Annotated in this window: 51 protein-coding genes (2 of these 51 cut by a window edge); 26 read left to right on the forward strand and 25 right to left on the reverse strand. The window is 55.6% G+C overall.

The window, feature by feature from the left end; genetic code table 11:
- The 3 genes in view from gatB to gatC are tightly spaced (at most 30 nt apart) and all read right to left on the reverse strand, a layout consistent with a single transcriptional unit that may run on beyond the window.
- Window positions 1–1,221, reverse strand: partial view of an Asp-tRNA(Asn)/Glu-tRNA(Gln) amidotransferase subunit GatB gene (gatB, locus tag Y017_RS09910; protein WP_011587813.1) — the 5' portion only. The gene continues 219 nt to the left of window position 1, outside the view; the window shows 1,221 of its 1,440 coding nt (coding positions 1–1,221); its start codon is at window positions 1,219–1,221; its stop codon lies beyond the left edge, outside the window.
- Complete coding sequence (gene gatA / locus Y017_RS09915; RefSeq protein ID WP_035460568.1) at window positions 1,218–2,693, reverse strand: Asp-tRNA(Asn)/Glu-tRNA(Gln) amidotransferase subunit GatA; 1,476 nt, start codon at window positions 2,691–2,693, stop codon at window positions 1,218–1,220. The genes gatB and gatA overlap by 4 nt, the downstream gene beginning before the upstream one ends.
- A 30-nt stretch (window positions 2,694–2,723) precedes the next feature.
- Window positions 2,724–3,011: an Asp-tRNA(Asn)/Glu-tRNA(Gln) amidotransferase subunit GatC gene (gatC, locus tag Y017_RS09920; protein WP_011587815.1), complete on the reverse strand. Its 288-nt coding sequence runs from the start codon at window positions 3,009–3,011 to the stop codon at window positions 2,724–2,726.
- 326 nt (window positions 3,012–3,337) lie between these two features.
- Between gatC and Y017_RS09925 the strand changes: the two genes are divergently transcribed.
- The 9 genes from Y017_RS09925 (at window position 3,338) to Y017_RS09965 (ending at window position 14,526) form a co-directional block, all read left to right on the forward strand.
- A complete protein-coding gene (locus Y017_RS09925; RefSeq protein ID WP_011587816.1) occupies window positions 3,338–4,375 on the forward strand; it encodes a rod shape-determining protein in 1,038 nt (345 codons plus the stop codon).
- Between the two features lie 5 nt (window positions 4,376–4,380).
- A complete protein-coding gene (gene mreC, locus Y017_RS09930; RefSeq protein ID WP_011587817.1) occupies window positions 4,381–5,235 on the forward strand; it encodes a rod shape-determining protein MreC in 855 nt (284 codons plus the stop codon).
- The gene (gene mreD / locus Y017_RS09935; protein WP_011587818.1) at window positions 5,225–5,716 is read left to right on the forward strand and encodes a rod shape-determining protein MreD; all 492 of its coding nucleotides are present in this window, start codon (window positions 5,225–5,227) and stop codon (window positions 5,714–5,716) included. The genes mreC and mreD overlap by 11 nt, the downstream gene beginning before the upstream one ends.
- Window positions 5,717–5,844: 128 nt before the next feature.
- Window positions 5,845–6,426 carry a nucleoside triphosphate pyrophosphatase gene (locus tag Y017_RS09940; protein WP_011587819.1) on the forward strand — a complete coding sequence of 194 codons (582 nt, stop codon included), beginning with the start codon at window positions 5,845–5,847 and terminating at the stop codon, window positions 6,424–6,426.
- Window positions 6,427–6,429: 3 nt separating this feature from the next.
- Window positions 6,430–10,251 (forward strand): YhdP family protein, encoded by a 3,822-nt coding sequence (locus tag Y017_RS09945; protein WP_035460569.1) that lies wholly within the window; start codon window positions 6,430–6,432, stop codon window positions 10,249–10,251.
- Window positions 10,248–11,105: a carbon-nitrogen hydrolase family protein gene (locus Y017_RS09950; RefSeq protein WP_051428752.1), complete on the forward strand. Its 858-nt coding sequence runs from the start codon at window positions 10,248–10,250 to the stop codon at window positions 11,103–11,105. The genes Y017_RS09945 and Y017_RS09950 overlap by 4 nt, the downstream gene beginning before the upstream one ends.
- Window positions 11,092–12,540 (forward strand): metalloprotease TldD, encoded by a 1,449-nt coding sequence (gene tldD / locus Y017_RS09955; protein WP_035460571.1) that lies wholly within the window; start codon window positions 11,092–11,094, stop codon window positions 12,538–12,540. The genes Y017_RS09950 and tldD overlap by 14 nt, the downstream gene beginning before the upstream one ends.
- Entirely contained in the window at window positions 12,540–13,001 is a 462-nt protein-coding gene (locus tag Y017_RS09960; protein WP_011587823.1) for a Crp/Fnr family transcriptional regulator, read from the forward strand. The genes tldD and Y017_RS09960 overlap by 1 nt, the downstream gene beginning before the upstream one ends.
- Window positions 13,002–13,017: 16 nt before the next feature.
- On the forward strand, window positions 13,018–14,526 hold the full coding sequence (locus tag Y017_RS09965; RefSeq protein WP_035460572.1) for a C13 family peptidase: 1,509 nt from the start codon (window positions 13,018–13,020) through the stop codon (window positions 14,524–14,526).
- Window positions 14,527–14,552: 26 nt separating this feature from the next.
- On the opposite strand, the gene yjgA is transcribed toward Y017_RS09965, so the two are convergent.
- Entirely contained in the window at window positions 14,553–15,092 is a 540-nt protein-coding gene (gene yjgA, locus Y017_RS09970; protein ID WP_011587825.1) for a ribosome biogenesis factor YjgA, read from the reverse strand.
- A 35-nt stretch (window positions 15,093–15,127) separates the two neighbouring features.
- Between yjgA and pmbA the strand changes: the two genes are divergently transcribed.
- Window positions 15,128–16,483, forward strand: a complete 1,356-nt coding sequence (gene pmbA, locus Y017_RS09975; RefSeq protein ID WP_035460573.1) for a metalloprotease PmbA — start codon at window positions 15,128–15,130, stop codon at window positions 16,481–16,483.
- Window positions 16,484–16,547: 64 nt separating this feature from the next.
- Here pmbA and mgtE read toward each other — a convergent pair whose 3' ends face one another.
- The 17 genes from mgtE to Y017_RS10060 all read right to left on the reverse strand — a co-directional run bounded on the left by mgtE (window position 16,548) and on the right by Y017_RS10060 (window position 35,978).
- The gene (mgtE, locus tag Y017_RS09980; RefSeq protein ID WP_011587827.1) at window positions 16,548–17,912 is read right to left on the reverse strand and encodes a magnesium transporter; all 1,365 of its coding nucleotides are present in this window, start codon (window positions 17,910–17,912) and stop codon (window positions 16,548–16,550) included.
- 615 nt (window positions 17,913–18,527) lie between these two features.
- On the reverse strand, window positions 18,528–19,337 hold the full coding sequence (locus Y017_RS09985) for a peptidylprolyl isomerase (protein ID WP_011587828.1): 810 nt from the start codon (window positions 19,335–19,337) through the stop codon (window positions 18,528–18,530).
- Window positions 19,338–19,357: 20 nt separating this feature from the next.
- Window positions 19,358–20,047: a respiratory nitrate reductase subunit gamma gene (gene narI, locus Y017_RS09990; RefSeq protein WP_035460575.1), complete on the reverse strand. Its 690-nt coding sequence runs from the start codon at window positions 20,045–20,047 to the stop codon at window positions 19,358–19,360.
- Window positions 20,040–20,795, reverse strand: a complete 756-nt coding sequence (narJ, locus tag Y017_RS09995) for a nitrate reductase molybdenum cofactor assembly chaperone (RefSeq protein ID WP_035460577.1) — start codon at window positions 20,793–20,795, stop codon at window positions 20,040–20,042. The genes narI and narJ overlap by 8 nt, the downstream gene beginning before the upstream one ends.
- Window positions 20,788–22,341 (reverse strand): nitrate reductase subunit beta, encoded by a 1,554-nt coding sequence (narH, locus tag Y017_RS10000; RefSeq protein ID WP_035460579.1) that lies wholly within the window; start codon window positions 22,339–22,341, stop codon window positions 20,788–20,790. Before narH ends, narJ begins: the two co-directional genes overlap by 8 nt.
- Complete coding sequence (locus Y017_RS10005; protein WP_035460582.1) at window positions 22,338–26,078, reverse strand: nitrate reductase subunit alpha; 3,741 nt, start codon at window positions 26,076–26,078, stop codon at window positions 22,338–22,340. The genes narH and Y017_RS10005 overlap by 4 nt, the downstream gene beginning before the upstream one ends.
- Window positions 26,079–26,113: 35 nt before the next feature.
- Window positions 26,114–28,753: an MFS transporter gene (locus tag Y017_RS10010; protein ID WP_035460585.1), complete on the reverse strand. Its 2,640-nt coding sequence runs from the start codon at window positions 28,751–28,753 to the stop codon at window positions 26,114–26,116.
- A 138-nt stretch (window positions 28,754–28,891) separates the two neighbouring features.
- Window positions 28,892–29,161 carry an HPr family phosphocarrier protein gene (locus Y017_RS10015; protein ID WP_011587834.1) on the reverse strand — a complete coding sequence of 90 codons (270 nt, stop codon included), beginning with the start codon at window positions 29,159–29,161 and terminating at the stop codon, window positions 28,892–28,894.
- 39 nt (window positions 29,162–29,200) lie between these two features.
- Window positions 29,201–30,049, reverse strand: a complete 849-nt coding sequence (gene rapZ, locus Y017_RS10020) for an RNase adapter RapZ (protein WP_011587835.1) — start codon at window positions 30,047–30,049, stop codon at window positions 29,201–29,203.
- A gap of 106 nt (window positions 30,050–30,155) precedes the next feature.
- Entirely contained in the window at window positions 30,156–30,629 is a 474-nt protein-coding gene (ptsN, locus tag Y017_RS10025; protein ID WP_011587836.1) for a PTS IIA-like nitrogen regulatory protein PtsN, read from the reverse strand.
- A gap of 15 nt (window positions 30,630–30,644) precedes the next feature.
- Entirely contained in the window at window positions 30,645–30,944 is a 300-nt protein-coding gene (gene hpf / locus Y017_RS10030; RefSeq protein WP_011587837.1) for a ribosome hibernation-promoting factor, HPF/YfiA family, read from the reverse strand.
- A gap of 110 nt (window positions 30,945–31,054) precedes the next feature.
- Complete coding sequence (locus Y017_RS10035) at window positions 31,055–32,518, reverse strand: RNA polymerase factor sigma-54 (RefSeq protein ID WP_035460588.1); 1,464 nt, start codon at window positions 32,516–32,518, stop codon at window positions 31,055–31,057.
- A gap of 137 nt (window positions 32,519–32,655) precedes the next feature.
- Window positions 32,656–33,381: an LPS export ABC transporter ATP-binding protein gene (lptB, locus tag Y017_RS10040; RefSeq protein ID WP_011587839.1), complete on the reverse strand. Its 726-nt coding sequence runs from the start codon at window positions 33,379–33,381 to the stop codon at window positions 32,656–32,658.
- The gene (gene lptA / locus Y017_RS10045; protein ID WP_051428754.1) at window positions 33,378–33,977 is read right to left on the reverse strand and encodes a lipopolysaccharide transport periplasmic protein LptA; all 600 of its coding nucleotides are present in this window, start codon (window positions 33,975–33,977) and stop codon (window positions 33,378–33,380) included. The genes lptB and lptA overlap by 4 nt, the downstream gene beginning before the upstream one ends.
- A complete protein-coding gene (lptC, locus tag Y017_RS10050) occupies window positions 33,952–34,509 on the reverse strand; it encodes an LPS export ABC transporter periplasmic protein LptC (RefSeq protein ID WP_035460592.1) in 558 nt (185 codons plus the stop codon). Before lptC ends, lptA begins: the two co-directional genes overlap by 26 nt.
- A complete protein-coding gene (locus Y017_RS10055) occupies window positions 34,506–35,009 on the reverse strand; it encodes an HAD family hydrolase (protein ID WP_011587842.1) in 504 nt (167 codons plus the stop codon). The genes lptC and Y017_RS10055 overlap by 4 nt, the downstream gene beginning before the upstream one ends.
- Entirely contained in the window at window positions 35,010–35,978 is a 969-nt protein-coding gene (locus Y017_RS10060) for a KpsF/GutQ family sugar-phosphate isomerase (RefSeq protein WP_035460595.1), read from the reverse strand. It lies immediately after the preceding gene.
- 208 nt (window positions 35,979–36,186) lie between these two features.
- On the opposite strand from Y017_RS10060, the gene Y017_RS10065 reads away from it, so the two are divergent.
- The 7 genes from Y017_RS10065 to Y017_RS10095 all read left to right on the forward strand — a co-directional run bounded on the left by Y017_RS10065 (window position 36,187) and on the right by Y017_RS10095 (window position 43,719).
- Entirely contained in the window at window positions 36,187–36,834 is a 648-nt protein-coding gene (locus tag Y017_RS10065) for a phospholipid-binding protein MlaC (protein WP_011587844.1), read from the forward strand.
- Between the two features lie 174 nt (window positions 36,835–37,008).
- A complete protein-coding gene (locus tag Y017_RS10070; protein ID WP_011587845.1) occupies window positions 37,009–37,263 on the forward strand; it encodes a BolA family protein in 255 nt (84 codons plus the stop codon).
- A 52-nt stretch (window positions 37,264–37,315) separates the two neighbouring features.
- Window positions 37,316–38,578 carry a UDP-N-acetylglucosamine 1-carboxyvinyltransferase gene (gene murA / locus Y017_RS10075; RefSeq protein ID WP_011587846.1) on the forward strand — a complete coding sequence of 421 codons (1,263 nt, stop codon included), beginning with the start codon at window positions 37,316–37,318 and terminating at the stop codon, window positions 38,576–38,578.
- A gap of 17 nt (window positions 38,579–38,595) precedes the next feature.
- Window positions 38,596–39,240 (forward strand): ATP phosphoribosyltransferase, encoded by a 645-nt coding sequence (hisG, locus tag Y017_RS10080; RefSeq protein ID WP_011587847.1) that lies wholly within the window; start codon window positions 38,596–38,598, stop codon window positions 39,238–39,240.
- A 173-nt stretch (window positions 39,241–39,413) separates the two neighbouring features.
- Window positions 39,414–40,715 carry a histidinol dehydrogenase gene (gene hisD, locus Y017_RS10085; protein ID WP_035460598.1) on the forward strand — a complete coding sequence of 434 codons (1,302 nt, stop codon included), beginning with the start codon at window positions 39,414–39,416 and terminating at the stop codon, window positions 40,713–40,715.
- 65 nt (window positions 40,716–40,780) lie between these two features.
- On the forward strand, window positions 40,781–41,908 hold the full coding sequence (hisC, locus tag Y017_RS10090) for a histidinol-phosphate transaminase (protein WP_035460600.1): 1,128 nt from the start codon (window positions 40,781–40,783) through the stop codon (window positions 41,906–41,908).
- 212 nt (window positions 41,909–42,120) lie between these two features.
- Complete coding sequence (locus Y017_RS10095; protein WP_035460602.1) at window positions 42,121–43,719, forward strand: DUF4139 domain-containing protein; 1,599 nt, start codon at window positions 42,121–42,123, stop codon at window positions 43,717–43,719.
- Between the two features lie 163 nt (window positions 43,720–43,882).
- On the opposite strand, the gene Y017_RS10100 is transcribed toward Y017_RS10095, so the two are convergent.
- A complete protein-coding gene (locus Y017_RS10100; protein WP_011587851.1) occupies window positions 43,883–44,980 on the reverse strand; it encodes a trypsin-like peptidase domain-containing protein in 1,098 nt (365 codons plus the stop codon).
- Between the two features lie 295 nt (window positions 44,981–45,275).
- Here Y017_RS10100 and Y017_RS10105 point away from each other — a divergent pair, with 295 nt between their 5' ends.
- Together Y017_RS10105 and Y017_RS10110 are read left to right on the forward strand one after the other, a co-directional pair.
- The gene (locus Y017_RS10105) at window positions 45,276–46,031 is read left to right on the forward strand and encodes a Nif3-like dinuclear metal center hexameric protein (RefSeq protein WP_035460604.1); all 756 of its coding nucleotides are present in this window, start codon (window positions 45,276–45,278) and stop codon (window positions 46,029–46,031) included.
- Window positions 46,032–46,061: 30 nt separating this feature from the next.
- Entirely contained in the window at window positions 46,062–46,937 is an 876-nt protein-coding gene (locus tag Y017_RS10110; RefSeq protein ID WP_035460607.1) for a diacylglycerol kinase family protein, read from the forward strand.
- 429 nt (window positions 46,938–47,366) lie between these two features.
- On the opposite strand, the gene Y017_RS10115 is transcribed toward Y017_RS10110, so the two are convergent.
- Window positions 47,367–47,900 carry a YhcB family protein gene (locus Y017_RS10115; protein ID WP_011587854.1) on the reverse strand — a complete coding sequence of 178 codons (534 nt, stop codon included), beginning with the start codon at window positions 47,898–47,900 and terminating at the stop codon, window positions 47,367–47,369.
- A 116-nt stretch (window positions 47,901–48,016) separates the two neighbouring features.
- On the opposite strand from Y017_RS10115, the gene Y017_RS10120 reads away from it, so the two are divergent.
- The 4 genes from Y017_RS10120 to Y017_RS10135 all read left to right on the forward strand — a co-directional run bounded on the left by Y017_RS10120 (window position 48,017) and on the right by Y017_RS10135 (window position 52,746).
- Window positions 48,017–48,649: an alpha/beta hydrolase gene (locus tag Y017_RS10120; protein WP_011587855.1), complete on the forward strand. Its 633-nt coding sequence runs from the start codon at window positions 48,017–48,019 to the stop codon at window positions 48,647–48,649.
- A 140-nt stretch (window positions 48,650–48,789) separates the two neighbouring features.
- Entirely contained in the window at window positions 48,790–49,872 is a 1,083-nt protein-coding gene (gene zapE, locus Y017_RS10125; RefSeq protein ID WP_011587856.1) for a cell division protein ZapE, read from the forward strand.
- 163 nt (window positions 49,873–50,035) lie between these two features.
- Window positions 50,036–51,181 carry an acyl-CoA dehydrogenase family protein gene (locus Y017_RS10130; RefSeq protein ID WP_035460610.1) on the forward strand — a complete coding sequence of 382 codons (1,146 nt, stop codon included), beginning with the start codon at window positions 50,036–50,038 and terminating at the stop codon, window positions 51,179–51,181.
- Between the two features lie 245 nt (window positions 51,182–51,426).
- Entirely contained in the window at window positions 51,427–52,746 is a 1,320-nt protein-coding gene (locus tag Y017_RS10135) for an OmpP1/FadL family transporter (protein WP_231483475.1), read from the forward strand.
- Between the two features lie 222 nt (window positions 52,747–52,968).
- On the opposite strand, the gene Y017_RS10140 is transcribed toward Y017_RS10135, so the two are convergent.
- The gene (locus Y017_RS10140; protein ID WP_035460755.1) at window positions 52,969–53,691 is read right to left on the reverse strand and encodes an SGNH/GDSL hydrolase family protein; all 723 of its coding nucleotides are present in this window, start codon (window positions 53,689–53,691) and stop codon (window positions 52,969–52,971) included.
- A 472-nt stretch (window positions 53,692–54,163) separates the two neighbouring features.
- Entirely contained in the window at window positions 54,164–55,201 is a 1,038-nt protein-coding gene (locus tag Y017_RS10145) for an aldo/keto reductase (RefSeq protein ID WP_035460612.1), read from the reverse strand.
- Between the two features lie 260 nt (window positions 55,202–55,461).
- On the opposite strand from Y017_RS10145, the gene rplM reads away from it, so the two are divergent.
- The 3 genes from rplM to petA all read left to right on the forward strand — a co-directional run.
- Window positions 55,462–55,890 (forward strand): 50S ribosomal protein L13, encoded by a 429-nt coding sequence (rplM, locus tag Y017_RS10150; protein WP_035460614.1) that lies wholly within the window; start codon window positions 55,462–55,464, stop codon window positions 55,888–55,890.
- A gap of 11 nt (window positions 55,891–55,901) precedes the next feature.
- Complete coding sequence (gene rpsI, locus Y017_RS10155; RefSeq protein WP_011587863.1) at window positions 55,902–56,297, forward strand: 30S ribosomal protein S9; 396 nt, start codon at window positions 55,902–55,904, stop codon at window positions 56,295–56,297.
- 214 nt (window positions 56,298–56,511) lie between these two features.
- On the forward strand, window positions 56,512–57,086 hold the 5' portion of the coding sequence (petA, locus tag Y017_RS10160; protein WP_035460616.1) for a ubiquinol-cytochrome c reductase iron-sulfur subunit. The gene runs 13 nt beyond the window's last position; the window shows 575 of its 588 coding nt (coding positions 1–575); the start codon lies at window positions 56,512–56,514; its stop codon lies beyond the right edge, outside the window.

The raw sequence follows: 57,086 nt of genomic DNA on the forward strand, positions 1-57,086 counted from the left end.
TTCGATAATCTCGTCCGGATTACCTTCACCGGCCCAGCAGGCCTCAAATACCTGCTTGGCAATTTTCGAACTGATGGTGCCGTCTTTCAGACGTGCTATCAGCTGGCCAAGCTGCTCGGCACTGACTGGGCTGTCGGTTATGCTTTTTTCTTCGGCGTTCAGCTTGGCGGCCAGCTCACCCATCACCCAGTTTGCCGCCAGCTTGGCGTCGCCGCCGGATTTTGCGGCCGCTTCAAAGAAAGCGGCAGTAGCGATGGAGCCGGATAGCAGGTCTGCATCGTATTCAGAAAGCTGATAATCGTTTGTGAAACGGGCTTTGCGTGAATCAGGCAGCTCTGGCATGGCCGCTTTCAATTCTTCGATGTCGGCATCGGTAATGGCCACTGGCAACAGATCTGGGCAGGGGAAGTAGCGATAGTCATTGGCGTCTTCCTTGCTGCGCATGGAGCGAGCGGTATGCGTGTCGCCGTTGTATAGGCGGGTTTCTTGAACGATTTCTCCGCCGTCTTCCAAAACGTCAATTTGCCGTTCCACTTCAAGGGCGATGGCCTTTTCCATGAAGCGGAAAGAATTGAGGTTTTTGGTTTCAGTGCGTGTGCCCAGGGGTTCGCCAGGTTTGCGAACAGAAATATTTACATCAAAACGCATGTTGCCTTGGGACATGTCGCCATCGCAAATACCAATGGAGGTGACGATAGCGTGCAGCTTGCGAGCAAAGGCCACGGCCTCTTCTGCGTTGGCCATGTCCGGCTCGCTGACGATTTCAATCAGCGGGGTGCCGGCGCGGTTTAGATCGATGCCCGTCATGCCATGGAAGTCTTCGTGTAAAGACTTGCCTGCATCTTCTTCTAGATGCGCATGGTGGATGCGAATGCTTTTTTTCTCACCGTTATCAAGCTGAATTTCAACGGTGCCGGCACCCACAATAGGCTCGGCCAACTGCGTGGTTTGGTAGCCTTTGGGTAGGTCTGGATAAAAATAATTTTTCCGCTCAAAAACGCTGTGACGGCAGATGTCCGCATCAATGGCCAAGCCGAATAAAGCAGCCTTGCGTACCGCTTCCCTGTTCACCACTGGCAGAGTGCCGGGCAGGCCCAGGTCGACCAATGAGGCTTGAGTGTTCGGTTCTGCGCCGGTGGATAATTTGCTCCCGGAAAACAGTTTGCTGGCGGTGTTGAGCTGGACGTGGACTTCCAGGCCGATGACGATTTCCCAACTCATTGTGCACCTCCAAACGCTGGCGCTTGTTTGTGCCAGTCTGTGGCCTGCTGGTATTTGTGGGCCACGTTAAGAATTTGCCCTTCACGGAAATAGTTGCCGATGATCTGGGTGCCGGTGGGCAGGCCGTTGATGAATCCCGTGGGCATGGACAGCGCAGGAAGGCCGGCTAAGTTAACGCCGATGGTGAACACGTCGGCCATGTACATGCTGACCGGATCATCTTTCTTCGCTCCGAGCTTGAAGGCGGTTTCAGGCGCTGTGGGTCCCATCAGTACATCTACTTTTTCAAAGGCGCGGGCAAAGTCGTCACGGATTAAACGGCGCACTTGTTGGGCGCGGCGATAGTATGCGTCGTAGTAACCAGCGGACAGCGCGTAGGCGCCGACTAAGATGCGCCGTTTTACTTCATCACCAAACCCTTCTGAGCGAGAGCGCTTGTACAGGTCTTCCAGATCCTGTGGGTCATCACATCGATGGCCGAAACGTACACCGTCAAAACGACTAAGGTTGGCACTGGCTTCTGCCGGGGCAATCACATAGTAGGCTGGTACGGATAGCTTGATGCTGGGTAAGGAGACGGATACTACTTTTGCGCCGAGTTTTTCCAGTTCGCGGATCGCGTCACGGCTGTTGTCGGCGATAGCGCCATCCAGGGTGTCTGGGAAAAACTCTTCCGGGATGCCAATGGTCAGGCCGCGGATGTCGTCTTTAAGGGCGCCAAGATAATCGCCCACCTTTTCGTTGAGGCTGGTGGAATCGCGGTGATCGTGGCCGGCCATGGCTTGCAGCATCAACGCACAGTCTTCAGCGCTTTGGGCCATGGGGCCGGCTTGGTCCAGGCTGGAAGCAAAGGCAATCATGCCCCAGCGTGAGACTCGCCCGTAGGTGGGTTTGAGGCCGGTGATGTTATTCAGCGCCGCAGGTTGGCGAATGGAGCCGCCGGTGTCGGTGCCGGTAGCAGCAGGCGCTAGGCGGGCGCCCAGGCAAGCGGCTGCGCCGCCGGAGGAGCCGCCAGGCACCCGCTCTAGATCCCATGGGTTTTTCACTGGGCCGTAGTAACTGGTTTCATTGGAGGAGCCCATGGCGAACTCGTCCATGTTGGTCTTGCCCAGCATGACGGCGCCTTCAGCCGCCATTTTTTCCACCACGGTGGCGGTGTAGGGGGCAATAAAGTTGTCCAGCATTTTTGAGCCACAGCTGGTGCGCACGCCCTCGGTGCAGAAAATATCCTTGTGGGCGATGGGCAGGCCGGTGAGCAGGCCGCTCACTGAGGAGGATGCACGGTTAGTGGCAAGGGTTGCATCGGCGGCATCCGCTTGGGCCAGTGCTTGTTCCTCGGTCACGGTGACAAAGCTGTTGAGTTCGCCGTCATACTGTTTGATGCGGGCCAAGAAGTGTTCGGTCAACTCGCGGGAGGAAAAATCTCCGGCAGCTAGGCCAGCCTTGAGTTCGGTCAGGGTTTTGGTATGCATGTTTTTTCTTTCGCCTTTAAACGGTCATGTTTATTCAATGACCCGGGGAACCAAGAAGCAGCCGTTTTCAACTGCCGGGGCAATGGCCAGTGCCTTGTCACGGATGTTGGGTTCCGTCACTACGTCGTCGCGCAAAGGTTGAGTAACGTCCAGCGGGTGGGCCATGGGGGCCACGCCGTCCACGTCGGCCTGCTGCAGCTGGTCTACCATCGCGAGGATGTCATTCAGACGGTCGGACAGGGCGTTGCTGTCCTGGGGGTCCACTTTTAGACGTGCCAGATGGGCCACCTGGGCAACCACCTTGGAATTAATGGCCATGGTTCTCTCCGTAAGCATCCCCCGCCGAAGGCTGGTGGAGGGTAAGAGCCTGTTTATATAGAGCAGCTACACAGCGCGTTCGCAAGCACGATCTAACGAAAAAAGGAACGCCGGCGCGGTTGCGTATAGATTACAAACAGGCACTAAGGGCTGAAAGGCGCAAAAAGTACCATAGACCGCCTATCCGGGGCCACTGTACCCACAGTATGTCAGCTTGCCCAATGACCTTGCCGTTGCTAGAGTTGCGCCATCTTATGAGATGCTCGGCTTTTTCCCGCTAGGCATCGTTTTTTCGCGAAAAGTTCAGGAAACTGGCCAGGATGTCCATGATTAAGCGTATTCGGGGGATGTTCTCCACCGATTTGTCCATCGATTTGGGGACCGCAAACACCCTTATTTACGTGCGTGGCCGCGGCATCGTATTGGATGAACCCTCCGTGGTTGCCATCCGTCACCATGGTGCACAGAAAAGTGTGGCGGCCGTTGGCGCTGATGCTAAGCGTATGTTGGGGCGTACCCCAGGCAATATTACGGCTATTCGGCCCATGAAAGACGGCGTTATCGCCGATTTCGACGTGACCGAAAAAATGCTGCAGTACTTTATTAAGAAAGTGCATGACACCGGGTTTTTTCCGCCGGCGCCCCGCGTGCTGGTGTGTGTACCGTGCAAATCTACCCAGGTAGAGCGTCGTGCCATTCAAGATTCCGCTTATGGTGCTGGCGCCCGTGATGTGTATTTGATCGAAGAACCCATGGCGGCGGCCATTGGTGCTGGCCTGCCCGTAGAAGAAGCCCGTGGCTCCATGGTGGTAGATATCGGTGGTGGCACCACGGAAATCGCGCTGATCTCTCTTAACGGGGTGGTCTACTCTGAGTCCGTGCGTATCGGCGGTGATCGCTTTGATGAGGCGATTGTGGCGTTTGTGCGCAAGGAATATGGCTCTCTGATTGGTGAGTCCACCGCTGAACGTATCAAACACGAAATAGGGACTGCTTACCCAGGCGCCGAGATCCGTGAAATTGATGTGCGTGGCCGTAATCTGGCGGAAGGTGTGCCGCGCAGCTTTACGCTGAATTCCGAAGAAATTCTGGAGGCTCTGAAAGAGCCCCTAGCGTCCATCGTCAATGCGGTGAAGAATGCACTGGAAGCCTCTCCGCCTGAGCTGGCCTCGGATATTGCCGAGCGTGGTTTGGTGATTACCGGTGGCGGAGCTTTGTTGCGCGATATCGATCGTCTGCTCTCGGAAGAAACAGGCTTGCCGGTGATTGTTGCCGATGACCCGTTGACCTGTGTAGCCCGTGGCGGCGGCAAGGCACTGGAGCTGATGGACAGCCAAGGCTTTGACATGCTGGCCATGGGTTAATTCCCATGGTGGCCCCGGCCAAATCCTCCTACCGCGTCATTATCGCGCTGGTCCTTGCTGTCGTCATGATGGTGTTGGATCAGCGAACCCCCTGGGCCGCCCCGGTGCGACATGTGCTGGGCTACCTGACTGCGCCCATTCATTATCTGGCCCACCTGCCGGTAGACAGTGGTGAATGGCTCTCCGAACAGACCCAAAGCCGTGGCACGCTGCTCGACGAGAATCGTCGCTTGCAGCGTCAGGCTTTGATTCTGGAGCAGAAGGTGCAGCGTTTGGCGGTGCTGGAAGCGGAAAACGTGCGGTTGCGTGAGTTGCTTAATTCTTCGGCGGACTTGGATGCCAATGTACTGGTGGCAGAAATCATCGGTGTGGATCCCGACCCGAACCGCCAGGAAATCGTGATCAACAAGGGTACGGGAGACAATGTTTTCCGAGGCCAGGCGGTGCTCGATTCCCAAGGACTGATTGGTCAGGTAGTGGATGCCGGTCCGCTCAGTTCACGGGTGCTGTTGATTACCGATGCCAGCCACGCGATGAGTGTGCAGGTAAATCGTAATGGCGTGCGCGCGGTATTAGCCGGGGTGGGGCAGTCCAGTGGACTGAAGCTTTTATATGTACCTGACACGGCGGGCATTCAACAGGGGGATTTGTTGGTGAGTACCGGTTTAGGGCAGCTGTATCCTCGAGGTTACCCGGTGGCGAGCGTAACTTCGGTGAACCATCAGGCGGGCACACCGTTTGCTCACATTACTGCGCGGCCCACAGCCCAACTTGATCGTGCCAGCCATGTGCTGCTGGTTCAGCCCACGCAAGCGCCTCAGGCTAGGCCGACTCCAGCGGAGGCTGACAATGGTCAGTGATCGTCCTGCCGGTACCGGCGTTATCATCGTTACCTTACTGTTGGCGGCTCTGCTGGAGGTAATCCCTCTACCTGCGAGCATTGACTGGATTCGCCCGGAATGGATGCTACTGGTGCTGGTGTATTGGGTACTTGTCCTGCCGCATCGTATTGGCGTGTTGTGGGGCTTTTTTGTGGGGCTTTATCACGATGTGCTGGTGGGGACTACGCTGGGACAATGGGGCCTGGCGACAGCGCTAGGCGCTTTTGTGATGCTCGCTGCGTACAAGCGCATGCGAGTGTTCAACGGGCTACAGCAGTGCGCTGTGATTTTCTTGTTGGTGGGTACGGTGAGCTTGCTGGCTTTCCTGGTGCAGGAATCCGTGGGCCGTACCTTGTATCCGCCTTACACCATTCTCTATTCTTCTGTGTCCAGCGCTTTAGTATGGCGTCCGGTATGTGCGGTGTTACGCTGGATTCAGTTGCGCTTTCTAGTACGCTAAAGAGCAATTGACAGTTGATAATGGATAATTGATAACGAAACTGTCGTCATGCAGTGGGCGCAATGACGAGTAGTTAGAATTCTTCGCTATCCATTTTCCCTTATCAATTATTCATTTTTTCTGGCCCTATGATTCTTTACCTTGCCTCCGGTTCTCCTCGCCGTGCTGAATTGCTTCAGCAGATTGCGGTTCCCTTTACGGTGCTACCGGCGCCGTCCATTGATGAAACGCCTCGGTCGGCCGAGGCGGCAGTGGACTATGTGCGACGTATGGCCCGCGAAAAGGCATTGGTGGGCCAGGCTCGTATGCCTACGCCTGGTGCTGTGTTGGGGGCTGATACGGCGGTGGTACTGGGAGACCAAATTCTGGGTAAGCCTGCCGATGATACAGAGGCGCTGGCCATGTTGACGCAGCTGAGTGGGACGTCTCATCAGGTTATCTCAGCGGTGTGTGTGTGCAGTGAAGGTCGGCAGGCTGTGCGTCACACGGTAACAACCGTACAATTTCGACCGTTTGAAGCCGCCCGGCTAGAGGTCTATGTGGCCACGGGTGAAGGGCGCGACAAAGCGGGCAGTTACGGCATTCAAGGGTTGGGTGGCGCACTGGTGGAGTCGTTGTCTGGCAGTTACAGTGGGGTGGTTGGCCTGCCGCTGGAGCAAACGGTGGAACTGCTTGAATGGGCCGACATTCCTTACTGGCAAATCGACTAACTTATGGTATTGACCCGCTTCGCACGCTGGCGCCGATTTTTTCCTTCCCTGTGGTGGACGGTCGCGACAGTTTTATTGCTGATGGCCGCTTACGTGGTGGTGGGGCGTCAGCTTATGTTGTTGGTGCCCGATTACCGTGAGCGCCTTGAGCAGATATTTGAAGACCGCATCCAGACCCCACTAACCATTGCCGAGCTGAACGGAACCATGTCCGGGTTGGTGCCACAATTTGTGGCTCGCCAGATTCGCCTGCCAGCCCCCGAAGGCGAAGCGCCTTTGGTGCTGGGCGAAGTGGTGCTTAGCATCGATGTCTTGCGCTCCTTGTGGCACCGGGATCTGGTGCTTGAAGAGCTCAGTGTGCGCGGTGTCGATTTGAGTCTGGTGCGCGGCGATGACGGCAAGATTCGTCTACGAGGGTTGGATGTGCTTGGGCAAAGTGACCCTGATAATCGTCCACCGTTGGAACGTATTCTAAAATTGTTTTATCGACAGCAATTACTGTCGATCAGCGATGCCCGGCTGTCTTTAGAGTGGCCAGGAATGCCACCGTTGGCAGCATCCGAGCTGGATGCCACCATGACCAACGATGGTGACGAACATCGGCTGGCGGTGCGGGTGGAGGCCCGTGATCGGCCCCTGTCTTTGCTGGCAAAAATTCACCTGCATGAAGATGCCTACACGTTGGATCAAGTGGATGCGGATATTTTTACTCGCTTTGAAGGCAAGCGGCTGAACGAATGGTTGCCTCAAATCGACGCCATGCCGCTGGAACTGGGCTCGCTGGATGCGTCTGTAGCCCTATGGGGGACACTGCAGGGGGGGGAGCCTACCTCCGGGCAGCTGCAGGTTGATGTGCCTACACTGACACTATTCCAGGCAGATACAGTGTTGCCTTTGAGTGGCCTGTCGTTGCGGGCATCGCTGCTGCGTGAGGACCAGAAGGCCACGTTGTCGCTATCCAATTTGACAGGAAACTCACCTACCGGTCCGCTGACGCTGGGGGATATGGCGTTGCGATGGGAAACCCAGGGCGAGCGGCGTGAATGGCAGCTGCGGGCCAATGCGTTGCCCTTGCATGCCATAACTCAGCAATTCAAAGACTGGCCGTTTACGTTGCCGAAATTGGCCAGTGAATGGCGTGAAAAAATAGCGGTGGCGTCCCCCCGGGGAGTAGTGGAAGGGGTGTATCTGAGCGGTCATGCGCGAGACTTGGAGCAGTTTCAGGTGCGTTTTGCTGGGCTGGCGAGCGAGGCGGATGACAATATCCCTGGTGTTAAGGGGCTGAATGGCTGGGTGGCAGGGTCTCCGAATCAGGGGTTGGCGCACCTTTACAGTGACAATGTGTCGCTGCAATTACCGCGACTGTACGATCATGCACTGGGCGGCCAACTGGCCGGCGTGTTTGGTTGGCAGCGGGAGGGCGAGGCGCTCTCGGTGCGCTCCAGCCGCTTGCGGGTGGTGAACCCAGATGCCTACGGCGAAGCCATGATGGCCGTTACCTTGCGCCCGGGAGAAATTCCCGAGCTGCGTCTGGCCGCGGAAATTTACGATGGAAATGGCGCGCGGGCCAGTCACTACATTCCCCTGAAGCCGCTCCCGGATGGGCTGTCCGGGTGGTTGTCGCAAGCGATTGGCGATGGTCATCTTCAGCGCGGGCAATTGCTCTATCAGGGGCCGGTAAAAATCGACAAAAGTCGACAGCAGGACCGCACTTTTCAGATGCGCTATCAGGCCGACGATGTGCGCCTGTCGTTTCTGCCGGACTGGCCGGAGGCCACTGGTGTTAAGGCGGATGTGTGGGTTAATGGTCGTGAGGTGCAAGGAGTGGCCAGCCAAGGGAGCCTGTTGAATAGTCAGCTCACCGAGGTGCATGTAGACGTGCCCGCTTTTGATGATGAGAGCGGCCCCAGCGTGATTGTGGCCGGCCAAGTCAGTGGTCCGCTCGAAGACCTGGATACAGTGTTTCAGAACACGCCGTTGGCTGAGCAGCTCCCCCAAGAGGTAAAAGACTGGCGCTATCTGGGCGGTAACATGAAAGGGCAGCTGACCCTGAATATCCCACTCAAGAAAGGGTCGACCTCGCCCATGGTGATCGTGAATGCGTCCGTGGCTGATGGGCAGGTGGAAAACCGTGAGCGTAATTTGCTTATCACCGACGTACAGGCGCCGGTATATTTTCATTTGCGTAACGGGCTGCAAATGTCACGGCTTAGCGCCTCCACTTTGGGCGGCGAGGTGACGGGTAAATGGATTACCGGATCGGGTAAAAGCACGCTGACCTTGGATGGCGAAGTGCCGGTGGAGTCGTTGCGCAATTGGTTGGGCTTCGATTGGCTGGCGCCGGCCAGTGGCTCGTTACCGTTGGCTATGGCAATCCAAGTGCCTTGGCAGGGAAATTCTTTCGCCCTGCATGCCACCTCTTCACTTAAGGGCGTCATAGTGGATGCGCCTGTTCCGCTGGGGAAGACGGCCTCTCAATCGCGGAATCTGGCGCTGGACCTTACCCATAATGGTCAACATCTGGCGTTACAATATGGTGATACCGTGCGCGGCGCTTTCGCTCTTAATGAAACCGTGCGGGGTGGGGTTAGACTGGGTGTCGGTACTCCACACATCCCTGCTTCCGGCATCGATGTGCAGGGGCGGTTGGCTCGGGCCAGCGCGCAAGCGTGGATTGATTTCGTCAGCAATGAGTTGCTGCCAGCCATGGACTCGAACGCTTCGGGCGGTGGCGGTAATGGGGCCCAGCAGGGTGGGTTGAACAAGGTTAATGTGCAGGTGGCCACACTGGATTTGTTTGGTGTGGATGTGCCGGAGGCAAGTCTGTCCGTGTTGCCCCGTGCTAATGGTTGGGATCTGGCGTTGAGCAGCCCGTCCGTGGCCGGCTCGGTGGCCATCCCTGAAGGGTTTTCGGCCCGAGGCAAGGTACCGCTCGATCTATCCGTCTCGCGGATGAACCTGACTTTGCCAGACAGCGCTGATCCACAATCCGGCGCGCCCTTGTCGCCAATGGATTTGCCGTCGGTAAACGCCCGGTTAGCTAATTTGCGTATCGATGGCGAGGATTTTGGCCAGTGGCAGGCGGAACTACGCCCCACAGAGCAGGGGCTGCGAATCAATGATTTGCAAGGCCGTTGGCGGGCTAGCCGCATTCTGGGCACGGTGGACTGGACGGAGGATGACGGCGCCCAGTACACCCGCTTCAATGGCTCGCTGACGTCGGAGAATCTGGGCCGTTCATTGCGCGCCTGGGGGCTACCGGAAATGATTGAATCAGAAGATGCCACAGCCAAGGTGTCGCTAGGGTGGGCGCAATGGCCGTTGGCGCCAAACTATCTTGCCCTGAACGGTCAGGCCCGGGTTGATATTGGTGAATGCCGGATACCCGATACCGATACCAAAACGTCGTTCTTGCGGCTGTTGGGGATCCTTAATCTGGGCACCATCCAGCGTCGCTTGCGACTGGATTTCTCTGATCTGTATAAAAAAGGCTTGAGTTGCGACAGCATCACCGGGGACTTCGCCCTCGACGGGCCTCATGTGTCTACAAGCAACCTAGCGATTGATTCGCCTTCTGCGGCAATTCGCGTGAAAGGGACGATCAATCTTGAAAAAGAAACCCTGAACCATCAAATGGAAGTCACGTTGCCCCTGTCCAGTAACTTGTATGCTGGGTGTTTGGCTGGACCTGCTGCGTGTGCCGGTATCTTTGTGGTAGAGCGAATATGGGGCGATGAATTGGACAAGACCGCGACCATGGAGTACCGAGTAAGTGGTAGCTGGTCGGGCCCCGATGTGTCTGAGACAGAAGGGATTTTCGAATGATGGAGCCAGATGCCGTGGTACACGTTGCTGCAATACAGATGACCAGCGTAGAAAGTGCAAAGGCCAATCTAGAGCAGGCTGCTCAGCTGTTACAGGAGGCCCATGACCAGGGCGCTAGCCTAGCGGTGCTGCCGGAAAATTTTGCTGGTTATGGCGTCGATTATCGAGCACTGGCCGCTGAGTATGAAAGGTTGGAACAGTGGCTGTGTGAGCAGGCATCCCGGTTGGGTATGGCGATTATTGGCGGTAGCATCCCTTCGTTGACCCGTCCTGACGGAGAACCCGTGTCGGCGCCACGGGTGCGTACTCGCTCTTTGGCGGTTTCGTCTGAAGGTCAGGTGGTAGGTCGTTACGACAAGCTGCATCTGTTTGATGCCCAGGTACACGATGCCCAGGGCCAATACAGAGAATCGGATTTTTTCGAGCCAGGTGAAGCCATCGTTACCGCGCCGCTTGGCGGTGTTCAAGTTGGCCTGGCGATTTGCTACGACCTGCGTTTTCCCGCGCTGGCTCAGCGGCTGACGAGTGCCGGGGCAGAACTGTTGGTATACCCGTCCGCGTTCACCGCGGTAACCGGTAAGGCGCATTGGGAGCTGCTGCTGCGAGCGACGGCGGTGCAGACGGGCTGTTATGTGCTGGGCGCCAACCAGTGTGGGCAACATAGCCCGCGTCGTGCCAGTTACGGCCATTCCATGCTAGTGTCACCCTGGGGTGACGTGGTAGCAAGTCTGGGGAATGCACCGGGTGTACTTGTGACGCCGTTGGACCTTGCTACCTTGTATGAGCTTCGGCAGCGTATGCCGGTGCAACAGCATCAACGATTACGTATTGAAGGCCCCTATGACACGAACTGATGACGTTCTTTCTATTGCAGAATCGGTGCTGCTTGCACCTGCTAATCTGAACACCCAGCACCTGGCTTCACTGCTGAATAACAAACTCACCGGGCAGGCGGATTACGCTGATATTTATTTTCAGCATAGTCGTCATGAGGCGTGGGTTCTTGAAGATGGCATCGTTCGCGATGCCAGTTTCAATACCGAGCGAGGTGCCGGTGTCCGTATTGTGCAGGGAGAAAAAACCGGTTTTGCCTACAGCGATGACATTACCTTGGCTGCTTTGCAGCAGGCCAGCGGCGCGGCCCGGGCGATTACCCAGCAAGGTCAGGATCGCCAAATTCAGCTGGCCAGCCGTGCAGCCCCGCCCGCCCGCTATGGCGCCATGGATCCGTTGCTAGACTGGCCAGCAACAGAGAAGGTAGCCCTGTTGCAGCGTATCGATGCAATGGCCCGGTCACTGGACCCGGCCATTGTCGAAGTAACGGCCAGCCTCAGTGCCGAGCAGGATGTGGTGATGGTGGTGGCTAGCGACGGCACGCTGGCCGCGGATGTGCGTCCGTTAATTCGCTGCAATGTGAGCGTGATTGCTGAACGTGCAGGGCGCCGTGAGCGTGGTAGTGCCGGCGGCGGTGGGCGGGTTGCCTACGATTGGTTGTTGCAAGAAGAGCGTATTGAAACCTGGACTAGGGAAGCAGTGCGCGGTGCGCTGCTGAATTTAGAGGCAGAAGCGGCGCCAGCCGGCACCATGCCGGTGGTGCTGGGGCCGGGTTGGCCTGGCGTGTTGTTGCATGAAGCGGTTGGGCATGGACTAGAAGGCGATTTTAATCGCAAGGGTACGTCCATGTTTGCTAAAAAAATGGGCGAACAGGTGGCGTCACCACTGTGCTCCGTGGTGGATGACGGCACCTTGATGGACCGCCGTGGTTCCCTGAATGTGGACGATGAAGGGACGCCTTCCGCTTGCAACACGCTGATCGAGAACGGCAAGTTGGTAGGCTACATGCAGGATAAAACTAATGCTCGGTTAATGGGGGTGGCTCCTACCGGTAATGGTCGCCGTGAATCCTATGCGCACCTGCCTATGCCTCGCATGACCAATACTTACATGTTGCCAGGCGAGAGTGATCCGCAGGACATCATTGCCAGCCTGGACCGTGGCATCTATGCGGTGAACTTTGCCGGAGGGCAAGTGGATATTACTTCCGGGCGTTTTGTGTTTTCCACCAGCGAGGCGTACCTGGTAGAGAAAGGGAAAATTGTTTGCCCGGTGAAAGGCGCCACCTTGATCGGCAGTGGTGCGGAAGTCATGCGCGGTATTTCCATGGTCGGCAATGACCTGGCGCTGGATTCTGGAATTGGCGTGTGCGGTAAAGATGGTCAATCCGTGCCGGTGGGGGTAGGGCAGCCGACGCTGCGCGTGGATGCTTTGACCGTCGGAGGCACGGCCTGATGTCCCAGGTGCTGGATATTCTGTCGCGTATGCGGCTGTTTGCCGGTCTGAGCGAGGACGAATTAGCAATATTGGAAAAACTAGTGTTCGTCAATCGGGTGCCAGTGGGTGATGTGGTTTGCCGCGAAGGGGACCGTAGCGATTTTGTTTGTTTTGTGGTGCGAGGTTGCCTGGATATTGTGAAGAACAATGAGGGAGGCGGTGAAGTGGTGATTGCCCACCTGCGACCCGGTGATTGCATGGGGGAAATGGCATTGGTGGATCATGAGCCACGGTCGGCAACGGTGCGTGCCGCAGAAGACGCTACTTTGATTGTGTTGACCCGCAAAGGGATTGAACAGTTACGCAAACGCAGCCCTCATGCGGTGAGCTTGGTGATGGAAAATATTGCTCGCCTGTTATGCACTCACCTGCGTCGTACATCGTCCCAGCTGGCACAATTTAAACTGCCGGTGGGTTAATGAAGAGCCGTTGCTTATGAGAACGCTTTGTCTGTTTGTGTGGCTAATGTTGCTGGCGGCCTGTGATCCGGGACAGTTACCTGCGGATGTGCGCCTGCCCGATGGCGCTGTGTATGAAGGTGATGTAAAGAGCAATTTGTTTCACGGTGAGGGCACTCTGACTTGGCCCGGTGGCCGGCGTTATAAAGGGGAGTTTCAGGACGGGCTAATGACCGGCGAGGGTCGGTTGGAGGAACGCGACGGTTGTGTTCAGGAGGGCCAGTTCGTTAATGGTGTTCTTAATGGCGAAGGCGCTTACACCTGCCAAGATGCTTCTTGGCAGGGAGAGTTCAAAGATGGCGAACTGATTAAAGGCTCAGTGGAATATCTGGATGATAATTCCTACCAGGGTGAATTTCGCGATTTTCAACCCCATGGGCAGGGGCTGTGGGTTACTGCATCCGGGGAGCAGTTTGAAGGGACATTCGCCGATGGCTACATGGTCAAAGGTTCCTACCGCAACGATGAAGGCTATCATTATCAGGGTGAATTTGATTTTTTTACCTTCGAGGGAAAAGGTGTTTTGACACGCCCGGACGGCGCCGTGATTCGGGCCGATTTTGAAAAGGGCAAAGCGCAAGGCCCTGGTACCCGCACTCGTTTCAATGATGGAGGAACGGCGGTGGTGGAAAAGGGTTTTTTTGTGCGAGGTGATTATTACCCTAGCGAAAAGGCCTGGCGTCAGCGTAAGCAGCGGCAGGCGGCAGCCATGGAAGCGAGGCTGTACACGGAATCAAGCCGTTTGCAGTCGGTGTTGTCGTCACTGGCGCCCCAGCGGCCGGGCGTGCGTGATGTCTATTTATTGGTGGTGGGCGGAGATGGCACTGAAGCGGTGTTTGCCCGTGAAGTGGATTGGGTCGCACAACGGCTGGACTCTGTGTTTAATTTGAAGCGGCGGCACGTGCGTTTGATTAATGGGGGCAGTGATGATTTGCCCTTGGCCACCCGTACTAGTATCCAGGAAAGCCTTAAAGCGCTGGATGCCTTGATGGACCCAAATGAAGATCTGTTACTGATGCATGTTGTTAGCCACGGATCGCCCAACGGGGATTTGGTACTGGATGATAAGAGCCTCAAGCTCAATAATCTTTCTGTTGCTGATGGTAAGGCGTGGCTGGATGAGCTTGCTGCTCGTCATCAATGGCTGGTGGTGTCGGCCTGTTACTCGGGTAAATGGGTGGAAAGCTTGGCTTCACCGGAGCGAGTGGTGTTTTCCTCTGCTGCGGCGGACCGTACCTCGTTTGGTTGTGGTGATGATTCCGAGCGAACTTGGTTCAGTAAGGCGCTGTATGGCGAAGCAATGCTGGCCGGGGTCCAAGACCCCGACGCCTGGTTTGAGGCGGCTGAAGAAAATGTCTCGCTCATGGAAAAGGAGCGGGGCACCGAAGATGACGACCTATCCTTGCCCCAGAAATCCGTCGGCGGGAACTTCTTGCAATGGTGGCAGGCGGATAAAACTGCAGTGGTGATTCCGGTAAGGCCCTGACTCCACTTGCAAGTCTACTCGTGGAGTCAGTACAGCGGTGCGGTTTTATCCAGCTGGTTGAGGTAATTGATCAGTTTGCGGCGTTCGCGTTTGAATTTGTCTTTTTCTGCCGTGGAAGCCGTGGCCGGATCTTCGACTTGAGCTTTCAGGGCATTGCGCGTGAGATTGCGTAGTTGCTGACGGTCGCCGTGAGGAAAGAATTCCAAAATTTGTTGTAGGGTGGCTCCCGCGTCTTTCAGCTGTTCACATGCAACAATCTGCTCGACCCAGTTGCTGAGCCGCTGTTGTCGAAAGGGATCATTGAGCAATTCCAATGCTTTGATAATCTGTTCGCTGTTAGTCTCGCGGATGAGCCGGCCGATGTATTGAGCGTGACGTCGGCGGGCCTCATGACTGGTGATGCGGGTAGCTTCAGCCAGCGCATATTGCAGATCGTCACGCAGGGGCAAGCGTTCGCGCTCTACCTGTTTCATGTCCATCAGTAACAGACCCAGTTCTTGCAAGGCATTGTCTTCGCGTTTTTGCTGGCCCTTGCTGGTGATTTGCTCGTCGCTATACTCGGTCATAACTGTTTAATACCCATCAATGGAACCGCTATTTTATGTCTGATTCCTCCGCAACGACAGCCGAACTCGACAATACGCAGCTAGAACAGGCAAAAGATACTGCTGCCTGGCTGATAGAAGAGGCAAAACGCCAGGGCGCCGATGCGGCGGAAGTGGGTGTGAGCCTGTCCCAGGGCTATTCGGTAAATGTGCGCCAGGGAGAGGTGGAGACGGTGGAATTCCACCGTGACCGTGGGGTTTCCGTCACCGTGTATAAGGGTCTGCGTAAAGGTCACGCCAGTAGCTCCGACGATAATCGTGACAGTTTGCGCGATACCTTAGCGGCGGCCACGGCCATTGCTGGTTACACCGAAGAGGATCGTTATGCGGGCCTAGCGCCAGCCAATCAGCTGGCTACCGACGTGGCGAACCTAGACCTGTACCACCCCTGGGCCATGGATACCCAATCCGCCATTGAGGACGCTCTGCATTGTGAAGCGGTAGCTCGTGATGACGCTCGTATCGTCAATTCAGAAGGGGCGTCAGTGAACAGTGGCGCTAGTCTAAGGGTGTATGCCACCTCGGAAGGTTTTCTACATGGCTATCGTGGCACTAACCATAGCCGCGTGTGCAGCGTCGTTGCAGAGGATGATGCCGGCATGCAGCGTGATTATTGGTATGACGGTGGACGGGTGGGTGATCAGTTGGCTTCAGCTGAAGAGGTGGGCCTGCGTGCTCGTGAGCGCGCGCTGGCTCGCCTGGGGGCACAAGTGCCGGAGACTGGTGAGCTGCCGGTGATTTTTGCGCCAGAGGTGGCTTCAGGTTTGCTCGGGCATCTGGTGTCTGCTATCAGTGGTGGTGCACTTTATCGCCGTAGTTCTTTTTTGCAGGATAGCCTGGGCAAGCCAGTGTTACCGGCCGGTTTTCAGCTAACGGAAAATCCTCACCTGCCGGCGGGTAACGCGTCAGCGCCTTTCGATGGAGATGGTCTGCCCACGCGGCCTCAAGCGTTTGTAGAAGATGGTGTGCTGAAACAGTATGCGTTGGGGCTCTATGCCAGCCGGCGGCTGAATATGGCTCCCACCGGCAATGGCGGAGGGGTACGTAATGTGCGTCTCACTGACACCGGTGATTCGCTGGCCGCGCTGATGGCCAAGGTTCCCAAAGGTATTCTAATTACCGAAGTCATGGGCCAGGGTATTAATTTGGTGACCGGGGATTACTCCCGTGGGGCAAGCGGTTTTTGGTTTGAGAATGGTGTTGTAAAAGGTGCACTACAAGAGTTTACCATTGCCGGCCATCTGGGAGAGATGCTCAGAGGCATCCAAGGGAGCGGTACGGATGTGGACTATCGCGGCAATATTGCCTGTGGGTCTCTGCTGCTGTCGCCCATTAAGGTTGCTGGCCGATAAGTTGCCCCTGTGATTCGTTTGTTTTTTGGCTAGGGGAAAGGCCAATAATGGCCTGCCTTCTTTGTCACGCTAGTAGGTGGGCATAGAGCACCGTGGCCAGGCCGAGGAAGGCAAAAAAGCCGACAATATCGGTAATGGTGGTCAGTACCACGGAGCCCGCCAGTGCCGGGTCTATGCCCAGCCGTTTCATGGTGATCGGCAGCAGGGCGCCGGCACTGGCGGCCATCACCAGGTTGATCACCATGGCGGCGGCGATGACCAAACCCAGATTCGGGTCGTTGAACCAGAGCCCGGCAGTAATGCCGATGACGGTAGCCCAAAGCAAACCGTTAATGGCGCCCACGGACAGTTCCTTGAACAGCAAGTAACGGGTGTTGTTGGACTGAATCTGACCCAGCGCCATGGCGCGGATTACCAGTGTCAGTGTTTGGCTGCCGGCAATGCCGCCCATGCTGGCGACGATGGGCATCAGAATCGCCAGAGCCACCACCTTTTCCAAGGTGGCTTCAAACAGGCCGATAACGGCGGAAGCGGCGAGTGCGGTGAGAAGATTGATGCCCAGCCATAGCGCCCGGCGGCGTGCGGTTTGCCACACGGAACCGAAGGTGTCTTCATCCTCATCTAGACCGGCCATGCTCATTAGAGAGTGGTCCGCTTCTTCACGGATGACGTCTACTACGTCATCAATGGTGATCCGACCCACCAGCATGCCGTCTTCGTCCACCACCGGGGCGGTGACCAAATCGTGGCGTTCGAAGATTTTTGCCACTTGGTGGGCGGGCAGGGTGGCAGTGATGGACTCTGTGTCGGTGATCATAGCTTCGCGCACAGTGGTGCCGGGATCACTGATCAGTACCTTGGTCAGTGGTAGCAGCCCGATGAACTGGTTTTTCCGGTTAACTACCGCCAGGTTATCCGTGGTGCGGGGGATTTCGCCGCGCCGACGCAGGTAGCGCTGTACCACTTCGAAGGTGATTTCCGGGCGCACGGTGATCACGTCCGTATTCATTAGGCCACCGGCGGTGTCTTCCGGGTAGCTGAGGACATGCTCGAGCCGTTCTCGGTTCTGAGCATCCAGGTTGGCCATGATTTGGGAGGTGACATGGTCCGGCAGCTCTTGCAGCAGGTCGGCTAAGTCGTCTGTGTCGAGGTCTTCGGCCAACGAGACCAGTTCGTCGGTGGACAGGTCACGCAGTAACTCCCCCCGCACTTCTTCGCCCAGGTACTGCAAGACTTCGGATTCCTGATCCTTATGCAGTAGTTGCCACAGAATTTCCCGTTCTCGTGGCGGCGAGGATTCCAGTAAATGTGCCGCTTCAGCGCCGGGCAGGTTATTGATCAGCTGGCGTACCTGCGTATAGGTCCCGCTGGCGAGGGCGCGGTTAATGGCTTTTAGATGCTGTTGGCTACGGCTGCTATCGGCGGGCATGAAAAATTCGTTAACCGTGAATCGTGAATCGTTAACAGCGGGAAAATACCGTGAGCGATGAGCGGGTGACTTTTTCGCACCTACTCATACGCAAAAAGCGAGCAAATTACACACTGCGGTGAAAGTCTCGAACCAGACATTAACAGCCCTTTTGTGCCGGTGGTACTGTTTTAGTGTTTAAAGATCAAAGGTTAACGGGTTTTTACGCTTTATCGACCGGTGATTGAAGAGAGCGATTATGGCCACGCCCTTCGGGTCCTCCTGGGTGGCACGGCCCCTTTGCTGCACGTCATTAACAACAAGGCGCGTGCCTACAAAAGTGCGCCCTTTGAGGGGCGCGCCTTCTGTGCTTTGAATGAGGTGTAGAGTGCGCTCCTGCCTGAAACACTGAGCGGGTAAGGAATTTTTTGAGGTGCCCTAATAGTATTTGCGAATTAGCTGATGCATTTTTCCGTGTTAGCACTTGATCGCGAAGTAGGCGTGTTTACGCTTTCGCGCATACGCTGCGTGCAGCACAGGTTACCTACGGCGGTTGGGACGTCAGGCGCAGATAACAAATGTGAGGGCCTAAACTGTCCAGTCGTTCTGGCATGGGTGACCTGCAAGAGATCTCCATTATTGCATCAGCGGGCTGTTGGAGTCGGGGTCGAGCTGAAAGCCCTTCACCCCGATGTCAGCTTCCAAGGCTAGTAGATAGTGGCGCAAGGCGCGCCGGGTAGCCTGTTCTGTGAGGGTATGACGGACTCGCTCTTCCACTTGTTCGTAGGGTAGTGGGCGGCTTTCTCTACGTTCAATAATGTGTACCACATGCCAGCCATAACGGGTAGGAAGGGGGCGGGCATGCAATCCTTCAGGCAAGCGCTGTAACACCTTGTCCAGCTCCGGAATGGTTTGTCCAAGCTGTAGCCAGCCCAGTTCGCCGCCTTGATCCTTCGAAGGGCACTGTGAAAAACGCTGGGCCAGTTCGGGGAATCGCTGGGGGGCGTCGCGCAGTTGCTGGATCAACTTTTGTCCCTGGTGGTATTGGCTGTCGCGGGAACGGGCGTCGTCAGGGCCTGCGGCTAGCAGAATGTGCCGGGTAAGCACCTGGCAAGGCTCGCTGAAACGATCAATTTCTACTTTATGGAAGCGGCGGCAGTCCTCATCCTGAGGCTTTGGCACGGTGAGCTCCCGTTCCAACAGGGCGCTAATGACGGCTTCATCTCCCTCACAGTCGATAGCCAGGCCCATGGTTTGGGCCTGCTGTAATAGTAGCTGACGGACCACCAATGCCCGTGCTGCATTGTGCTGCGCCTGATTAAGATCGGTAGCCGGGTGATACTGCATTTCCTGGGCTATCTCGTCTTGGGTGATGGTTTGGTCGCCCACGGTAATTAGGGGCAGGGCATTGGGGGCTTCCACTTGATGGGTATCAATTCTTTTCATGGTTGCCTCTATTGGTGTGATTATCCGCGGCGACGAACAATTTGGTAGCGGCGGAACAGGTAGCCCAGCGGCACGCTCCATACATGCACTAGGCGGCTGAAGGGAAAGAGCAAAAAGAGGGTGAGCCCGATAAGGATATGAATCTTGTAGACCCAGTTGATGCCTTGCAGGTGAACCGCTGCATTACCTTTAAAGAAAACGATGGACTGTGCCCAGTTTGCCAGTTGCAGCATAACCCCACCGTCGAGATGATCCATGGCGGGAATAATAGTGCCCAGCCCTAACGTGACCTGCACCACGAGTAGAAAAATGATGAAGGTATCCATTGCGCTGGATGTGGCACGTACACGGGGATTGGACAGTCGTCGCCAGAGCAGCATGGCGCCACCGATGAAACAAAAAATGCCGGCGATGCCGCCCACCAGTATCGCCATAATTTGCTTGTTTCCCGGACTAATAATCCATTCGTAGGCCCAGTGCGGGGTCAGTAATCCCACTAGATGGCCGAAGAAAATCACCAGAATGCCCACATGGAAGCAGTTGCTGGCCAGGCGCATGTGGCGGCTGGAAAGCATCTGGCTGGAACCGGTTTTCCATGTGTACTGGCCGTGATCGAAGCGCATCAGGCTGCCGACCAGAAATACGGTGACGGCAAAGTAGGGGTAAAGACCGAACAGGACGGTATTCAGATATTGGGAGAGGTTATCCATGGTGCCCTCCAGCCGCAGGGCGGGTGGAATCCTTAATGGTGACTGTTTGAGTCTGCACGCGGTGACGGTGCTGGGTCAGGTGTTGTTGCTGGGGGGTTTGGCTGCCGCAATCTTGATTTGAGTCCGCATGGAACCGAACAGTCTCTTCCTCCCAGACCGCATCCAGTGCCTCGGGGGTATGATCCGGTTTTTCCTCACTGACGGTTTGGCGATGGAGGGCCACGTCTTGCTCGGCACCAATCAGTGCGAGCAGGGTGCTGGTAACGAGTGCGTGCGGTGCATCGCGTTCTTCCAGCCGAGCGGTAAGAAGGGCCAGAATGTGACGAATATCGCCAAGCCACTGGCCGATGGTGGTTTCGTCACGTGTGGACAAGTATTCCAGAAACAGCGGCAGGTAATCAGGCAGTTCCCGACTATCGAGTATCAGCCCAGCCTGCGCGTATTCATTGATCAGGTCGACCATGGCTTGTCCACGGTCACGCGATTCGCCGTGAACATGCTCGAATAGCAGTAGAGAGGTGGAGCGCCCCTTGTCGAACAGGGCCACGTACTCCGCTTGCTGGTCGAGCAGCTCATTATGTTGGATTTGTTCACACCAGGCGTTTAATGCCTGTTTGCGCTTGGCGCACAGGCGCGGATCAGCCTGGATGATGGCCTGCATCGCTTCGCTGGCGTCTTGCAGTTCAGCCTGGGGGTAATCCAGCAGCCGGGCTAGCACCCGTAGGGTGCGTTGAATGGGCTCATTCATGGGGGCTCTCCTGCGGGTCATAGGTCTGGGGGCTGACCAGAGTGCGTGTTTGCGGGCGGGCTCCGAAGAGGTTGCTTTTGCTTTGGCCGCTGTGGCAACCGTCGCCGAAACTGAAACCGCAGCCGCCGCGTTCCGGAAAGGCTTCACGCGCCTGTTCGCGGTGGCTGGAGGGAATCACGAAGCGATCTTCATAGTTGGCGATGGCCAGATAGCGATACATTTCTTCCACCTGCTGTTCACTTAGGCCTACGGCATCAACGACTTCCTTATTGATGTGACCTTCCACATGCTTGTCACGCATGTAAACTCTCATGGCCATCAGGCGCTTGAGGGCCAGCACTACGGGTTGTTCTTCACCCGCGGTGAGCATATTTGCTAGATACCGCACTGGAATTCGTAAGGACTCGATACGCGGCAGTACACCGTCGTATTCGATCTTGCCGGCTTGCGCAGCTGACTGGATTGGGGAGAGTGGAGGGACATACCAGACCATGGGCAAGGTGCGATATTCCGGGTGAAGGGGCAGGGCGAGCCCCCAGTCCATGGCTAGTTTGTACACAGGCGAAGCCTGGGCTGCGGCAATGACGTTGTCAGAGATTCCGTCGCGTTGTGCCTGGGCGATGACTTCTGGGTTGTTGGGATCAAGGAAAATATCCCGTTGTCGATGGTATAGGTCGCGTTCGTCGGCGGTGCTCGCTACCTCGGAAATCCGGTCGGCATCGTAGAGCAGTATGCCTAGATAACGAATGCGGCCAACACAGGTTTCCGAACAGACAGTGGGCTCCCCTGCTTCGATACGTGGGTAGCAGAAGATGCATTTCTCTGATTTTCCGCTTTTCCAGTTGTAGTAAATTTTCTTGTAGGGACAGCCCGATACGCACATGCGCCAGCCGCGGCACTTGTCCTGGTCAATCAATACGATGCCATCTTCTTCTCGCTTGTAGATAGCGCCACTGGGACAGGAGGCAACACAGGTAGGGTTTAGGCAGTGCTCGCATAGCCGTGGCAAATACATCATGAAGGTGTTTTCAAACTGGCCGTAGATGTCTGCCTGAACTTGTTCGAAGTTGATGTCTTTGCGGCGTTTGGCAAACTCGGTGCCGAGGATTTCTTCCCAGTTGGGACCCCATTCTATTTTTTTTATACGTTTGCCAGTAATTAGCGATCGGGGCCGTGCAACGGGTTGATGCTTGCCGGCCTTGGCCGTATGCAGGTGCTGATAGTCAAAATCGAAGGGCTCGTAATAGTCATCAATTTCCGGTAAATCCGGGTTGGCAAATAGGTTGGCCAACACTCGCCACTTGCCGCCGATACGCGGCTCGATTTTCCCATCGCCACGCCGCCGCATCCATCCACCGTTCCACTTTTTTTGATTTTCCCATTCTTTCGGGTAGCCAATGCCCGGTTTTGTTTCCACATTATTGAACCAGGCGTATTCCACACCTTCCCGGCTGGTCCATACGTTTTTGCAAGTGACGGAACAGGTATGACAGCCAATGCACTTGTCGAGATTGAGCACCATGCCGACCTGGGAGCGAATTTTCATTTTACGGCCTCTTGTATGCTGTCGTGACCTTCACCGTCCAGCCAGTTCACATTGCGCATTTTGCGGACCATGACGAATTCGTCGCGGTTGGAACCGACGGTGCCGTAGTAGTTAAATCCGTAGGCTAGTTGAGCGTAGCCACCGATCATGTGGGTGGGTTTAGGGCAGACTCTGGTTACAGAGTTATGAATGCCGCCACGGGTGCCGGAGATTTCTGAGCCAGGCACGTTCACATTGCGCTCCTGGGCGTGATACATCATTACCATGCCGTCCTTTACCCGCTGACTGACTACTGCGCGGGCAGCGATGGAGCCATTGGCGTTGTACAGTTCAACCCAGTCGTTGTCGGCCACACCAATGTCAGCAGCATCACTTTCGGATAGCCATACCACTGGGCCTCCGCGATTTAGCGTCAGCATTAGCAGGTTGTCACTGTAAGTGGAGTGAATGCCCCACTTCTGGTGCGGCGTCAGGAAATTGAGAGCCTTCTCTGGGTTGCCGTTGGGCACGCTGAATGCACTGGCCACGGCTTTGGTGTCGATGGGCGGACGGTAAACCAGCAGGCTTTCACCAAAAGCTCGCATCCAGGGGTGGTCTTGGTAGAGTTGCTGGCGGCCAGTGAGGGTTCGCCAAGGGATCAGCTCGTGCACATTGGTGTAGCCTGCGGTGTAGGAGACGTGCTCATCCTCTAAACCTGACCAGGTAGGGCTGGAGATAATTTTACGCGGTTGCGCGACAATATCTCGGAAACGAATTTTTTCTTCTTCTTTAGGGCGCGCCAAGTGTGCGTGTTCTCGACCGGTAAATTCTGATAATGCCTGCCAGGCTTTTATGGCGACCTGGCCATTGGTTTCTGGTGCAAGAGAGAGGATGACTTCGGCGGCGTCAATGGCGGTTTCAATTTTTGGCCGCCCTTTGGCAGGGCCGTCCTGCTTGGTGTGATTGAGTTCGCCGAGGAACTGGATTTCCTTGTCGGTGTTCCAGGAGATGCCCTTGCCGCCATTGCCTAGTTTATCCAGTAACGGTCCCAAGGCGGTGAAACGCTCATAGGTGGCGGGGTAGTCCCGCTTGACTTCAACCAGTGAAGGCATGGTCTTGCCGGGGATCAGGTCACATTCGCCTTTTTTCCAGTCCTGTACGCAGCTTTGCGATAGTTCTGACGGGGCGTCGTGTTGTAGTGGCAGAGTGACCACGTCGGTTTCTTCATCCAGATGACCGGGGCACAGTTGTGAAAAAGTGCGGGCGATACCTTTGTAAATTTCCCAGTCGCTGCGCGATTGCCAAGCCGGATCGGTGGCTGCGGTGAGTGGGTGAATAAAAGGGTGCATGTCTGAGGTGTTCAGGTCGTTTTTTTCGTACCAGGTGGCCGTGGGCAGAACAATGTCGGAATACAGGCAGGTGGTGGACATGCGGAAATCCAGCGTGGTGAATAGATCCACCTTGCCCTCCGGTGCCTGCTCGACCCAGTCCACCTCCATGGGCTTGTTGCCATCCATTTCTCCCAGGTCCTTGCCTTGAAGACCATGGCGGGTGCCAAGTAAGTACTTGAGCATGTATTCGTGGCCTTTGCCGGAGCTGCCCAGAAGATTGGAGCGCCAGACGAACATGTTGCGTGGAAAGTTTTTTGGGTCATCCGGTTGTTCAGCGGCAAAACGCAGGTTGCCAGACTTGAGCTGTTCCACTACATAATCTGTAACGGGTTTTCCTGCCGCTTGTGCCTCCCGGGCAATCTGTAACGGGTTGCGCCCGAGTTGGGGGGCTGAAGGCAGCCAACCCATGCGTTCGGCGCGTACATTGAAATCCACCAGGCTGCCCTGGTAATCCTCTGGTTTGGCCAGCGGCGATAGCAGCTCGCTGACGTCCAACTTTTCGTAACGCCACTGGCTTGAATGATTATAGAAAAACGAGGTGCCGTTCATGTGTCGGGGCGGACGGGTCCAATCCAGGCCAAAGGCCAGAGGCAACCAGCCGGTTTGCGGACGCAGTTTTTCTTGGCCTACATAATGGGCCCAGCCGCCGCCGCTCTGACCAATACAGCCACACAGGATCAGCATGTTGATCAGCCCTCGGTAATTCATGTCCATGTGGTACCAGTGGTTCATGCCGGCACCGACAATGATCATGGAGCGGCCCCGAGTCTTGTCAGCGTTGTCGGCGAACTCCCGGGCAATCCGTGCTACTTGTTCAGCGGGGACCCCGGTAATTTGTTCTTGCCAAGCGGGGGTGTAAGGTTTGAGTTGGCGGTAATGGGTGGCACCGTCATCGTCTCCGAACCCTCGGTCGATGCCATAGTTTGCACACATCAGATCAAACACGGTGACTACCAGCGCCTGTCGCCCATCTGCTAGGGATAGTTGCTTGGCGGGCAGCGAGTGGTGGAGGATGTCGTCACCGGCCACGTGATTGAAATGTTCACGTGCGATGCCGCCGAAATAGGGGAACGCCACTTTGGCGATGTTGTCATGGTGATCGGCCAGAGTGAGTAGTGGCGTGATGCTATTGCCGGCGGCGTCTAGTGGTTCTAGGTTCCATTTTCCCTTTTCGCCCCAACGGAAACCAATGGAGCCTCGCGGAACCGCTGGGGCATCTCGGGCAGGGTCCCACACCACGGTTTTCCATTCCGGGTTGTTGTCCTGTCCGAGGGATGCGTCGAAATCACTGGCGCGGAGTTGACGACCGGGAACGTAGCTGCCGTCGTCACGGGGTTCCAGTTCCACCAGGAAGGGCATGTCGGTGTAGCGCCGTACATAGTCTGTGAAATATTCACTGGGATTGTTGAGATGGAATTCCTTGAGGATGACATGCCCCATCGCTAACCCCAGGGCGGCATCTGTGCCCTGCTTGGCGCTCAGCCATTCGTCACACAATTTGGAAACTTCGGCATAGTCGGGCGTGATGGCCACGGTCTTGGTGCCTTTGTAGCGTACTTCGGTGAAGAAGTGAGCATCCGGGGTCCGGGTTTGAGGTACGTTGGAGCCCCAGGCAATGATATAGCCACTGTTGTACCAGTCGGCGGATTCTGGCACATCGGTCTGTTCGCCCCAGGTTTGTGGGCTGGCGGGGGGGAGGTCGCAGTACCAGTCGTAGAAGGACAGGCAGACCCCGCCGATCAGTGACAGGTAGCGAGCCCCGGAAGCATAGGACACCATGGACATGGCTGGGATCGGAGAAAAACCGATGATCCGATCAGGTCCATATTGTTTGGCGGTATAAATGTTAGCCGCGGCAATGATGCGGTTCATTTCGTCCCAGTCGCCGCGCACAAAACCGCCCATACCGCGGGCTTGTTTGTATTGCTGCGCTTTGTCCGGGGTTTCCACGATGGAAGCCCATGCATCCACTGGATCGCAGTGTTCCTTAAGGGCGTCGCGCCACAATTTCAGCAAGGTCTGTCGAATTAGGGGGTACTTTAGGCGATTGGCGCTGTATAGGTACCAAGAATAACTGGCCCCACGTGGACAGCCTCGGGGTTCATGATTAGGTAAGTCGGGGCGAGTACGGGGGTAATCCGTTTGCTGAGTTTCCCAGGTCACCAGGCCGTTTTTGACGTAGATTTTCCAGCTGCAGGATCCGGTACAGTTCACTCCATGGGTAGAGCGCACGATTTTGTCGTGCTGCCAGCGGCTTCGATAGCCGTCTTCCCAATGCCGGTCCTCGTCACGGGTCTCCCCGTGTTTGTCTGAAAAGTCGGTTGGTTTTTTTCCCAAGTACTTCAGACGATCGAGAAAGTGGCTCATGGATGCTCTCCCTATGGATGTTGAATATCAGGCGCTCAACACGGAATCTCAGCCTTCTTGCGTGTGTAGTAGAACCAAGTAATACCCAGGCACAACACGTAAAAGAGAATGAAACCGTACAGCGCCACATTGGCATTACCGCTTAGACTCAGTGATGTGCCGAACGCCTTGGGGATGAAGAAGGCCCCGTAGGCGGCGATAGCCGAGGTGAAGCCTACGGTAGCCGCTGATTCACGCTCGATTTGAATACGCTGCTGGTCTTGCGGTAGCGAAGGCATGATGCGCGGGATCGAGATGGAGAAAATGGTGGGGATCATTTGGAACGTGCTGGAGTTGCCTACCCCGGAAACGAAGAACAGCCACAGGAACATGAAAAAGAAACCCTGAAAACTTTCTTTTTGCAGGAAAAACAGCGTCCCGATCACGCCAACGATCATGCCGATAAAGACCCATAATGTGACCTTGCCGCCGCCAAAGCGGTCGGCAACGCCGCCGGAAAATGCGCGGCTAAGGGCGCCAACCAGTGGGCCAAGAAAGGCATACTTGAGTGCATCGACTTCTGGGAACAGGTTGGCGCTGAGTAACGGGAAGCCGGCGGAAAAGCCGATAAAACTGCCAAACGTTCCGGTGTAGAGCACGCACATTAGCCAATTGTGCTTACGCTGGAAAATGGTGGCTTGGTCTTTAAACGAAGATTGCGCACTGGCGATATCGTTCATTCCAAACCAGGCGGCAATGGTTGCCAAGACAATGAAGGGAACCCAGACAAAGGCGGCGTTCTGCAACCATATGGCGTCGTTGCTAGCGGTAATTTGTGGGCCACCTGCCACGAAGCTGAATACCCCGGTGGTGATGATCAGGGGCACCACAAATTGCATCAGGCTGACCCCCAAGTTTCCTAGCCCAGCATTAAGGCCCATGGCCTTGCCTTTCTCATGCTTGGGATAGAAGAAAGAAATGTTGGCCATGCTGGAAGCAAAGTTGCCGCCACCAAAACCGCATAGCAGAGCCAGGATCAGCATGACCAGGTAAGAGGTGTTTGGGTTTTGCACTGCCACACCAATCCACAATGCCGGCAGCAGTAGTGACGCGGTGGAAAGAGCGGTCCAGCGCCGCCCGCCAAATATTGGCACCATAAAGCTGTAGAAGATTCGCAGAGTCGCCCCGGATAACCCGGGCAGAGCAGCGAGCCAGAACAGTTGGTTGGGGCTGTAGTCAAAGCCCACGCTGGGTAATTTGGCAACGACCACAGACCACACCATCCACACTGAAAATGCCAGTATCAGGCAAGGAATGGATATCCATAGGTTGCGCTGAGCAATACGCTTGCCTTGTTCTTCCCAGAAGGCGGGTTCTTCCGGACGCCAGTCATCCAGTACGAATGCTTTTGGGGTAGAGAGCTCGGGCAGGTCGCGGCTTTGTATATCTTCGCCCAGTTCTATTCTGTTGGCGCGCAGAATGGAGTAATGCATCCACAGTAGCGCAAAGGCCGAGACTAGGAACAGCAGCATGAAGCTGCTTTGCCAGATGCCAATGACATCGTTGAGCATGCCGAAGGTGAGAGGCAGCAGGAAGCCGCCGAGCCCGCCGACCATGCCCACCAGGCCGCCCACGGTACCCACATTGTTGGGGTAGTAGGCCGGGATGTGTTTGAACACTGCCGCTTTACCCAGGGACATGAAAAAGCCCAATACCATAGTTAGGGGAATAAAGCCGATCAGTCCCATGGCCATGGAGAAGCGTAATTTTCCGTTGACGCCATCAATCACGTAGTCGGTGGGTGGGTAGCTGAGCAGGAAGCAGCACAGTACTGACACGACTAGGGTCCAGTACATCACTTTTCGGGCCCCGTAGCGGTCGGACAGCCAGCCTCCCAGAATCCGGAATAGTGAGGCGGGAATGGTGTACAGGGCGGCCACAACACCTGCGACAGTAATGCTCAAGCCGTAGACTTCCACCAGGTAGTGAGGCAACCACAACGCTAGAGCGACGAAGCCACCAAACACAAAGAAGTAATAGAGGGAAAAGCGCCATACTCGTAGTTCGCCAAGCGGAGCAAATTGCTCTTTAAGAGAGACCGGGTTGGCAGCACGCTGCTGGCTTAGGGGGTCAGTGCGGGCGAACAGCAGAAAAAATATCCCGCTGGCGGCGATAACTACCGCGTAAAGCTGGGCGGTACCGGTCCAGCCCAAGGCCAGTAGCAGGGAGGGCGCGCACAGGCTAGTGATTGCCGAGCCCACATTGCCGGCCCCGAAGATGCCCAGCGCGGTACCTTGTTTCTCGGGGGGATACCAGGCGGAAGTGTAAGCCACCCCAACAATAAAGGAGCCACCGGCTAGGCCAACGCCCAGCGCACCGAGCAGTAGTAACCAGTAGGTGTTGGCCAGAGACAGCAGGAAGACAAAGACGCCAGTGAGCAGCATCAGCAGACTGAACACCTTGCGGCCGCCAAAACGATCGGTTAGGTAACCAAGAAATAATCGGCTGATGGAGCCGGTAAGCACTGGGGTTGCCATGAGCAGGCCCAGCTGGGTATCGGTGAGGTTCAGTTCATCCTTAATCTGTAACCCGAGTATGGACAGCATTGTCCATACTGCAAAACAGAGGGTGAACGCAAAGGTCGAGAAAACTAGCGCGCGGCGTTGCTCCGCACGTGCCATTCCTTCTGCAACCATAGGACCTCCCTGCCTCATGGTTGTATGACGGGGGCGGCTTGTTAACAAGCCTGTTTAGGATAGTTACAGCTGCAAAGGCGGGAGCGCAATAAGTGATCGATATAAACCCTGTATACGATACAAAACCTTGATCTGCGTCTATTCTCCTTCGTCAAAACGGCGAGAGAACAAGTCTTTCAGTTCGTCCATAGCCTGTTGTTCATCATCGCCCTCCACTCGAAAGGTGATGCGGCTTCCCTTGGCCGCCCCGAGCATGAGCAAGCCCATGATGCTTTTCGCGTCGATGGTCTGCGTTTTGTGCAGTACCAGGATGCTGCTGTTGTAGCGTGATGCCACGCTGACTACTTTGGCGGCAGCGCGGGCATGCAGGCCGAGTTTGTTGATTACATCGAGTTGTTTTTCAATCATCGGTCATCTTGTGGTCGGAGGAGGTGGCTGCTTGCTGGGTTAGAGTTCCCTATGGCGGACCTGAAGGACAATGCCTTCTGCGCGCAGATTTTTTGCCAGCTGTTCGGTGATGAAGACGGAGCGATGGCGGCCGCCGGTGCAACCGATCGCCACGGTGACATAGCTGCGGTCGCTGTTGGCAAAGGCCGGTAGCCAGCGCACAACGAAATCGCCAATATCTTTGAGCATGTCGTGACTGGCCTGGTGCTGGCTAAGAAACTCGATAATGCAGTCATCCTTGCCGGTGAAAGGACGCAGGTCTGCATGCCAGTGAGGATTGGGCAGCACTCGCACATCGAACACAAGGTCGGCATCGGTGGGCAGGCCATTCTTGAAGCCAAAGGATTCCAGTTGCAATGACAGTGTGGCTTCACGGCGAGCTACCCGTTCACGCATGAGATTGCGCAGGGTGTGGACGTCATGGTTGCTGCTGTCGATGACTAGGTCGGCACGTTGGCGGATGTTGGCCAGTAGCTCACGTTCATGGCCGATGGCGTCGGCCAGAGAGCGTTGATCGGTGCCCAGTGGGTGGCGGCGACGGGTAGCGCTGAAGCGAGTAAGAAGAGTGTGATCATCCGCATCTAAGTAGATGATTTCGCTGCGAACCTGCTGTTCATTAAGTGCGTGAAGAATGTTGTCGAAGGCCAGTAACTGGGCGGGGAGGTTGCGAGCATCAATACCAACGGCGACCCGCTCAATTGGGGGGTCGCCTTCACTGAGTTGTTTTGCCAGGGTGGGTAGCATGCCGACAGGCAAGTTGTCGACGCAGTAAAAGCCTTGATCTTCCAGTGCCTGCAGCGCGGTGGTTTTCCCTGAACCGGAGCGCCCACTGATAATGGTGAGTTTCATGGTTGCACCGCTCGCGGGTGGCTCGCAGTATATTGGAACGCAAGACCGATAGGTGAGGACGTGTTTTGGATGCGCGGCATAATGCGCGAGAGCCTGCTGTGTTGCTTCATGATGCCAATCGTAACTCTGCCTCAGATTCTATCGCCGCCTGGTAGAGCTGCTGGTTGTCAATGCTGCGTCGCAGTTCTGTACGGTAAGTCTCGTCGTTGAACAGGGAGGCCAGATGGCTGAGGGTTTTGAGATGTTGTTCCGGGTTGTCCTGGGGGACGAGTAATACAAACACCAAATCCACAGGCTGACCGTCAACGGCGTCGAAATCAATGGGGGTTTCTAGTTTTAACAACAGGCCTACAGCCTGTTGGCAATGTCCTAGTCGACAATGAGGAATGGCAATGCCTTCGCCAATGCCCGTGGAGCCCAGTTTTTCCCGGGCGACCAGAGCGTCGAAGACTTCCTGCTCATTAAGGCTGCCACAGCTGGCAGCTGCCAGCTGTGCAACCTGGTCAAGCAGTTGTTTCTTGCTGCTGGCCTGTACGCCGTGATGGGTGCGGGCCAGAGTCAGTAGTTCGCGAACTCGCATAATTGTCGCTTTGGGTTAGTGACCGTGCTTGTGGCTGACGGCTTTTTCTTTGTGTTTAAGAATCTGACGATCCAATTTGTCCGTCAGTTTATCGATCGCAGCATACATGTCATCTGCCTCAGCGGTGGCAAAGACATCGGCCCCGGAAATATGAATTGTGGACTCGGCTTTGTGGCTTTTGGGTTCCGGGGAAAGAATCACCTGGATGCTGGTAATTTGGTCGAAATGGCGCTCAAGGCGGGAAAATTTATCTCCCACATAAGTGCGCAAGGCATCGGTAATTTCCAGGTGATGACCGCTGATATTAATTTGCATGGCTGGCTCCTTTACCTGTTTGAGAAACCCGGGATAAAGACCTTGTTTATTCAGCCTTTCAGGCTGGCCTCGCAAGGTTTTCCCCGCGTTCCTGGGTCCGTTCTGGCGCTCTACACTAAACGTTTACGGGCGCTAGAAGACGGTATTCTCATCGCTTCTCTGTATTTGGCGACGGTCCGGCGCGCTACATTAATTCCCTGCTCATTGAGCAAGCTCGCCAGCTTGTTATCACTGAGTGGCTTGCGGGGATTCTCTGCAGCGACCAGTTTCTTAATAATGGCACGAATAGCAGTGGAGGAACACTCACCGCCGCCGTCGGTTCCCACATGACTGGAAAAGAAATATTTCAGCTCAAAGACGCCGCGTGGTGTCATCATGTATTTCTGATTGGTGACCCGGCTGATGGTTGACTCATGCATTTCAACAGCATCGGCAATATCCGCCAAAACCAGGGGTTTCATGGCTTCATCGCCATAATCGAAGAACCCTTGTTGCACGTCCACGATGCGGGTGGCCACCTTGAGCAAAGTGTCGTGGCGGCTTTGCAGGCTCTTGATGAACCATTTCGCTTCTTGAACGCAATTGCGCAAATATTGCCCGTCTTCACCGCTGGTGGTACGGGCAATGCTCGCGTATTGCTGTTGCAGGTTGACCCGCGGAAGGACGTCGTCGTTTAGGCTCACCTGCCAGCGACCTTGATGTTGGCGGACGATCACGTCAGGAACGGCGTAGTCCACTTGAGGTTCGCCAATTTGCTCACCGGGGGCTGGGTCCAGGGTGCGCAGTAGGGATAAAGCCTCTAGAAGGACCTCTTCAGAGAGCTGAAGGGTGCGGCGCAGTGCGGTGTAATCGTGCTTTTCTAGTAGGTTCAGATGTTCCAGTAGGGCAGAGGCTTCGTCGCGCAATGGGGTGTCCGCTGGCAGTTGGCGCAGCTGGACGCCGAGGCAGTCAGCTAGGTTGACGCTGGCGACGCCCACCGGGTCGAACTGTTGCAACCGGTGCTGCACGGCAAGCACTTCATCGTGCTCCAGTTCGTCTCCTTCGGTGAGTAGGTCTGGCTGGGCATTCACCATGTCGACGATATCGCTTAGGGGGGCAGTGATGTAACCACGGTCGTCCAGGGACTCGATAATCGTTATGGCGATTATCCGGTCTACATCGCTCATGGGGGTGAGGTTTAGCTGCCAGAGCAAGTGGTCCTGTAAGTTGCCGGAAACGGCGTGTCGTTGCTGCCATTCGTCGGCATCGTCGGGGAGTGCGGCGCTGTTGCTGGTGCTCTGGCCGGAATAGACGTCATCCCATTCGGTTTCCACCTCGGGCTCGTCTTGTATCAGTTCTTCTAGGGCGTTATCACGGTCGGTGTCGAGCTCTTCATCCTGACGTTCTTCGTCATGCTCGGGGAGGGCATCGTCACCGAAATCGTCTGCCAATTCCAGCAGGGGGTTGCTCTCTACTGCTTGCTGGATTTCCTGGCGCAGGTCTAAAGTGGATAGCTGCAAGAGGCGAATGGCCTGCTGCAGCTGCGGTGTCATGGTGAGCTGCTGGCCAATTTGTAATTGTAGTGTGGGCTTCATACTGCTCAGTATTCTGCTAGTCCCCAAAAAACCCAGGATAGCAGTCTATCTACACGCTAAGCAATATTTGTGCCAGGTGAAACTGTGTGCTAGGGATGACCGCAAGTCACAATAGAAGAGAGGATTTGCGGCGGACCTTATAGTCTGAAATCGGCGCCAAGATAGACGTCTCGCACTTGTTGGTTGGCAAGGATAATATCCGCGTCACCGGAGGCGATGATGTGGCCAGCGCTGACGATATAAGCGGTGTCACAGATATCCAGGGTCTCGCGTACATTGTGGTCGGTGATTAAGACGCCGATGCCGCGTTCTTTGAGGTGGCGAATGATGCCTTTGATGTCGTTAACCGAGATGGGGTCAACGCCAGCAAAAGGTTCGTCCAGCAGAATGAAGTCAGGGTCTGTGGCCAAGCCTCGGGCGATTTCCGCGCGGCGGCGCTCGCCGCCGGACAGGCTCATCCCCAGCGAATCGCGAATGTGCCCGATGTGGAATTCCTTGAGCAGGCCTTCCATGCGCTCGTGGCGTTCCGCTTTGCTAAGCTCCTTGCGGGTTTCTAGGATGGCCATGATGTTCTCTTCCACCGTTAGGCGGCGAAAGATACTGGCTTCTTGAGGCAGGTAGCCAATCCCTCGCTGGGCGCGACCGTGCATGGGCAGGTGAGTAATGTCCGTGTCGTTGATTTCAATGCGACCGGCATCGGCCTCCACTAGCCCAACAATCATGTAGAAGCAGGTGGTTTTGCCGGCCCCATTGGGCCCCAGTAGCCCGACTATTTGGCCGGCTTCTACATCCAGGGAAACGTCTTCGATAACCCGGCGACCCTTGTAGCTTTTTGCTAGGTGATGGGCGCGTAAATGGCTCATGGTGTGTTGGGCTCCGCCTTAGGTGATGCGCTGTCGCTGCCTTCACTTTGGGTGTCGTTTGGGTTGCCGTTATTCGCTTCAATATTCGCGTCGACAGGGGCATTAGTTGTCTGGTTTTCGGCGGGGATTACCAGCCGCACCCGTTGGTCACCTTCACTGCTGGCGTCCACTCGCTTGGAGTCTAGGCTGTATTCTACCTTGGCGCCCTCGAAAGTGTTGCCCTGGTGTTCGATGTAGGCATCGCCGGTCAGGACCAAGGTGCGCGCTTTAATATTGTAAACCAGATTTTCAGCGTGGGCGTTAAGGCCTTCACCCTCTTCCATGCGCACCGGGGTGCCGGTAGCTTCCACCCGAACCAGCTCGCTATTTTGGGTGAACATGCGCATTTCATCGGCAAACAGTTTGCGCTTGCCTTGAATCAGTTCCACGTTGCCGCTGTACACGCCGCTGCCGGCACTCTGCTCGAAACGACCGTTGTCTGCCGTGACCTGGATCGTGCCTTCCATGGGGGCGGCCTGAACGCCCAAGGGGAAAGCTATAAGCAATGCCAGTACGGCGAGATTGCAGGTGCTATGAAGCCGGTGCTTCAAATTCACTCTTTACTCCTTTTTTTAGTTCCAGAACGCCCTTGTTGAGATCTGCTTCCAGGGCGCCAGCACGGGTCTGGCCGGAGTCAAACCGCATTTCTACGTCGCCGGGGGTGGTGGCGATGTTAGTGTCGCTGTTGAAATGCAGTTCTTCTGTATTCACGGTCATTTTCTGGATCGGATTATTCACATTGACCTTGCCAAGAAAAGAGATCAGGTCGCCGTCTTCTTGCACGATGCCTTGCTCGCTAGTGATGGTCCAGCTGCCTTTGTCGTTGGCCATGATCAGTACTGGGGCTTGCATCTTGGTGAGCGGATTGTGGTCGAACTGCACTAAACTGTCCGCAGTTAAGTGGTACTGCAGGCTGCCATCTTTTTCGCTGAAGGCTCGCGCGCTGACCTGGTCAGCAATGATTGCCGGTGCCATAGCCACCGCATTGTCTTGGCCAGGCAGAGCGCTGTCCCACTCGTGCAGGGTCATCAGCATCACCAGCCCCAGCAGCAGAATGCCGGTGGCACTTAATAGCCCCTGACGTTTCATGCCGGGCTCCGCAGGGCAAGAATGGCGTCACAGATTTCCCGTACCGCTCCCTCTCCACCGCGACGGACAGTGATGTGATTTGCCGCATTTTTGGCGCAGTCGTGGGCGTTGTTTGGGGCAAAACTCAGTTGCGCCCAGAGCAAGGCACTAACGTCAGGTTCGTCGTCACCAGCGTAGCCGGTTTCACTGGCGCGCATGTTCAGCGAGTCAGCCAGAGCTTCCAAGGCGACGCCCTTGTCTTCGCGGCCTTGAATAACATGCTTGATGCCAAGGTCCGCTGCGCGTTTGGCCACCATGGGCGAGTTGCGCCCGGTAATGATAGCTAGGGTGACGCCGCTGGCCGCCAGCTTTTTCAGGCCGTGGCCATCCAGGGTATTGAAAACTTTCAGTTCTTCACCGTTGGGGCCAAACAGCAGACGGCCATCGGTCATCACACCATCCACGTCAAACGCCATCAAGCGCAAGTTCTGGACATCTATAGGGGGCAGTTGCATGGCCATTTACACTACTCCCGCGCGCAGTAGGTCTTGCATGTTGAAAGCGCCGAGCGGTTTGCCATCACTGTCACAAACCATTAAGCCGTTAATCTTGCGGTTTTCCATGATTTGTAAAGCTTCAGCGGCTAGATGACCTTGGGCAATGGTGATTGGATCAGAAACCATAACCTCGGCAATGGTGGCTTTTCGAATATCGATGTCCCGGTCGAGGATGCGGCGCAAGTCACCATCAGTAAAAATGCCGGCTAGAGTGCCGTCTGTGTGGGTGATGGCGGTCATCCCCAGGCCTTTATGGGTCATTTCCAGTAGGGCTTCGCTAAGCGAGGTGGTAGTGCTGACCACGGGAAGCTGCTCACCAGTGTGCATGATGTCATCCACTTTCAATAGCAGGCGCCGGCCCAGGCTGCCTCCGGGATGGCTGAGGGCAAAGTCTTCCGGTGTGAAGCCGCGGGCTTCTAACAGGGCAATAGCCAAGGCATCGCCCATGGCCAGTGCGGCGGTGGTCGAAGAAGTCGGTGCCAGATTATGGGGGCAGGCCTCTTCCGCTACGGCAACTGTCAGATGTACATCTGACAGTTGCGCTAATGCAGATTGTGGGCGCCCGGTCATGCCGACCAAGGCGGTGCCCTTACGCTTGATGACCGGTAATATGGCCAGCACTTCGGCGGTTTCGCCGGAGTTGGACAGTGCCAGTACCACGTCGTCAGCGGTAATCATGCCCAAATCACCATGGGAGGCTTCGCCAGGGTGAACAAAAAAAGAGGGGGTGCCGGTGCTGGCAAGAGTGGCGGCTAGCTTGCTGCCTACGTGCCCGCTTTTGCCCATGCCGGTGACGATGACGCGGCCTTTGGCGTTCAGCATCAGGTCGCAGGCGGCGCAAAAGCTGGTGTCCAGGCTGTCTTTCAGAGCATCCACGGCCCGGGCTTCGATTTCTAGTACCCGTTGGCCAATGCTGATGTGGTTGTGGCTCATGCGCTCTCCTTGATATTGGCGGCGATTATACACGTGTTGTGGCCTCCACGTTGACCCGTAATCGGTAACTCGATCGCGTTGAAGGGAACCGCCTTGCACTCTGTGACTCCAATAAAAGCACTGAGGTTCAGTGTGTTGCGGTTGTTGATCACTGGACAGCAGGTAAAGAACACCGTAAAACCGCCGAAGACTAAATAGGGAGTAATCTATGCATTTACAATGGTATATGGCCGCCTGGCTTCGCGTCGGGTTGGTGGTCATGCTGACCGCAATGGCAGCACTGGTCCAGGCCCAGAGTGATCCTCGCCAGGTGGTGGCGGATGCGGTGGAGCGCATGACGTCTCGTGTTGAGGCGGAGCGAGAGACGTTGAAAGCCGATCCGGATAGGGCCAAGGAGCTGGTGCGTGAAGAGCTGGCGGATCTGGTGGATTTCAAGCGCATCACCCGCATGGTCATGGGCGATTACTTTGGGCCGTCTAGCAAGGAGCAGAAATACCGGTTTTTGGATGTCTTCAAAAACAGCTTAATCAACACCTATGCGTCCGGCATTACCCTGTATGACGGACAGAAAATCGACATCTTGCCAATGCAGGATGGCGATCGTAAAGGCGATTACGCCCGAGTGCGCATGGAAGTGAAGACTAACTCCGGCCAGGTGGTGCCCATCTACTACACCCTATTCTTGCGTGATGATCAGTGGAGGGTAATCAATGTGTACGTGAATGGTCTGGATCTGCGAGACACTTTCAAAAGCCAGTTCGCCCAAGGCATGCAACAGTACAATGATATCGACAAAGTGGTCGATAACTGGTCTGCGGATGCCAAAATTGATGCGGGCCTAAAAGAAGAAGGCTAGCAGGGTAAATAATCTTGCTGCGCTGGGGCCGTGGATGGTGTTGGGGACGGTGCCGCCGTGGTAAGGGGCAACGCGCTCGCGTATTATTGCGCCCTTGATAACAATTTTGATGGAGCGGCCCCGGGCCGCTCCAATGCTGTTTGGGCCTGGCGAAGGCCCTGATGAGGAGTAAAGATGAATCCGGAAGACGTAATCACGCTGGTAGAAGCTGGTTTTGAGAGTGCCGACGTGGCAGTGGAAGGCGGCGGTGACCGGTTCCAGATTCGCGTGGTGTCGGAGGCCTTTAGTGGCTTGATGCCGGTAAAGCGGCAGCAGATGGTGTATGCCACCATCGATGAGCAGATTAAAAGTAACACTATCCATGCCGTGCAGATCATTACTTTTACTCCGGCGGAGTGGGAAAAAGCCCAGAATCAGGGCCTGTCCTGACCCCGGCCTTTGGCTGAACGGGTTGGAAGAAAGAAACCATTAGAGACAGTTCATGGATAAATTGATCATCACCGGTGGCCAGCGGTTGGACGGCGACATTCGCATTTCTGGGGCCAAGAATGCGGCGCTGCCGATTCTGGCAGCCACTTTGTTGGCTGACGAGCCGGTAACGGTGGGCAACCTGCCGCATTTGCAGGACGTGACCACCCTGATCGAATTGTTGGGCCGGATGGGTGTCCATGTGGTGATCGATGACCGCATGAACGTGGAAGTGAACGCCACCACCATCAAGGAATTGACGGCCCCCTATGAGCTGGTGAAAACCATGCGTGCCTCGATTCTGGTGCTGGGTCCCATGGTTGCGCATTTTGGTAAAGCATCGGTATCGCTGCCCGGCGGTTGTGCTATTGGCTCGCGGCCGGTGGATATTCACCTGCGTGGCTTGGAGGCCATGGGCGCGGATATCGAGGTGACTAACGGTTATGTGAATGCTTCTGTGGATGGTCGTCTCAAAGGAGCACGCATCGTCATGGATGTGGTCACCGTAACCGGTACCGAAAACTTGATGATGGCCGCGGCGCTGGCCGAAGGGACTACCTACCTTGAAAATGCAGCCCGAGAGCCTGAAGTGGTGGATCTGGCCGATTTCATCAATGCCATGGGCGGCAAGATCAGCGGTGCCGGCACCGATACCATTACCATTGAAGGGGTGGAGCGCCTGACCGGATGTCATCATCAGGTGATTGCCGATCGCATCGAAACCGGTACCTACCTGATTGCCGCGGCCATTACTGGCGGGCGCATTAAGACTAAAGACACGGTGCCGGGTACCCTTGATGCCGTACTGCAGAAACTGGAAGAAGCTGGTGCGAAGATTACTACCGGTGACGATTGGATTGAGCTGGATATGCAGGGCCGTCGCCCGAAGGCGGTGTCGTTGCGCACAGCCCCATACCCGGCCATGCCCACTGACATGCAGGCCCAGTTCATGGCCCTGAATCTAGTGGCCGAAGGCACCGGTACTATTGTTGAAACCATTTTTGAAAATCGTTTTATGCACGTGCAGGAAATGAACCGCATGGGCGCGGATATCGAAGTGCAAGGCAATACGGCTATTTGCCGTGGCGTGGAGCAACTCACTGGGGCACCGGTGATGGCCACGGATTTGCGCGCCTCTGCCTCACTGGTTATTGCGGCATTGGCCGCGTCCGGTGAAACCACCGTGGACCGTATTTACCATATTGATCGCGGTTATGAGTGTATCGAAGAGAAACTGCAATCGCTGGGCGCGATCATCCGTCGCGTACCACGCTGACCGGATCGGGACCTGTGATGAGTAAGCCATTGACCATCGCCCTTTCTAAAGGGCGCATTCTCAAGGAAACCCTGCCGCTGCTGAAAGCCGCAGGCATTGAGCTGCTGGAAGACCCGGCAGCGTCGCGCAAGCTGATTTTTGACACCACCCGAGACGATGTAAAAATTATCATCATTCGCGCCACGGACGTCCCCCCCTATGTGCAGCATGGTGCGGCGGATATTGGTGTGGCCGGAAAAGACGTGCTCATGGAGCATGGCGGTGACGGGGTGTTTGAGCCAGTGGATCTGGATATTGCTCGCTGCAAATTGATGGTGGCAGCTATGAAGGATGCTCCGGAAACCGGTAGCCGGCTGCGCGTAGCCACTAAATTTGTAAACGTGGCCAAAGCCTACTACGCCCAGCAGGGCAAGCAGGCGGAAGTGATTAAGCTATACGGCGCGATGGAACTGGCCCCGTTAGTGGGGCTGGCGGACCGCATTGTGGATATCGTTGATACCGGCAACACGTTGCGTGCTAATGGGCTAGAACCCACAGAGCTAATTGCCCATATTTCTACCCGGGTGATTGTTAATCGCGCCAGCATGAAAACTCGCCATAGTGATATCCAAACGATTTTGGACAAGCTGGTAGAGGCGGTAGCCTCTCGCAAGGCAGGTTAAAGGCCTTTCATCATAGATCGCATAGCGTAAACAGCTAAAAATATACCTGTTTGATGTGATGTTGAGCGAGAGGTTTTGCTTATCTTTGCGATAGAAAAAGCGTCGCTTTTTTTCCGTGAACCCTGAGCCCTCTGTGGTAAAAATAGATTCTGACTTTTAAAACGGTGCCAACCATGGAAACCACCTGGCTTAACGCCCAAGATGCGGATTTCGATGCCAAGCTCGCCGCGCTAACCGCCTGGTCGGAAGAGCGTGACGAAGAGGTGGCGCATCGTGTGCGCGGCATCCTCAAGGGTGTGGCCCAGCGTGGCGACGTGGCACTGGTGGAGTACACCAACCGCTTTGACCGTCGTGATGTGTCGGCCATGGATGAGCTGGTAGTGGATCAGGCTCAGTTGCAGGCCGCGCTGGCGCGTATTCCCGCTGAACAACGCGAAGCCCTGGAGGCGGCCGCTGATCGTGTGCGTCGCTACCATGAAAAGCAGAAACAGGACTCTTGGCACTACCGGGAAGCGGACGGCACCTTGCTGGGCCAGCAGGTGACGCCTTTGGATCGGGCCGGTATTTATGTGCCCGGCGGTAAAGCCGCGTACCCCAGCTCAGTATTAATGAATGCGCTACCGGCAAAGGTGGCGGGTGTCGGCGAGATCATAATGGTATCGCCTGCCCCAGAGGGCATCATCAATGACATGGTGCTGGCGGCGGCGGCTATTGCGGGTGTCGACAAGCTCTTTACTCTGGGCGGCGGGCAAGCGGTGGCCGCTTTGGCCTACGGTACAGAGACGGTGCCGGCGGTGGATAAAATTGTCGGCCCCGGCAATATCTATGTGGCCGAAGCCAAACGGCAGGTGTTTGGCAAAGTAGGCATCGACATGATTGCCGGCCCTTCGGAAATTTTGGTGGTCTGTGACGGCAAGACCAACCCGGACTGGATTGCCATGGATCTGTTTTCTCAGGCTGAGCATGATGAGGAAGCTCAGGCCATTTTGGTGTCACCGGACGCCGATTTTTTGAAGCAGGTTGCGCAGTCCATGGAAACCTTGGCCGCGACTCTGGAGCGGGAAACCATTATTCGCACGTCCATGAAGCACCGGGGGGCGTTGATTCAGGTGAAGGGTCTGGATCAGGCCATCGAAATCGCCAACCGCATTGCTTCTGAGCATCTGGAATTATCCATTGATGACGCGGAGCAATGGGCGAAAAAAGTTCGCCATGCCGGTGCGATTTTTCTGGGTCGCCACACTCCCGAAGCGTTGGGTGATTACTGCGCCGGGCCGAACCACGTGCTGCCTACGAGTGCCACCGCCCGCTTTTCTTCGCCATTGGGTGTGTACGATTTTCAGAAACGCAGTTCGCTGATTGGCTGCTCCCCGGAAGGGGCTAGCAGTCTTGCAAAAATTGCCTCTCCGCTTGCCCGTGGCGAAAGCCTTACGGCCCATGCCCGCAGTGCGGAATATAGAATCAAGAAACGCTAACACGCCTCACGCATCACGTTTCCACGGGTGATGCGTGTTGCCTGATGCATGCAGGCGGAATACGTATGAGTAAATATTGGAGCGACTTCGTTCACCATTTGGAGCCTTACGTTCCCGGCGAGCAGCCGAAGATGGACAAGTTAGTGAAGTTGAATACCAACGAGCACCCGCTGGGTCCGTCGCCGAAGGTAATCGAGGCGATTCGGGGCGAAGTGGACGATCGGCTGCGGCTGTATCCGGACCCGGAAAGCAGCCAGCTGAAGCAGGCCATCGCCGACTATTATTCCGGCCTGGGCTATGGGATAAAGCGTTCTCAGGTGTTCGTTGGCAATGGCTCCGACGAGGTGCTGGCGCATTTGTTCATGGGCTTTTTCAAACAGCATCAGCCGCTACTTTTCCCAGATATCACCTATAGTTTCTACAAGGTCTATTGCGGCCTGTATCAAATCGACTATCAGCCTGTGCCGCTCGATGATGCTCTGGGTATTGCGGTGGACGATTATCTAGAAGGCGACAAGCCACGCGCAAATGGTGGCATCATCTTCCCTAACCCTAATGCGCCCACCGGTAAGCTGTTGCCGCTGAGTGAAATTGAGCGTTTGTTGCAGGCGAATACGCAAACCCTGGTGGTTATCGATGAGGCCTATATCGACTTTGCCGGCCCCCAAGGGCGGGGCGGCGCTACGGCCATCGCTTTGGTAAACCGCTACCCGAACCTGTTGGTGACTCAGACTTTGTCAAAATCCCGCTCTCTGGCGGGTTTGCGTATCGGCTTGGCGATTGGTGATGGCGCGCTGATTGATGGGCTAAATCGGATTAAAGACAGCTTCAATTCCTATCCGTTGGATCGTCTGGCCATTGCCGCTGGCGTGGCCGCGTTTAAAGATCAGGAGTGGTTCGAAAAAGGCTGTGAGCAAGTAATCATGCAGCGCGAGTGGCTCAACGAGCAGCTCGGGCAGCGAGGTTTTGAGAGCTTGCCGTCGGCGGCCAACTTTCTTTTCACTCGCCACGAGCAGCATAGTGGGCTCTCTCTGGCCCAGGGTTTGCGCGAGCAAGGCATTATTGTGCGTCATTTTGGCAAGCCTGAGCGTATCGCTGACTACCTGAGAATCACTATTGGCACGCCTGAGCAAAATCAGGCGTTGATTGTGGCTTTAGACGGGTTGATTTCAAAGTGGAAAAACGCCGGGTAATTTTTTGCTGAAATAACATAAAGAGGCCGCGCCCAAAGTTTGGGCGCGGCCTCTTTATGTTAACGGCTAAATTGCAGCTCACTCGCTTTTGAGCTTTTAGCAGGAAGACGCCTCCGCACCGGTCGCTTAGGCTGGCAGAGTCTCGCCTGCTTGAACCTTTCCCCTTACCTGCGGTACTAACAGGTATTAGCCCAACGGTAAGGCTCCTAAAAATGAAACGTTTGTTACTGCTTACTTGCGCCCTCATTCCGCTTCCTCTTTTCGCTGCCGACTTTGCGGTCAGCGCGCCGGTGAATAAGGCCGTGCTGTTTCCTGCTCAGGCGCATCTTACTCGCACTTTTAGTCAGGCCTTGCCCGCCGGTGAGCACCAGTTGGTGGTGAAAGGGTTGCCTGAGTTGGATCTGGATAGTCTGCAAGTGGCGGTTAACGGCGCTGAGTTGCTGGCAATCCGGCAAGGGTTTGCCGTTGGGGACGTGGATGTATCAGCTCACCGGGCTGAGTTGGAGGCGGCAATTCGCAAGCTGGAGCAGGCCATGGCCGAAGCCAAGGCAGCCGATGATCTTGATCAACAGCAAATCAATCACCTTCAATCCCTGATGGGCCAGGCACCTCAAGGACAGGCCGTGTTTGCCCAGGTGCCGGTAGAAAAATGGGCCAGCGCCTGGGAGTCCATTGGCAAAGCGGTGACGCAACGGCAAACAGCTATCAACCAGCGGGCGGAGATTCGGCATGGGCAGCAGCAGGAGTTGGATGCCCTTCGTCAGGAGCGTCAGCTGCTGGGCCAGGGGCAGACTCGTAGCCGCCAGTTGATACTGACCGTGGCGGCTCCTAACAAGTCCACCGCGCAGGTGGAACTTGCCTATTTTACTGGCCAGGCCGGTTGGCAGAATCAGTTGCGTGTAGATCTGGATAGCGGCAACGAGACCGTGGCGGTGACCGGCATTGCCCAGATTCACAACCGTACCGGTGAGGACTGGCAGAATGTCAGTGCCACCCTAGGGTTAGTGCCCGCCGGTTATCGCCCCCTCCCGGATCTGCACCCTTGGCTGGTACGCCTGGCGACACCACAGCCGGCGATGCGTAAGTCATCGTTGCATTCCGTAATGGCGGAATCTGCGGCCTATGAGACAGATATGGCTCAGCGTATCCAGGCGATGCCCGTGGCAGCGCTTGTGGCGCACGGTTTTGATATGCGTGTACCGCTTTCAGCGCCGCTCAATCTGGCCAGTGGTGACGCTACCGCGCGGCTTCCTTATCAGCAGGCGGCGCTGCCGGTAACTTTGACCCGCGAAAGTTACTTATGGCAGCAGCCGGCAGTGTTACTGGTGGGGGAGTGGCAGAACTCCAGCCCGCTGCCCTGGTTGCCCGGTCACGTTACCCTGTTGCGTGATGGCCAACGCTTGGCCCGTTATTACCGCGGCAACAGTATTAAGCAGGGCGAGCACGTGAAGATGAGTTTCGGTGATGATCCGCGCTTGCAGATTGCGGTGGTGCGCGAACCCTCACAGCAAGGAGAGGTGGGCTTGATCAATAAAGAAAGCACGCTCTCTGCGTTGAAGAATATTACTCTGTCGTCCCATTACGATAAGGCCGTGACGGTGAATTTGTTGGATCGACTTCCGGTCGCCGGAAACGACAATATTACTATCACAGCCAAGGGCAAGGCCGCAGATGCCAAGGATGTGAGTGGCGTGAAAGGACTGCAACGATGGCAGTTCACCTTGCCCGCCGGGGGCGAAGAAAGCCTCAAACAAGGTTTCGAAATTCGCTACCCTGAAGATGCAATTCTGAGCGGTGTAGAAGGGTTGTGAGGAGAGATCAACGTTGAAAATTGAAACGGGCAACGGTGTAGAGGCTACGTTTTAAGCCAACAGGCCGCGCCCAACGTTAAAAAGTTTGAGCGCGGCCTGCTGGCGTTACCTGTTGGCACCAAACGAACAGGCTATGTCTATGCGCATTTCAGCCTTCAACTCTTTAATCGGTTTCCGCTGGTGGGCGGGTACCAATGACCACGTCTACGGATACCGGCTGACGGTTACGGATAACCTCTAGCGTCACCTTGTCATCAGGCTTCATACCCGCGATCCGATTCATCGCTTCATAGCCATCGGCCATGATGTCACCGTTGATACCCACTAGCACATCACCGGGCTGTAAGCCGCCTTTATGGGCAGGGCTATCGACTACCACCTCGGTTACTACGCCTCCGCGCACGTCTTCCACGCCAAAGCTTTCGGCCAGCGAGGGCGTCATATCCTGCACGGTGACGCCCAAGTAACCGCGAATCACTCGGCCGTGGTCAATCAAATCGTCCATCACTTCTCTGGCAATGGATGCAGGGGTGGCAAAGCCGATGCCCTGCCAGCTACCGTCGGCGGAGAGGATGGCGGTATTGATACCGATCAAATGGCCGCGGGTATCGATCAGTGCACCGCCGGAGTTGCCTCGGTTAATGGCCGCGTCGGTCTGGATAAAGTTTTCGAAGGTGGCGATCCCCAAATGGCTGCGGCCGGTGGCGCTGACAATGCCCATGGATACGGTCTGGCCCACGCCCAGCGGGTTGCCGATGGCCAGTACCACGTCGCCGACCTGTACCGGGCCATTGCCGTTGAGTTCCACTTCGGGCAAGTTTTCCAAAGCAATATGCAGCAGTGCCAGGTCCGTTTCCGAGTCTGTGCCCACCACCCGGGCAGGAGCATCACGGCCATCGCGCAAGGCCACCAGAATTTCATCGGCATCGCGTATCACATGATAACTGGTCAGCACATAGCCGCTATCATCGACAATCACCCCTGAGCCTAGGCTGCTCAGGGCGCGTTCGCGGCGGGGCTGTTCCATGAATCGATTGAACAGGGGGTCTTTGGCCACCTCTTCATTGGTAATAATCTGGGTGGTATAGATGTTCACCACTGCTGGGGCCGCATGGTTCACCGCACCAGCGTAGCTGGCCACGCCGGTGTCATGCTGTGCCGGTGCGGCGTTTGGGCCCCACTGGTACCACCAGAGGGCGACAAGGCCGACGGCTAGGCCGGTGAGCACCGGGCCGGCCAGAAAACGAAGCAGTTTGATCACCGGTAATGCCCTCGTTATGCGGTTCCCCTTTTCGTGAGTAGCCTGGTGAAGGGCCTCTGCGAGACAAGTGTGGGGTCAGATAGGTAAACTGCGCGCAATAGTAGAACCTGTGAAGGGCGATTGCTACCACCCGCTGACTGCGACAAACGGCCGCACGCCCCCTATTGCTATGCTCTCGACAGCGCATAGTCATAGATTAGCTTACACCGTGCAGCCGATGATCGGGTTGGCGCGGTGATCGACGATCACGGGTTCTGTGACCATATTTATACTTTCCGACCTTCCGGTAGGTGCCATGCTCAAGCGCGATTACATGTTGTCTCTGCTCGACCAGGAACTGGCGGTGGACTGTTTTCAGGATTACTGCCCTAATGGTTTGCAGGTGGAGGGCCGCGAGCAGATACACCGTGTGGTATCCGGGGTGACGGCCTGCCAAGCACTCATTGATGCTGCCATAGTAGAAGAAGCGGATGCGATTCTGGTGCATCATGGCTATTTCTGGAAAGGGGAAAGCCAGCAGATTCGAGGCATGAAGAAACAGCGGCTGCAAACCCTGCTACGGCATGATATCAACGTGTTTGCGTACCATTTGCCATTGGATGCCCATCCGACGCTGGGTAACAATGCGCAGCTGGCTCGACGGTTGGGTCTGACCACCGAGGGAGGGCTCGATGACTCCCCTCGACCTATCGGCAATGTGGGGCGGCTGGATAGCCCTATGAGCGCGTCGGAATTCGCGGCCCATGTGGAAGCGGTACTGGGGCGTACACCACTGCATATTGGTGATCCTGGGGATGAAATTGAAACCATCGGCTGGTGCACTGGCGGAGCCCAGGGGTTTATCGAAAAGGCTCAGAGCAAGGGCGTGGATGCTTACCTGAGTGGCGAAATTTCAGAACCGACCACCCATTTTGCCCGGGAAACCGGGATGCACTATTTTGCCTGTGGTCACCATGCCACCGAACGTTATGGCGCCATGGCGCTAGGGCAGTGGCTTAGTGATCATTATGGTATCGAGCATACCTTTATTGATATCGATAACCCGGCTTGAACCGGGAGTAGTACGAGGGTTTCCTGTCTGATGAAAGTCACTGTGATTTATAACCCGGCTGCCGGCGGCGGAAGGGAAGCGCTGCTTTACCGATTTGTGGCTGAACTGGAGCGCCTGGGCGCGACGGTGTGCCAGTACCATACCAAAGGCCCCCACGATGCTACTGATTATCTCAAGGGGCTGGCAGACCAGGGCGATTGCGTGGTGGCCGTGGGCGGCGATGGTACCACCAATGAAGTGCTCAATGGGCTAGCCGCCGGCGTCGCGCTGGGCGTTTTCGCTACCGGTACAGCCAATGTGCTGGCCAAGGAGCTGGAACTGCCGAAAAAGCCGGAACAGGCCGCTCAGGTGGTGGTGCAGGGTAAAAGTGTATCGGTGACGCCGGCGCGTTTGAACGGCCGACGGTTTCTCATGATGTGCGGGGTCGGCTACGATGCCTGGGTGGTAAACGGAGTGAACCTAGGCATTAAAGAACGCTTCGGCAAGCTGGCCTATGTGCAATCCATGCTTGGCCAGATTGGCCGTTACGGCCAGAGTCACTACCGGGTGGAAGTAGATGGTCGGCCGCTGGATTGTTTCTCGGCCATCATTACCAACGGCCGCCACTATGGCGGCAGTTTCGTGTTGAGCCGCGAAGCCAATATTCTGCGCCCGCAGGTCCAAGTGCTGTTATTTCAGAAGCAGGGAGTACGGTTCTTGTTACGCTGCCTGATCGCCTTGTTATTCGGGCGTATGGAGCGGGTGGATGGCGTGGCCAGCCTGCGTGCCCAGCGGGTGCATATCCGTTGCGAAAACCAGAATGAGCCAATCCAGGCAGACGGTGACCCGGCGGGCAGCTTGCCTGCAGAGATTGAAGTGGAAAGCGCGCCGGTGCGAATGCGGGTGCCAGCCCTATTTGATTCATAAGGCTTTGCTATACGTCTTGAAGGGAAAGTGTGAAGCGTGGGGTGTTGGCGATTACTACGGTCCGCTCGACGCTTATTACGTTTTCGACAAGATTGCTGACGACGCGTTGATCTCCCAGCCGCTGAAGAACGACTGAACCTTCTGGTGCAACAAGTGCGGCACCATAGCCTCCATGCGTACCTGCCCGCACGAAGCGGCAGACTGTGTGCTGATGTCCGGTACAAGCTGGGTAAGCCGCTCAATGATGGTGATGTGGCGGTATTACGTCGGCTTACAGGGCTTTGAGAAAGTAAAATTGGAACGGACCGATTATTCAGCCATGAGCCAGGGCTCTCAGCCAGGTAGTATTTGGTGGAATCTAACAAAAAGCCCGCTGATGCGGGCTTTTTGTGTCTGCTGGTTGGCGTTGTTATGGCAACGTTGCCGGAATCAGCCAGGTGTCTTGTTGCTGGTGGTGTCGGTATCTTGCGTGTCGCCGTCGGCATAATCCCGAGGCGGCTGCACCACTATGTCTGGTAACGGGTTGTCTGCTACATCTACGGGAGCAAAAGGGCCCGTGGGTTTCTGTTGCAGGCCAAAGTCTTCTGATAGCGTCCCTTTGGCGCTGGGCGCGTAGTCCAGTGGCGGTGTCATGGGCTCGCTGTTGTCGTTGCCCGGAGCGGAATCCAGAGACTTGGCGACGGCTCGCTTACGGCCTACTTCGGAGCACAGTACTTGCACCCCTTTCGATAAATGCTCGTGCACGGAGCGATAGGCCTGGGTCATATCGTTGACCAGATCAGCGGTCTGAAGAAAATGGTCATCCACTTTGTCCCGATAATGATTCAGTGCCTGACGAGCCTCGTCGCGATCGCGAATCAATTGGCCGGCTTGCCGCCGTGCCGGTAACAACCAGAAAAGCAGTCCTGCACCTGTTACCACGCCGGCAGCAAAGCACAGCACCCCAGTTGTCAGCATATCCATGGCATACTCCTGTAAGGTATCGCCAAGACGCTGGCGATAACGCTTTGGCTATTGCAGCACAGAGCTGCGCAATCGCCAAGGGTGAAAGGCGTAAAAGGATGGAACAGGAGTAGAAAATGATGGCACAACGGCAAACTTTACCCGGACCAGCAGGGGAGTTAGAGGTGGTGGTGGAGTACGGTAGTGAGGCGCCGCCGTTCGTCGCCATTGTCTGCCATCCGCATCCGCTGTTCGGGGGCACCATGGATAACAAGGTGGTGACGACCCTGGCCCGCTTGGCCCGTGATGAAGGCGCTGTGGTGGTGCGTTTCAACTTTCGTGGTGTGGGTGAAAGCCAGGGAGCTTACAGTGATGGCATTGGGGAAACCGAAGATCTGCTGGCCATCCATAGCTGGCTGACACACAAGTATCCGCAATTGCCACTCTGGCTCTCGGGCTTTTCGTTTGGCAGTTTCGTTGCGGCGCGTGGGGCGGAAATTCTCAAGGCTAACGGGGTGCCCGCTCGGGAGCTGTTGTTGGTGGCGCCTCCGGTACACCATTACCCATTTGATGAAATTGAAGACACCGGCTGCCCGGTGACGGTGGTGCAGGGAGATGATGATGAAGTCGTCCCGGCTGAGCAGGTGTATCGCTGGGCAGAGCAAACCCCATTAGCTCCCGATTTGTTGCGCTTCCCCGATTGCGGCCACTTTTTTCACGGCAAGTTGGTGGACTTAAAACAAGTGGCGGCCAGCCACCTGCCTCGCTAAGCGCTGTCGCTCTATGAGTGAATTTCACTCTCTGCCGGTTGTCAGTTGGTGGCCTCAGCGCTACATTGACCGCCCCTTGTGGGGCCTATTTCAGGCCCGGAACCGGTTTCAACTACTACATAGTGGCAGGTTTGCGAACCATGACCCCTCTTGAGCAATATAAGGCCGACCTAGAGCGAGCTGACTTCTTTCAGGATCCGGCCCAAGAGCGGGCGGTCGCCGCGCTGGATGAGCTTTATCATCGATTACTTGCAGAGCCTGCCTCGGGAGGGCTATTTGGGCGTTTCCGTAAAGCACGGCCCCAGATGGGCTTGTATATGTGGGGGGGAGTAGGTCGTGGAAAAACCTATCTGATGGATGTTTTTTTCCAGACGCTGCCGTTCGAGGAAAAGCGTCGCATGCATTTTCATCGCTTCATGCAGAAGGTGCATCGTGAAATGCGTGAACGGCAGGGGGAAAAAAACCCACTGATCAGTATCGCTCGCAAGTTTGCCAGCCAGGCTAGGGTGCTGTGTTTTGACGAATTCTTCGTTACAGATATCACCGATGCGATGATCCTGGCCGGCCTGATGCAGGAACTGTTTGCCAACGGTGTAACCCTGGTTGCCACCTCTAACATTGAGCCAGATGGTTTATACAAGGATGGGCTGCAACGGGCTCGCTTTCTTCCCGCCATTGATTTGCTTAAAGAGCACACTCAAGTGTTGAACGTGGATGGGGGGAACGACTACCGCTTGCGGCTACTGGAACAGGCGGAGCTTTATCACTGCCCTTTGGGGAAAGGGGCCGATGCGTTTCTTCAGGAGCGTTTCGAGACATTGGAACAGGATCACTCCCGGCATCGTGATCGTGGCAATGTGCTTATTGAAGGCCGTAAGATCGCCACTGTTATCTGCGCTGATGATGTGGTCTGGTTTGAGTTCAAGGAGTTGTGCGATGGTCCGCGCAGCCAGACGGATTACATCGAAATCGCTCGTGAATTCCACACGGTATTGCTCGCCAATGTGGAGCAAATGGGGGCCAGTAAGGACGATATGGCCCGGCGATTCATCAATCTGGTGGATGAATTCTACGACCGTGCGGTGAAGCTTGTGATCACCGCAGAAGTGCCCATTGAGGATATCTATGCCGGAGGGCGTTTGGATTTCGAATTTGAGCGTACCTGTTCTCGCCTTCAGGAGATGCAATCCTCCGAATATTTAGGGCGCGAACACCGCGCCTGATCAGCTTGTGGTTGCAAGGTCATTGTCCGGTTTTCATCACTGGCCGTGGGGGTGAGCGTTTTGGTCATTGCTCAACGGCAAGCTCTATCAACATTATGGAGCATTCTCTACCCCTGCCAGCCCGGCGTGGGCCCCCCCGATAACCTGACTACCGGAGAGCATGATGATTCCCCGTACGCTATTTAGTTCTGACCACGAAACTTTTCGCGATACCGTCCGCAAATTTCTTGAAAACGAAGCCGTGCCATTCAATGAAGAATGGGAGCAGCAAGGCGTGGTCCCCAAAGACGTATGGTTAAAGGCTGGCGAGCAGGGTTTCCTATGTCCGATGGTGAGTGAGGAGTATGGCGGTATTGGCGCTGACTTCCTTTACAGCGTGGTGATCAATGAAGAAATTTCCAAGCTGGGCCTCACTGGCATCGGTTGGGGGCTGCACACGGAAATCGTGGCGCCTTACATTGAGCATAATGGCTCAGAAGTATTGAAGCAGAAGTATCTGCCGAAAATGGTTACCGGTGAAATGATTGGTGCCATCGCCATGACAGAGCCCGGTGCCGGTTCTGATTTGCAAGGTGTGAAAACCACGGCAATAAAAGACGGTGACCATTATGTGCTAAACGGCTCTAAAACCTTCATCACTAATGGCCAGAATGCAGATATCGTCATTGTGGTGGCAAAGACCGACCCGACTAAAGGGGCCAAGGGCATTAGCTTGTTTGTGGTAGAAACCGACTCTGAAGGGTTCGAGAAAGGTAAGAATCTGAAGAAAGTCGGCATGAAAGCCCAAGATACCTCCGAGCTGTTCTTCCAGGATGTGCGCGTACCGGCAGAGAACCTGTTGGGTGAAGAGGGCATGGGCTTTATTTATCTGATGAAAGAGCTGCCCCAGGAACGCCTTGGTATCTCCGTTGGTGGCCTGGCCATGGCCGAGTCTGCATTGGCGCATACCATTGAATATGTGAAAGAAAGAAAGGCCTTTGGTAAGCCTATCGCTGGCTTCCAGAACACCCAGTTCAAAATTGCCGAAATGCATACCAAGCTTGAAGTGGCGCGAGCCTATGTGGATCGTTGCTTGGAGCTGCACCTGAAAAAAGAGCTGGATATTCCTACGGCTGCGGCGGGTAAGTACTACATTACCGATCTGCAGTGTGAAGTGATTGATGAATGCCTACAGTTGCACGGTGGTTACGGTTACATGTGGGAATACCCGATTGCCCGCATGTTTGCAGATTCACGGGTGCAGCGGATTTACGGCGGCACCAACGAAATTATGAAAGGTATTATCGCCAAGGCGGTGCTGGCCGATTAATTCCGGGTCAGGTCAAAATGAAAGGGCTGCTTCGGCAGCCCTTTTTTTTGTCTTTTTGCGGTTGCCTAATGCATGGATATCTCCATCGGGGGCTGCCACAAAGGATTTTCTTTGGCCGTGATAGCGGGCCGCCTCATTGTCAATGGCGGATATTTTACAAAAAAATGGGCTAATAGGAAAGTATTAGGTGATCGAGGTGTTGCTGTTATTCGCCTAAGTTGTGTATAAGTGTAAGTGAACTCAGATTGAGGGATGGTCTTGCGTGTAAGCTAATAATTCTAGGAAGAAGGAGAACAACAATGAAAAAAACAGGTGCGCTACTAATCGGTTCAGCCTTTGCGGCTTTATCGACGCAAGCGATAGCTACAGGTTTTGCTGTCAGTGAGCAATCTGTTTCTGCGCAAGGTACCGCTTTTGCTGGCGCGGCAGTACTGAGCGAAAATGCGTCAAATCAATGGTATAACCCGGCCACATTGGCAGGCTTGAAGAAAACAGAAATTACAGCGGCTGTTCAGCAAGTCATCATCGATACGAGCTTTAAAGCCGAGGGCGGTTCGGGCCCCGGTGATTTTGAAGATTTTAGCCCAGTGGTAGGAAGCGCGTTTTTGGCTATTCCCCTCAGTGATAAAATGACGTTTGGCTTGGGGATAAATGCTCCCTTTGGCTCGAAAATTGACTATGAAGATAACTGGGGCTCTGTGGCTACCGATCCTTTGGCGCCACTGTCTCCGACGACGGGTGACCGCTATGCCACCATGTCTGATCTAAAGGCTTATAACATTAACCCAGCGTTGGGTGTTCAGGTAACGGATCGTCTTCGTCTGGGGGTCGGGGTTAGTTACCAGCGTCTTGAGGCCGATCTTGAAAGCTCGTTTACCCGACTTGAAGGGGACGATGATGCCTATGGTTGGAACGTCGGCTTGGTGTTTGATGCTGATGATAACAACCACTTTGGTTTGGCGTATCGCTCAGCCGTGGAGTATGACCTTGATGGCGACATTACCTTCTCCCCCTTGCCCTTGGTGGCTAGTGGGCAGCCATTGCCGGTAGCTACAGCCTTAGCGGGTAAATACAGTGGGAGCACCTCTGTGGATTTGCCTGCGTCAGCTCAATTTTCATATGCCGGGGACCTTTCTGAGCGAACACAAATTTTATTCGGCGTTGAGTGGATGGAGTGGAGTAGCCTTGATGAGCTTGTAGTCGATCACTCGGGTGCGCCGATTCCAAGCCCGGCGGTGCAGGAATTTGGTTGGGGTGATACAACCCGTTTCTCTGCCGGTGTGCGGCATGTGCTTGCCAAAGGAACGGTATTGCGAGGTGGTGTCTATAAAGAGAACTCCACTCAGAGCAGTGAGAATCGCTCTCCCGCCTCGCCAGACTCAGACAAAATCGGTGTGTCTATTGGGGCAGGCTTTAACCCAACAGATAATATGACCATTGATGTGGTTTATAGCCATATCTTCATTGACGATGCAGAGACAAACCTGACTGAACGAGGCTTGCTGAAAGGAGACTTTGAGTTGGATGCCGATATTATCGGTGCTCAGCTGAGCTATCGTTTCTAAAACCAGCGGGATGGCAGAAGTAGAAAAGCGAGCCTTAGGGTTCGCTTTTTTTTTGCCGCGATGTAATTACTGCACTGTTCACGCAACATGCAACGCATCGGTCGTTGTGATCAGGTTGCTCTAAAAGCCGCGGATGACCCGGCTGCCGTCATTGGTGCACCGGGAGGCTCCGTGGCGGGGTGTTACTGTGGACTGGGCGCCCTTCAGGAGTAGGTGCAGGAGTCACGTTTTTTGTTTGCTGCTCTTTTGTTCTGTCAGTGCGGCTGCCATGGCTCGGTAGCCGCTGGCGTTTGGGTGGTAGCCGTCTTTAGCGAGCAGGGCAGGGTCTTGCAGAGCAGGATAATCGAGGTAGCGCGCGAGGCTGACATTGCGGGCCACGCGACGGTGCTGTTGATCCAGTTGTCGGGCGCGCCAGCCGAGTAGCTGCCTGAGCAGGATGGGAAGGGCGGTAAATTTATGCATGGGGGGCACGGCGAGTAAGGTTATTCGGATGTGGGGATGTTGCTTGCTCAGTGCCTCAATCAGCTGCAGTAACCCTATGCGATAGCGGCGCCGGGAAGTGAAGCCTGTGGTGTCATTAACTCCCATGCTGATGAATATCTGATCCACTGGAGGTAGGGCCGTGTCAGCAAGGCGGGCGAGTAGTTCCTCCACACGGATGCCGTTAACGCCAAAGGTGTGCCAGGCTACCGCCTGCCCGGATTGTTGGTGCAGCTGTAGGGCCAGTTGGCTGGCCAGTCCCTGATGGTGGTGAAGGACGCCCACGCCTGCCGCTGTGGACTCGCCGACTACCAGTAAGCGATGGGCTGGGGCGCCATGGCCCCACTGGCCCAAGGGCTCGCCGTCGGCTTCGGGTAGCCGTACCACGGTGCGGCGGGTGTACAGTGCCAACGGGATGGCCACGGGGCTGAGAATCCCAAAAGTGAACCAGAAAGGCAGGTGCATAGCTTCGCCCACGAACATTTTTTCGACAGCGGCAGGCCTTTTAAGCTGCTGATGGCTACGGTGATGAAAAGGCCGTCAACAATGGCGTCGATTGCGGCACAGGCTATCACATCCTTACCTCTGAGTTGCGGCGCCCGATAGGAGGGTGTTGATTAGGGCCGCGTCGAGTGAATGCTGATTCACGGCTAATAACTGTTGGTACAAGGCAGCAAAGCCGATGATGGCGCTGTCGCTTTGGCCATGGGCTTGCGAGTGGGGGACACCATGATGGTATGCGGCTCTGGGTATGTTGCTTCCAGGTTACGTTAACAGCATTAACATCGGCATGTATGTAAAGCTACCGCCAATCGTCTTTTATTGGTTAGGAGAAGGTTGGGGCTGGTAGGTCGAAAATCGGCTAAAGCGATTTTCGACCTACGATTCCATTATCGAGGTCAGCATCAATGCGGCATGGTGCATTTAGTGACTCTGGTTAGGGTGCTGGGTACGGGAAACGGGTGTGAATCGCGTTTAGCGCTTTTTCCAAATCTTTGTCCCAGGGTACGTCGATGCTTTTCAGGTTCTCTTCCAGTTGCGCGAGGGTGGTGGCACCAATGATGTTGCTGGTCACGAAGGGGCGTGTGGTGACAAATTGCAAGGCGAGTTGGGCTGGGCTGATGCCTCGTTCACTGGCTAGTTCGCAATAGGCTTCAGTGGCAGCGATAGCTTGGGGATTGCTGTAGCGCGCAAATTGTTTGAACAGCGTGAGGCGGGCGCCTTCCGGCCACTGGTCATTGCGGTATTTGCCGCTGAGCATACCGAACGCGAGCGGCGAGTAAGCCAGCAATCCGACTTGTTCCCGATGGGCGATTTCTGCCAAGCCCACCTCAAAGCTACGGTTGAGCAGTGAATAGGGGTTTTGAATGCTGACCGGAGGCGCCAGGCCGATTTTTTCTGCTTCATGAATGAAGGTCATGGTGCCCCAAGGGGTTTCATTGGAAAGGCCCCAGTGGCGAATTTTCCCCGTATCCACCAGCGCTTTCAGGCCAGCAACGGTTTCGCTGATGGCGATGCCTTCTTCGCCCTCTCGATGTTTATAGCCCAACTGGCCGAAGAAGTTGGTGGTGCGTTCAGGCCAGTGCAGCTGATAGATGTCGATCACATCGGTTTGTAGCCGATTGAGGCTGCCTTCCGCGGCGTCCTGCAAGCTTTTCGCGCTGAACCGCGGACCGCCGCGGATATGTTTAACGTACTCACCGGGGCCGGCGGCCTTAGTGGCCAGTACAACTTTATCTCGCTGACCGGTGCGCGCAAACCATTCGCCAATGATGGTCTCGGTGCGAAAAGAGGTATCCGGGCTGGCGGGCACAGCATACATTTCGGCAGTATCAAAAAAATTAATGCCATGATCTAGAGCCATGTCCATCTGGGCATGACCTTCTTGTGCGGTGTTCTGGCTTCCCCAGGTCATGGTGCCTAGACAGAGGGCGCTTACCTTAAGATCCGTGCGCCCGAGACGACGATGTTGCATTGTTTGTTCCTTTAAAAAGGGTGGGGCAAAGGTGTAGAGTTACGCTCAATCACAACATGGCAGGGGCGGGTTCACAATGATCCTTTTGCAGGGCGGAGAATGGCCTTAGCTAAGGGGGACTTAGTGTCATGACAACAAATGCCAGTGAACCGCTTGTGTTCTTTGGGGGGCTTGGGTAGAATTCGCGCTCTCTTGCCCGGCGTAACTGTCGCCGGTGGGTGTTTGCTACCCGTAACATATTGAATTTAGGGCAGAATTCCATGAAGACCTACAGCGCAAAACCGGAAAGCGTAAAGCGCGACTGGTATGTGGTAGACGCCTCCGGCAAAACGTTGGGTCGGTTGGCTACTGAAGTCGCCAGCCGTCTGCGCGGTAAGCACAAGCCGGAGTTTACTCCACATGTCGACACCGGTGATTACATTGTTGTGATCAACGCCGATAAAGTGGCCGTTACCGGTAAGAAAGCGTCAGACAAAATGTATTATCGTCACACCGGTTACCCGGGTGGCTTGAAAGAAGCCAACTTTGCGACTCTGCAGGCAGAAAAACCTGAGATGATCATCGAAAAGGCGATCAAGGGCATGCTGCCGCGTAACCCGCTGGGCCGCGCCATGTTCCGCAAACTGAAAGTTTACGCTGGCACTGAGCATCCGCATGCCGCTCAGCAGCCGCAGCAGCTGGAAATTTAAGGGGTTTGTCGATGGCAACTGTAGAAACCAACTACGGAACCGGTCGCCGCAAGACCTCTTCCGCTCGCGTTTTTCTGCGTCCGGGCAGTGGCAAGATCAGTGTTAATGGTCGCCCGCTGGATGTATATTTTGGTCGTAAAACCAACCAGATGGTTGTTCGTCAGCCTCTGGAACTGGTAGAAGCGACTGATAAGTTTGATGTGCTCGTTACCGTAAGTGGTGGCGGCAATAACGGTCAAGCTGGCGCCATCCGCCACGGTATCACCCGTGCGCTGATGGAGTATGACGGTGAGCTGCGTGGTCAGCTGCGTCGTGCAGGCTATGTGACACGTGATGCGCGTGAAGTGGAACGTAAGAAAGTGGGTCTGCGTAAGGCGCGTCGTCGTCCGCAGTTCTCCAAGCGTTAAGCTTCAAGCACTGCAGATTCACAAAAAAGCCCAGCATTGCTGGGCTTTTTTGTGTTCGAATCAGCTGTTTAGCGCTTCTGGCGGAGTAATAACCTGTTGTCAGGTGTGGGCTTTTTCTTTACCATTTGCGCCGCCTTACTCCGCCCGTAACGCGAGGATAAACCTCGAGTCTCGGACTAACCCCGAGCGTGGGATCTAAGGGGAGAACATCTCAATGAGCAACGACGGTGTTAATAGCAGCCGCCGCACTTTCCTGATCGGTTTAACTTCGGCAATTGGTGCCGCAGGAGCCGTTGGCGTGGCTGTACCTTTCGTGAAGTCCTGGCAACCCAGTGCCAAAGCCAAGAATGCCGGTGCGCCGGTAAAAGTGGATATTGGTCGGCTGGAAGCAGGACAGCGCGTAGTAGAAGAATGGCGGGGCCAGCCCATCTGGGTGGTGCGTCGCACGGAAAATATGCTGGATACTCTGCCTCAGCTGGATGAAAAGCTGCGTGACCCTGCGTCAGAAATGGATCAGCAGCCTGATTACGCCAGGAACGAATGGCGTTCAATTAAAAAAGAATACTTGGTGCTTGTGGGTACCTGTACTCACCTGGGGTGTTCTCCTTTGTTTGAGGAACAGCCTACGGTCGAGCTGGAATTCGGGGGCTTCTTCTGCCCGTGCCATGGCTCCAAGTTTGATTTCGCTGGCCGGGTTTACAAGGGTGTTCCTGCGCCGACCAACCTGGTGGTGCCGCCACATTCGTACCTGAGCGAAGCTGTCGTTATCGTCGGCTCTGAGGAAGGGGA

The sequence above is a fragment of the Alcanivorax sp. 97CO-5 genome, from assembly GCF_000524665.1.
GTDB classification, from domain to species: Bacteria; Pseudomonadota; Gammaproteobacteria; order Pseudomonadales; family Alcanivoracaceae; genus Alcanivorax; species Alcanivorax borkumensis.

Excerpts from the sequence above, each read along its gene's own strand:
- pmbA (WP_035460573.1), top strand. The coding sequence starts at position 15,128 with ATGTCTGATTCCTCCGCAACGACAGCCGAACTCGACAATACGCAGCTA.
- Y017_RS10035 (WP_035460588.1), bottom strand. The coding sequence starts at position 32,518 with ATGAAGCCCACACTACAATTACAAATTGGCCAGCAGCTCACCATGACA.
- Y017_RS10120 (WP_011587855.1), top strand. The coding sequence starts at position 48,017 with ATGATGGCACAACGGCAAACTTTACCCGGACCAGCAGGGGAGTTAGAG.
- gatC (WP_011587815.1), bottom strand. The coding sequence starts at position 3,011 with ATGGCCATTAATTCCAAGGTGGTTGCCCAGGTGGCCCATCTGGCACGT.
- hisD (WP_035460598.1), top strand. The coding sequence starts at position 39,414 with ATGGAAACCACCTGGCTTAACGCCCAAGATGCGGATTTCGATGCCAAG.
- rapZ (WP_011587835.1), bottom strand. The coding sequence starts at position 30,049 with ATGAAACTCACCATTATCAGTGGGCGCTCCGGTTCAGGGAAAACCACC.
- zapE (WP_011587856.1), top strand. The coding sequence starts at position 48,790 with ATGACCCCTCTTGAGCAATATAAGGCCGACCTAGAGCGAGCTGACTTC.
- murA (WP_011587846.1), top strand. The coding sequence starts at position 37,316 with ATGGATAAATTGATCATCACCGGTGGCCAGCGGTTGGACGGCGACATT.
- Y017_RS10010 (WP_035460585.1), bottom strand. The coding sequence starts at position 28,753 with ATGGTTGCAGAAGGAATGGCACGTGCGGAGCAACGCCGCGCGCTAGTT.
- Y017_RS10130 (WP_035460610.1), top strand. The coding sequence starts at position 50,036 with ATGATTCCCCGTACGCTATTTAGTTCTGACCACGAAACTTTTCGCGAT.
- Y017_RS09985 (WP_011587828.1), bottom strand. The coding sequence starts at position 19,337 with ATGAAAAGAATTGATACCCATCAAGTGGAAGCCCCCAATGCCCTGCCC.
- Y017_RS10015 (WP_011587834.1), bottom strand. The coding sequence starts at position 29,161 with ATGATTGAAAAACAACTCGATGTAATCAACAAACTCGGCCTGCATGCC.
- Y017_RS10070 (WP_011587845.1), top strand. The coding sequence starts at position 37,009 with ATGAATCCGGAAGACGTAATCACGCTGGTAGAAGCTGGTTTTGAGAGT.
- Y017_RS10005 (WP_035460582.1), bottom strand. The coding sequence starts at position 26,078 with ATGAGCCACTTTCTCGATCGTCTGAAGTACTTGGGAAAAAAACCAACC.
- hisG (WP_011587847.1), top strand. The coding sequence starts at position 38,596 with ATGAGTAAGCCATTGACCATCGCCCTTTCTAAAGGGCGCATTCTCAAG.
- mreD (WP_011587818.1), top strand. The coding sequence starts at position 5,225 with ATGGTCAGTGATCGTCCTGCCGGTACCGGCGTTATCATCGTTACCTTA.
- Y017_RS10110 (WP_035460607.1), top strand. The coding sequence starts at position 46,062 with ATGAAAGTCACTGTGATTTATAACCCGGCTGCCGGCGGCGGAAGGGAA.
- Y017_RS09960 (WP_011587823.1), top strand. The coding sequence starts at position 12,540 with ATGTCCCAGGTGCTGGATATTCTGTCGCGTATGCGGCTGTTTGCCGGT.
- Y017_RS10115 (WP_011587854.1), bottom strand. The coding sequence starts at position 47,900 with ATGGATATGCTGACAACTGGGGTGCTGTGCTTTGCTGCCGGCGTGGTA.
- ptsN (WP_011587836.1), bottom strand. The coding sequence starts at position 30,629 with ATGCGAGTTCGCGAACTACTGACTCTGGCCCGCACCCATCACGGCGTA.
- Y017_RS10145 (WP_035460612.1), bottom strand. The coding sequence starts at position 55,201 with ATGCAACATCGTCGTCTCGGGCGCACGGATCTTAAGGTAAGCGCCCTC.
- hisC (WP_035460600.1), top strand. The coding sequence starts at position 40,781 with ATGAGTAAATATTGGAGCGACTTCGTTCACCATTTGGAGCCTTACGTT.
- Y017_RS10095 (WP_035460602.1), top strand. The coding sequence starts at position 42,121 with ATGAAACGTTTGTTACTGCTTACTTGCGCCCTCATTCCGCTTCCTCTT.
- Y017_RS10140 (WP_035460755.1), bottom strand. The coding sequence starts at position 53,691 with ATGCACCTGCCTTTCTGGTTCACTTTTGGGATTCTCAGCCCCGTGGCC.
- narJ (WP_035460577.1), bottom strand. The coding sequence starts at position 20,795 with ATGAATGAGCCCATTCAACGCACCCTACGGGTGCTAGCCCGGCTGCTG.
- mreC (WP_011587817.1), top strand. The coding sequence starts at position 4,381 with ATGGTGGCCCCGGCCAAATCCTCCTACCGCGTCATTATCGCGCTGGTC.
- rpsI (WP_011587863.1), top strand. The coding sequence starts at position 55,902 with ATGGCAACTGTAGAAACCAACTACGGAACCGGTCGCCGCAAGACCTCT.
- Y017_RS10105 (WP_035460604.1), top strand. The coding sequence starts at position 45,276 with ATGCTCAAGCGCGATTACATGTTGTCTCTGCTCGACCAGGAACTGGCG.
- hpf (WP_011587837.1), bottom strand. The coding sequence starts at position 30,944 with ATGCAAATTAATATCAGCGGTCATCACCTGGAAATTACCGATGCCTTG.
- rplM (WP_035460614.1), top strand. The coding sequence starts at position 55,462 with ATGAAGACCTACAGCGCAAAACCGGAAAGCGTAAAGCGCGACTGGTAT.
- gatA (WP_035460568.1), bottom strand. The coding sequence starts at position 2,693 with ATGCATACCAAAACCCTGACCGAACTCAAGGCTGGCCTAGCTGCCGGA.
- lptB (WP_011587839.1), bottom strand. The coding sequence starts at position 33,381 with ATGAGCCATTTACGCGCCCATCACCTAGCAAAAAGCTACAAGGGTCGC.
- Y017_RS09925 (WP_011587816.1), top strand. The coding sequence starts at position 3,338 with ATGATTAAGCGTATTCGGGGGATGTTCTCCACCGATTTGTCCATCGAT.
- narH (WP_035460579.1), bottom strand. The coding sequence starts at position 22,341 with ATGAAAATTCGCTCCCAGGTCGGCATGGTGCTCAATCTCGACAAGTGC.
- narI (WP_035460575.1), bottom strand. The coding sequence starts at position 20,047 with ATGGATAACCTCTCCCAATATCTGAATACCGTCCTGTTCGGTCTTTAC.
- yjgA (WP_011587825.1), bottom strand. The coding sequence starts at position 15,092 with ATGACCGAGTATAGCGACGAGCAAATCACCAGCAAGGGCCAGCAAAAA.
- tldD (WP_035460571.1), top strand. The coding sequence starts at position 11,092 with ATGACACGAACTGATGACGTTCTTTCTATTGCAGAATCGGTGCTGCTT.
- Y017_RS09965 (WP_035460572.1), top strand. The coding sequence starts at position 13,018 with ATGAGAACGCTTTGTCTGTTTGTGTGGCTAATGTTGCTGGCGGCCTGT.
- Y017_RS10065 (WP_011587844.1), top strand. The coding sequence starts at position 36,187 with ATGCATTTACAATGGTATATGGCCGCCTGGCTTCGCGTCGGGTTGGTG.
- mgtE (WP_011587827.1), bottom strand. The coding sequence starts at position 17,912 with ATGCCCGCCGATAGCAGCCGTAGCCAACAGCATCTAAAAGCCATTAAC.
- Y017_RS09950 (WP_051428752.1), top strand. The coding sequence starts at position 10,248 with ATGATGGAGCCAGATGCCGTGGTACACGTTGCTGCAATACAGATGACC.
- Y017_RS10055 (WP_011587842.1), bottom strand. The coding sequence starts at position 35,009 with ATGGCCATGCAACTGCCCCCTATAGATGTCCAGAACTTGCGCTTGATG.
- Y017_RS10060 (WP_035460595.1), bottom strand. The coding sequence starts at position 35,978 with ATGAGCCACAACCACATCAGCATTGGCCAACGGGTACTAGAAATCGAA.
- Y017_RS09940 (WP_011587819.1), top strand. The coding sequence starts at position 5,845 with ATGATTCTTTACCTTGCCTCCGGTTCTCCTCGCCGTGCTGAATTGCTT.
- Y017_RS09945 (WP_035460569.1), top strand. The coding sequence starts at position 6,430 with ATGGTATTGACCCGCTTCGCACGCTGGCGCCGATTTTTTCCTTCCCTG.
- lptC (WP_035460592.1), bottom strand. The coding sequence starts at position 34,509 with ATGAAACGTCAGGGGCTATTAAGTGCCACCGGCATTCTGCTGCTGGGG.